This window comes from Mesorhizobium calcicola (assembly GCF_042682105.1).
GTDB lineage: Bacteria > Pseudomonadota > Alphaproteobacteria > Rhizobiales > Rhizobiaceae > Mesorhizobium > Mesorhizobium calcicola.
The window spans coordinates 56,121-113,041 of the sequence record NZ_JBHUGY010000018.1 but is presented as its reverse complement, the minus strand read 5'-3'; the positions used below and the strand labels follow the sequence as shown (position 1 = coordinate 113,041).

At 61.2% G+C, this 56,921-nt stretch carries 53 protein-coding genes and 2 pseudogenes (1 of these 55 only partly in view); 23 read left to right on the top strand and 32 right to left on the bottom strand.

Annotated elements, in window-relative coordinates:
* Positions 1–168 precede the first annotated feature (168 nt).
* A complete protein-coding gene (locus ACFSQT_RS10895; protein ID WP_379018387.1) occupies positions 169–744 on the top strand; it encodes a shikimate kinase in 576 nt (191 codons plus the stop codon).
* Between the two features lie 165 nt (positions 745–909).
* Here the strand turns inward: ACFSQT_RS10895 and ACFSQT_RS10890 are convergent, their stop codons facing one another.
* Together ACFSQT_RS10890 and ACFSQT_RS10885 are read right to left on the bottom strand one after the other, a co-directional pair.
* On the bottom strand, positions 910–1,875 hold the full coding sequence (locus ACFSQT_RS10890) for a DUF5681 domain-containing protein (RefSeq protein ID WP_379018385.1): 966 nt from the start codon (positions 1,873–1,875) through the stop codon (positions 910–912).
* Positions 1,865–3,220, bottom strand: coding sequence for a site-specific DNA-methyltransferase (locus tag ACFSQT_RS10885; protein ID WP_379018383.1), 1,356 nt, complete (start codon positions 3,218–3,220; stop codon positions 1,865–1,867). The genes ACFSQT_RS10890 and ACFSQT_RS10885 overlap by 11 nt, the downstream gene beginning before the upstream one ends.
* A 348-nt stretch (positions 3,221–3,568) precedes the next feature.
* Here ACFSQT_RS10885 and ACFSQT_RS10880 point away from each other — a divergent pair, with 348 nt between their 5' ends.
* Positions 3,569–4,027, top strand: coding sequence for a Ros/MucR family transcriptional regulator (locus ACFSQT_RS10880; protein WP_379018381.1), 459 nt, complete (start codon positions 3,569–3,571; stop codon positions 4,025–4,027).
* 116 nt (positions 4,028–4,143) lie between these two features.
* On the opposite strand, the gene ACFSQT_RS10875 is transcribed toward ACFSQT_RS10880, so the two are convergent.
* Positions 4,144–5,087 (bottom strand): IS630 family transposase gene (locus ACFSQT_RS10875; protein ID WP_379018015.1). Its coding sequence is split into 2 segments (ribosomal slippage): positions 4,144–4,751 and positions 4,751–5,087, totalling 945 coding nucleotides; the frame shifts between segments, so codons are not numbered across the junction.
* 285 nt (positions 5,088–5,372) lie between these two features.
* Positions 5,373–6,323, bottom strand: a complete 951-nt coding sequence (locus tag ACFSQT_RS10870) for an NAD(P)-dependent oxidoreductase (RefSeq protein ID WP_379018379.1) — start codon at positions 6,321–6,323, stop codon at positions 5,373–5,375.
* A gap of 977 nt (positions 6,324–7,300) precedes the next feature.
* On the opposite strand from ACFSQT_RS10870, the gene ACFSQT_RS10865 reads away from it, so the two are divergent.
* Positions 7,301–8,370 (top strand): IS630 family transposase gene (locus ACFSQT_RS10865; RefSeq protein ID WP_095088284.1). Its coding sequence is split into 2 segments (ribosomal slippage): positions 7,301–7,787 and positions 7,787–8,370, totalling 1,071 coding nucleotides; the frame shifts between segments, so codons are not numbered across the junction.
* A 203-nt stretch (positions 8,371–8,573) separates the two neighbouring features.
* On the opposite strand, the gene ACFSQT_RS10860 is transcribed toward ACFSQT_RS10865, so the two are convergent.
* Both ACFSQT_RS10860 and ACFSQT_RS10855 read right to left on the bottom strand, forming a co-directional pair.
* Positions 8,574–8,786, bottom strand: coding sequence for an alkylphosphonate utilization protein (locus ACFSQT_RS10860; protein ID WP_379018377.1), 213 nt, complete (start codon positions 8,784–8,786; stop codon positions 8,574–8,576).
* Positions 8,783–9,040 (bottom strand): hypothetical protein, encoded by a 258-nt coding sequence (locus tag ACFSQT_RS10855; protein WP_379018375.1) that lies wholly within the window; start codon positions 9,038–9,040, stop codon positions 8,783–8,785. Before ACFSQT_RS10855 ends, ACFSQT_RS10860 begins: the two co-directional genes overlap by 4 nt.
* 55 nt (positions 9,041–9,095) lie before the next feature.
* Between ACFSQT_RS10855 and ACFSQT_RS10850 the strand changes: the two genes are divergently transcribed.
* The gene (locus ACFSQT_RS10850; RefSeq protein ID WP_379018373.1) at positions 9,096–9,368 is read left to right on the top strand and encodes a helix-turn-helix domain-containing protein; all 273 of its coding nucleotides are present in this window, start codon (positions 9,096–9,098) and stop codon (positions 9,366–9,368) included.
* A 135-nt stretch (positions 9,369–9,503) separates the two neighbouring features.
* Positions 9,504–10,259: pseudogene (locus tag ACFSQT_RS10845) on the top strand (YoaK family protein); the annotation flags it as partial.
* A 41-nt stretch (positions 10,260–10,300) separates the two neighbouring features.
* Here ACFSQT_RS10845 and ACFSQT_RS10840 read toward each other — a convergent pair.
* A complete protein-coding gene (locus ACFSQT_RS10840) occupies positions 10,301–11,047 on the bottom strand; it encodes a spermidine synthase (protein WP_379018371.1) in 747 nt (248 codons plus the stop codon).
* Positions 11,048–11,247: 200 nt separating this feature from the next.
* Between ACFSQT_RS10840 and ACFSQT_RS10835 the strand changes: the two genes are divergently transcribed.
* From ACFSQT_RS10835 to ACFSQT_RS10805, 7 genes are read left to right on the top strand one after another with little or no spacing between them, the layout of a single operon-like run.
* Positions 11,248–11,562 carry a helix-turn-helix domain-containing protein gene (locus ACFSQT_RS10835; protein ID WP_379018369.1) on the top strand — a complete coding sequence of 105 codons (315 nt, stop codon included), beginning with the start codon at positions 11,248–11,250 and terminating at the stop codon, positions 11,560–11,562.
* Positions 11,559–13,580, top strand: coding sequence for a hydrogenase 4 subunit B (gene hyfB / locus ACFSQT_RS10830; protein ID WP_379018367.1), 2,022 nt, complete (start codon positions 11,559–11,561; stop codon positions 13,578–13,580). The genes ACFSQT_RS10835 and hyfB overlap by 4 nt, the downstream gene beginning before the upstream one ends.
* Entirely contained in the window at positions 13,571–14,527 is a 957-nt protein-coding gene (locus ACFSQT_RS10825) for a respiratory chain complex I subunit 1 family protein (RefSeq protein ID WP_379018365.1), read from the top strand. Before hyfB ends, ACFSQT_RS10825 begins: the two co-directional genes overlap by 10 nt.
* A complete protein-coding gene (locus tag ACFSQT_RS10820; RefSeq protein ID WP_379018363.1) occupies positions 14,527–15,189 on the top strand; it encodes a hydrogenase-4 component E in 663 nt (220 codons plus the stop codon). Before ACFSQT_RS10825 ends, ACFSQT_RS10820 begins: the two co-directional genes overlap by 1 nt.
* Positions 15,186–16,637 carry a hydrogenase 4 subunit F gene (locus tag ACFSQT_RS10815; RefSeq protein WP_379018361.1) on the top strand — a complete coding sequence of 484 codons (1,452 nt, stop codon included), beginning with the start codon at positions 15,186–15,188 and terminating at the stop codon, positions 16,635–16,637. Before ACFSQT_RS10820 ends, ACFSQT_RS10815 begins: the two co-directional genes overlap by 4 nt.
* A 5-nt stretch (positions 16,638–16,642) precedes the next feature.
* The gene (locus tag ACFSQT_RS10810) at positions 16,643–18,169 is read left to right on the top strand and encodes a hydrogenase large subunit (protein ID WP_379018359.1); all 1,527 of its coding nucleotides are present in this window, start codon (positions 16,643–16,645) and stop codon (positions 18,167–18,169) included.
* 11 nt (positions 18,170–18,180) lie between these two features.
* The gene (locus tag ACFSQT_RS10805; protein WP_379018357.1) at positions 18,181–18,720 is read left to right on the top strand and encodes an NADH-quinone oxidoreductase subunit B family protein; all 540 of its coding nucleotides are present in this window, start codon (positions 18,181–18,183) and stop codon (positions 18,718–18,720) included.
* A 363-nt stretch (positions 18,721–19,083) separates the two neighbouring features.
* Here the strand turns inward: ACFSQT_RS10805 and ACFSQT_RS10800 are convergent, their stop codons facing one another.
* Positions 19,084–19,425: a hypothetical protein gene (locus ACFSQT_RS10800; protein ID WP_379018355.1), complete on the bottom strand. Its 342-nt coding sequence runs from the start codon at positions 19,423–19,425 to the stop codon at positions 19,084–19,086.
* A 67-nt stretch (positions 19,426–19,492) separates the two neighbouring features.
* On the opposite strand from ACFSQT_RS10800, the gene ACFSQT_RS10795 reads away from it, so the two are divergent.
* Together ACFSQT_RS10795 and ACFSQT_RS10790 are read left to right on the top strand one after the other, a co-directional pair.
* Entirely contained in the window at positions 19,493–19,750 is a 258-nt protein-coding gene (locus ACFSQT_RS10795; protein WP_379018353.1) for a glycine zipper domain-containing protein, read from the top strand.
* A gap of 130 nt (positions 19,751–19,880) precedes the next feature.
* Positions 19,881–20,276, top strand: a complete 396-nt coding sequence (locus ACFSQT_RS10790) for a cupin domain-containing protein (protein WP_379018351.1) — start codon at positions 19,881–19,883, stop codon at positions 20,274–20,276.
* A gap of 11 nt (positions 20,277–20,287) precedes the next feature.
* Here the strand turns inward: ACFSQT_RS10790 and ACFSQT_RS10785 are convergent, their stop codons facing one another.
* Positions 20,288–21,931, bottom strand: coding sequence for an alpha/beta hydrolase (locus tag ACFSQT_RS10785; RefSeq protein WP_379018349.1), 1,644 nt, complete (start codon positions 21,929–21,931; stop codon positions 20,288–20,290).
* 226 nt (positions 21,932–22,157) lie between these two features.
* Here ACFSQT_RS10785 and ACFSQT_RS10780 point away from each other — a divergent pair, with 226 nt between their 5' ends.
* The 4 genes from ACFSQT_RS10780 (at position 22,158) to ACFSQT_RS10765 (ending at position 25,982) form a co-directional block, all read left to right on the top strand.
* On the top strand, positions 22,158–22,655 hold the full coding sequence (locus ACFSQT_RS10780; protein ID WP_379018347.1) for a DUF1269 domain-containing protein: 498 nt from the start codon (positions 22,158–22,160) through the stop codon (positions 22,653–22,655).
* Between the two features lie 140 nt (positions 22,656–22,795).
* Positions 22,796–23,461, top strand: coding sequence for a Kazal-type serine protease inhibitor domain-containing protein (locus tag ACFSQT_RS10775; RefSeq protein WP_379018345.1), 666 nt, complete (start codon positions 22,796–22,798; stop codon positions 23,459–23,461).
* An 80-nt stretch (positions 23,462–23,541) separates the two neighbouring features.
* A complete protein-coding gene (locus ACFSQT_RS10770) occupies positions 23,542–24,588 on the top strand; it encodes an AI-2E family transporter (RefSeq protein ID WP_379018343.1) in 1,047 nt (348 codons plus the stop codon).
* Between the two features lie 449 nt (positions 24,589–25,037).
* Positions 25,038–25,982 carry a helix-turn-helix domain-containing protein gene (locus ACFSQT_RS10765; RefSeq protein ID WP_379018341.1) on the top strand — a complete coding sequence of 315 codons (945 nt, stop codon included), beginning with the start codon at positions 25,038–25,040 and terminating at the stop codon, positions 25,980–25,982.
* 80 nt (positions 25,983–26,062) lie between these two features.
* Here the strand turns inward: ACFSQT_RS10765 and ACFSQT_RS10760 are convergent, their stop codons facing one another.
* The 9 genes from ACFSQT_RS10760 to ACFSQT_RS10720 form a co-directional block, all read right to left on the bottom strand.
* A complete protein-coding gene (locus tag ACFSQT_RS10760; RefSeq protein WP_379018339.1) occupies positions 26,063–26,311 on the bottom strand; it encodes a TackOD1 domain-containing metal-binding protein in 249 nt (82 codons plus the stop codon).
* A 25-nt stretch (positions 26,312–26,336) separates the two neighbouring features.
* On the bottom strand, positions 26,337–27,389 hold the full coding sequence (locus ACFSQT_RS10755) for an HlyD family secretion protein (protein ID WP_379018337.1): 1,053 nt from the start codon (positions 27,387–27,389) through the stop codon (positions 26,337–26,339).
* A gap of 10 nt (positions 27,390–27,399) precedes the next feature.
* On the bottom strand, positions 27,400–28,665 hold the full coding sequence (locus tag ACFSQT_RS10750; protein WP_379018335.1) for a glycosyltransferase family 2 protein: 1,266 nt from the start codon (positions 28,663–28,665) through the stop codon (positions 27,400–27,402).
* Entirely contained in the window at positions 28,665–29,213 is a 549-nt protein-coding gene (locus tag ACFSQT_RS10745; RefSeq protein ID WP_379018333.1) for an HdeD family acid-resistance protein, read from the bottom strand. The genes ACFSQT_RS10750 and ACFSQT_RS10745 overlap by 1 nt, the downstream gene beginning before the upstream one ends.
* Complete coding sequence (locus ACFSQT_RS10740; protein WP_379018331.1) at positions 29,210–32,377, bottom strand: efflux RND transporter permease subunit; 3,168 nt, start codon at positions 32,375–32,377, stop codon at positions 29,210–29,212. Before ACFSQT_RS10740 ends, ACFSQT_RS10745 begins: the two co-directional genes overlap by 4 nt.
* A complete protein-coding gene (locus tag ACFSQT_RS10735) occupies positions 32,374–33,492 on the bottom strand; it encodes an efflux RND transporter periplasmic adaptor subunit (protein ID WP_379018329.1) in 1,119 nt (372 codons plus the stop codon). The genes ACFSQT_RS10740 and ACFSQT_RS10735 overlap by 4 nt, the downstream gene beginning before the upstream one ends.
* A gap of 80 nt (positions 33,493–33,572) precedes the next feature.
* Positions 33,573–34,145, bottom strand: a complete 573-nt coding sequence (locus ACFSQT_RS10730; protein ID WP_379018327.1) for an HdeD family acid-resistance protein — start codon at positions 34,143–34,145, stop codon at positions 33,573–33,575.
* Positions 34,146–34,201: 56 nt separating this feature from the next.
* Positions 34,202–35,440: an arginine deiminase gene (locus ACFSQT_RS10725; RefSeq protein WP_379018486.1), complete on the bottom strand. Its 1,239-nt coding sequence runs from the start codon at positions 35,438–35,440 to the stop codon at positions 34,202–34,204.
* A 23-nt stretch (positions 35,441–35,463) separates the two neighbouring features.
* A complete protein-coding gene (locus ACFSQT_RS10720) occupies positions 35,464–36,897 on the bottom strand; it encodes a basic amino acid/polyamine antiporter (RefSeq protein WP_379018325.1) in 1,434 nt (477 codons plus the stop codon).
* Between the two features lie 301 nt (positions 36,898–37,198).
* Between ACFSQT_RS10720 and ACFSQT_RS10715 the strand changes: the two genes are divergently transcribed.
* The 3 genes from ACFSQT_RS10715 (at position 37,199) to ACFSQT_RS10705 (ending at position 40,619) form a co-directional block, all read left to right on the top strand.
* The gene (locus ACFSQT_RS10715) at positions 37,199–38,629 is read left to right on the top strand and encodes a basic amino acid/polyamine antiporter (protein WP_379018323.1); all 1,431 of its coding nucleotides are present in this window, start codon (positions 37,199–37,201) and stop codon (positions 38,627–38,629) included.
* Positions 38,630–38,830: 201 nt separating this feature from the next.
* Positions 38,831–39,774, top strand: a protein-coding gene (locus ACFSQT_RS10710) for an IS630 family transposase (RefSeq protein ID WP_379018015.1) whose coding sequence is annotated in 2 segments (ribosomal slippage) — positions 38,831–39,167 and positions 39,167–39,774 — 945 coding nt in all. Because the reading frame shifts where the segments join, the coding sequence is not laid out codon by codon here.
* A 236-nt stretch (positions 39,775–40,010) separates the two neighbouring features.
* Positions 40,011–40,619, top strand: a complete 609-nt coding sequence (locus ACFSQT_RS10705) for a cytochrome b (protein WP_379018321.1) — start codon at positions 40,011–40,013, stop codon at positions 40,617–40,619.
* On the opposite strand, the gene ACFSQT_RS10700 is transcribed toward ACFSQT_RS10705, so the two are convergent.
* The 14 genes and pseudogenes from ACFSQT_RS10700 to ACFSQT_RS10635 all read right to left on the bottom strand — a co-directional run bounded on the left by ACFSQT_RS10700 (position 40,602) and on the right by ACFSQT_RS10635 (position 54,896).
* The gene (locus ACFSQT_RS10700) at positions 40,602–40,961 is read right to left on the bottom strand and encodes a YqaA family protein (protein ID WP_379018319.1); all 360 of its coding nucleotides are present in this window, start codon (positions 40,959–40,961) and stop codon (positions 40,602–40,604) included. The two genes, ACFSQT_RS10705 and ACFSQT_RS10700, sit on opposite strands and share 18 nt — an antisense overlap.
* A gap of 38 nt (positions 40,962–40,999) precedes the next feature.
* The gene (locus ACFSQT_RS10695; RefSeq protein WP_379018317.1) at positions 41,000–42,508 is read right to left on the bottom strand and encodes a multicopper oxidase family protein; all 1,509 of its coding nucleotides are present in this window, start codon (positions 42,506–42,508) and stop codon (positions 41,000–41,002) included.
* A gap of 102 nt (positions 42,509–42,610) precedes the next feature.
* On the bottom strand, positions 42,611–43,504 hold the full coding sequence (locus ACFSQT_RS10690) for a hypothetical protein (RefSeq protein ID WP_379018315.1): 894 nt from the start codon (positions 43,502–43,504) through the stop codon (positions 42,611–42,613).
* 48 nt (positions 43,505–43,552) lie between these two features.
* Complete coding sequence (locus tag ACFSQT_RS10685; protein WP_379018313.1) at positions 43,553–44,812, bottom strand: chitosanase; 1,260 nt, start codon at positions 44,810–44,812, stop codon at positions 43,553–43,555.
* A gap of 23 nt (positions 44,813–44,835) precedes the next feature.
* Positions 44,836–46,110 carry a murein L,D-transpeptidase catalytic domain-containing protein gene (locus ACFSQT_RS10680; protein WP_379018311.1) on the bottom strand — a complete coding sequence of 425 codons (1,275 nt, stop codon included), beginning with the start codon at positions 46,108–46,110 and terminating at the stop codon, positions 44,836–44,838.
* 187 nt (positions 46,111–46,297) lie between these two features.
* Positions 46,298–46,966, bottom strand: coding sequence for an acyl-homoserine-lactone synthase (locus ACFSQT_RS10675; protein WP_379018309.1), 669 nt, complete (start codon positions 46,964–46,966; stop codon positions 46,298–46,300).
* Between the two features lie 4 nt (positions 46,967–46,970).
* Positions 46,971–47,327 (bottom strand): annotated as a pseudogene (locus ACFSQT_RS10670) (autoinducer binding domain-containing protein); the annotation flags it as partial.
* Positions 47,328–47,730: 403 nt separating this feature from the next.
* Entirely contained in the window at positions 47,731–48,084 is a 354-nt protein-coding gene (locus ACFSQT_RS10665; RefSeq protein ID WP_379018305.1) for a cupin domain-containing protein, read from the bottom strand.
* A 136-nt stretch (positions 48,085–48,220) separates the two neighbouring features.
* Positions 48,221–49,114: a sugar phosphate isomerase/epimerase family protein gene (locus ACFSQT_RS10660; protein WP_379018303.1), complete on the bottom strand. Its 894-nt coding sequence runs from the start codon at positions 49,112–49,114 to the stop codon at positions 48,221–48,223.
* Positions 49,115–49,186: 72 nt separating this feature from the next.
* Positions 49,187–50,125 carry an ABC transporter substrate-binding protein gene (locus ACFSQT_RS10655; protein WP_379018301.1) on the bottom strand — a complete coding sequence of 313 codons (939 nt, stop codon included), beginning with the start codon at positions 50,123–50,125 and terminating at the stop codon, positions 49,187–49,189.
* A gap of 79 nt (positions 50,126–50,204) precedes the next feature.
* Positions 50,205–51,203: an ABC transporter permease subunit gene (locus ACFSQT_RS10650; RefSeq protein ID WP_379018299.1), complete on the bottom strand. Its 999-nt coding sequence runs from the start codon at positions 51,201–51,203 to the stop codon at positions 50,205–50,207.
* The gene (locus ACFSQT_RS10645) at positions 51,200–52,744 is read right to left on the bottom strand and encodes a sugar ABC transporter ATP-binding protein (RefSeq protein WP_379018297.1); all 1,545 of its coding nucleotides are present in this window, start codon (positions 52,742–52,744) and stop codon (positions 51,200–51,202) included. Before ACFSQT_RS10645 ends, ACFSQT_RS10650 begins: the two co-directional genes overlap by 4 nt.
* On the bottom strand, positions 52,741–54,120 hold the full coding sequence (locus ACFSQT_RS10640) for an FGGY-family carbohydrate kinase (protein ID WP_379018295.1): 1,380 nt from the start codon (positions 54,118–54,120) through the stop codon (positions 52,741–52,743). Before ACFSQT_RS10640 ends, ACFSQT_RS10645 begins: the two co-directional genes overlap by 4 nt.
* On the bottom strand, positions 54,117–54,896 hold the full coding sequence (locus ACFSQT_RS10635) for a DeoR/GlpR family DNA-binding transcription regulator (RefSeq protein ID WP_379018293.1): 780 nt from the start codon (positions 54,894–54,896) through the stop codon (positions 54,117–54,119). Before ACFSQT_RS10635 ends, ACFSQT_RS10640 begins: the two co-directional genes overlap by 4 nt.
* Before the next feature lie 195 nt (positions 54,897–55,091).
* Between ACFSQT_RS10635 and ACFSQT_RS10630 the strand changes: the two genes are divergently transcribed.
* Together ACFSQT_RS10630 and ACFSQT_RS10625 are read left to right on the top strand one after the other, a co-directional pair.
* Positions 55,092–56,135, top strand: coding sequence for a class II aldolase/adducin family protein (locus ACFSQT_RS10630; RefSeq protein WP_379018291.1), 1,044 nt, complete (start codon positions 55,092–55,094; stop codon positions 56,133–56,135).
* Positions 56,119–56,921, top strand: the 5' portion of a protein-coding gene (locus tag ACFSQT_RS10625) for an FGGY-family carbohydrate kinase (RefSeq protein WP_379018289.1). 487 nt of this gene lie beyond the right edge of the window; 803 of the gene's 1,290 nt are visible here — the first part of the coding sequence; its start codon is at positions 56,119–56,121; its stop codon lies off the right edge, out of view. Before ACFSQT_RS10630 ends, ACFSQT_RS10625 begins: the two co-directional genes overlap by 17 nt.

Genomic DNA, 56,921 nt, shown 5'->3' with positions numbered 1-56,921 from the left:
TGTGAAGACGAAATCGACATCCCTGGCATGGAAAGCACCGTCGCCACCCACGTCGTCGCAAGGCAGCCCCGGTGGCGACGAGGTGTCGACGGTCTGGGCTTGCCAATGCACGCACATGGTGACAATTTCACCGCAACAAGCCGATCATCGGGTGGATGCCGGTTTAGAATGACACGTTTGGTGCTGATAGGGCCGATCTGCTCCGGCAAGTCCACGATTGCGGAGCGCCTCTCCGACCGTTTGTCACTGCCCAACATCCCCCTCGATCTCGTACGTTGGGGATACTATTACCAGATCGGCTATGACCGGCGGGAAGAGAGGCGGCGTGTCAAGGCAATGGGCTGGCGTGCACGTTTCGACTACTGGAAACCGTTCGAGGCGTATGCGGTGGAGCAGGTGCTTCTCGACTATCCGGATACGATCATCGACTTCGGCGCAGGTCACTCAGTCTATGAGGACGACGTGCTTCTGGCGCGCGTCCAGACCGCGGTCAAGCGCGCATCACATGTCGTTTATCTGCTGCCCTCGCCAGATATCGAGCGCTCGCTGGACATCTTATGCGCCAGGGCTGAGGTACCGGAAGACGAAAGGGCGAATTTTGTCGCATTAAACCGGCCGTTCCTGGAGCACCCGTCAAACGCGTCACTGGCGACGGCAACGTTCTACACCGATGGCTACAGTGTCGATGAGACCTGTGAGCAGATTGCCCGCATACTCGACAGCCAAGCGCCGCCGGTGAGTTAATCGCTTGCACCTATCGAACCGGGACATCACAAGCATGGCTCAAGGCCAAGTGCTACGACGTCGGCCATTTCGATATCGTTGGCGTCCAGCGCGAGCGGGCAAGCCAGCAATCGCCCTTATGGCCGATAAGGGATCAAATGTCTCGAAAACGCGCGACGCTAGAGGTCAATGCAGCCCTCGTCGCTCCATGAAATCCAATGCCGCATGGTCGAACTCGCCTCTCGCCATGGCGTCGACGTCGAGATTCCCAGCTTGGACCTCCTGATACATTGCACCGAAATCCTCGAACCATTTTTTTACGACGCGAAGGTCAAGTGACAGGTAGCCGCGCTGTCGAGGGCGTCCGATCTTGCGCCAGGCAGTGAACAAAAGCTTGAGCAACGTTCGCTTTGAAATACCCTCGTATTTGAACTGCCTGTGAATCCACTCGATGTCAGAGAGCCGCAGACGAGGTGGGATGGCCTTCTCCAGAAGCATCGCCATCACCATTGCGGCCCCAGGATCATTGAATTGCCGGCCGTCTGGTCTGTGGGTCGATTTGTGATCAAGCGCATCCTGCATGATGAGCGTTTCCCGCAGTTGCAGTGCCCGCTCCAGTTCCCGTTGCTCATCCTCATCGACTGGCCCCACAAACCTTGGACCTGTGTGGGGGTCAGTGACGATATCATCTGGATGGGGGAGGAAGCTTGGGGCGGGCTCACCTCGCCGCTTCGCATCTTCGAGTTGAGCCGTCTTGGCGGCCTTATACCATTCCCATAGTTCGTTTCGTTGCCGCATTTCCCGCGCGTGGGCTTCGTCGGCCCTTGTGATCAAGTCCGATACCAGCCCCTGCGAGCGGGCATTGCCTTTGATGGCGTCAACGAAAATTTTCTGTGCGACAGCGTCCCTAGCAGACAGCTCAATCGGCTTGCCGCCTTCGATCATTTGGATTTTCTTATTCGCTGCCTTAAGCACCGCACCCAGCATTGGCTGCTCCGCCATCGATAGATCCGGCGCCGCTCTTCGCGGCCGCCCTGCAGGGTTGCCGGAGCGTCCCTTTTCGAAACGTGTTGCCATTGGCGGCTTACCATAACCGGTTCCGAATAAAACCTGGCGCTTGATGTCGTCATTGCCATCGCCCTCAGCCGACATTGGATTGCCTCCGCATCGAGGTTTCCTCATCCCAAGAACCGGAGCGCCCTCGTCGCGATTCCGCCACAGCTTCGAACGGGATACTACCTTCAGCAAGAACGGCCGCTTTCCCGGTGTAGCTCTGCCAGCGTGTTATGATGGTGTCGCAATAGGCCGGATCATATTCGATAAGCCTGGCTTGCCGCCCACAGCTCTCGGCGGCGATAAGCGTACTGCCGGAGCCGCCGAATAGATCGAGCACGATCTCGTTGCGCCGCGAACAGTCCTTGATCGCGTCGGCGACCAACGCGACTGGTTTTACAGTCGGATGCATGGCGAGCTCATCCATGCGGTTGGCGCCGAGGCTGCTGATGCCGGCATAGTCCCAGACGTTGGTCCGATATCGACCCGTCTCGCCAAGGCCAAAACTGTTGGTGTGGGGAGCAGTGCCGATCTTGAAGACGAACACCAGCTCATGCTTCGAGCGATAGAAGCTGCCCATGCCGCCGTTCGACTTATTCCAAACACAGAGGTTCTTGAGTTCGGTGAATGCCGCCTGCCCTGCATCGAGAAGCTCGCGCATATGGCGCCAATCCATGCAGACAAACGCGATCGCGCCATCCTTGGAAACGCGGGAGGCATTGGACAGCGTCACCGTCAGAAACTCGGTGAATTCGGCATTGCTCATCTCGCCAGAAGCGAACGCAAACTCACGATGCCTGACAGAACCAAGGCCGCCGACATTGCCGTCGATGGCAACATTGTATGGTGGGTCGGTGAAGATCAGGTCGGCTGTCTCGCCACTTATTAGGCGAGTGACGTCATCGCTCGATCGGGCATCACCGCACAGCAAGCGATGGCGGCCAAGCAGCCAAAGGTCACCCTGCTTCGAGACCGCCTCGCCTGGAAGTTCGGGAATGAGATCGGCAGCATCATTTGCGTCCGTGGAAGCCGATTTTGCCTGGTCGAGTGTTAGGTCGATTTCCGCCAGCGAGAAGCCGGTCAAAGTCACATCGAAATCAATGTCGATCAGCGCCTGCAACTCAATCGCCAGGATCTCCGTATCCCAGCCTGCGTTCAGCGCAAGCTTGTTATCGGCAAGAATATAGGCGCGACGCTCGTCAGCATTGAGATGCGAAAGCCGCAGCGTTGGTACGGCGACAATTCCAAGCTCCTTGGCGGCCATGACCCGCCCGTGGCCTGCGATGATCTCACCGGCATCGCTCACCAGGACCGGATTGGTGAAGCCGAAGCGCGAGATGCTTTCGGCAATTTGTCGGACCTGCTTTTTGGAATGCGTTCGAGCGTTACCGGCATAGGGCCGAAGGGCCGCAACGGGCTGCATTTCGATCGATGGGGAATTCATCTCTAACTATCCGCTCGGCTGATTACATAGTAGATGCGGAAATGGAGACGAAGGCGGCGGCAAAAATCAAGGCTTACTGATCAAAAACAGAGCCAAATGGATGATTTTTACTGTATTGCCCGTTTAATACCGATTTAAGAACACCTTTCGGCCACATTTAATGAGTGCAATTGTTGCACTCATTTCAAAAATGCGACCCAGGTCGAATCACTCGGCGATCGCCAGGCGCAAATGATTGCTCTTGGGCTCGAGCAATTAGCCGACCAATGATGGTGTTGGTCGTTCTGCCTTGCGACCGCAGTGTTTTTCAGAATAGTAGCGCCGGGGCAAAATTGATGGAGATGAAGTTTGACCGACGAAACCAGCGCAGAGAAAACCGCTCTTCTTGAACTAACCGCGGACATCGTTGCCGCTTACGTTCAAAACAATGCAACCCCAGTGGCGGGACTGCCTGACCTGATCTCCACCGTAAATTTTGCACTTTCCGCGCTGATCACGCCCATTGCCGCACCGGAACCGGTCCAAACACCAGCGGTCAATCCCAAGAAGTCTGTGTTTGCCGACTACATCATCAGCCTTGAAGATGGCCGCAAATACAAGTCGCTGAAGCGTCACTTGGGCGCAACCTACGGTCTCACGCCCGATGCCTATCGGGCAAAATGGGGGCTGGCAAAAGACTACCCCATGGTAGCGCCGAGTTATTCTGCAACGCGATCCGCGATGGCGAAGACCATTGGCCTTGGCCGCAAGGCCGCCGCCGTGCCAGCGAAGCAGGCGCCTGCAAAGCTTAAGGCCAAAGCCAACTAGCGATCTAAGCCCCAGGGATCAGCAGCTACAGCAAGTCGCCCAACCGTGAGGGTGGGCGACGACGCCTCTCGCTGCAGTCTCTGCAATCCGACAATCTCAACTAGAGCACGTCCGGTTTAATCTGGGTCATAACCTGCGGCCTTGAAGTAGTTCTGGCATTCGGCTGGGGTGAAGAGGTCGACGAGCGATCCGACGGCGGTCCACAGGGCTGTGATTGTCCTCTCGGCTTTGGCCCGCATAAGAGCCTTGAGTTTTGAGAAGGCGTTTTCGATCGGATTGAAGTCGGGGCTGTAGGGCGGCAGGAACATGAGCCTCGCGCCGGTCGTCTCGATTGCATCGCGAACGCCGGCGGCCTTGTGGGCGGGAAGGTTGTCCATCACGACGATGTCGCCCTCCGACAGGGTCGGGACCAGCACCTGCTCGACATAGGCCAGGAATACGTTGCCGTTCATGGCGCCGTCATAGACGAACGGGGCGGTCATGCCCGTCAGCCGCAGTGCGCCGGTGAAGGTGGTGGTTTTCCAATGGCCGTGCGGCACGCCCGCCCGGCAACGCTCACCGCATGGCGCACGGCCCCGCAGCCGGGCCATCTTGGTCGATAGTCCAGTTTCATCGATGAACACCAGCTTTGCCGGATCGAGATCGAGTTGGCCGTCGAACCACGCACGACGGCGCTTCAGGATGTCGGGACGATCCTGCTCCAGTGCATGTGCGGACTTTTTTTGAACGTCCAGCCGTGCCGGCCAAGCCAGGCGCTTAAGGCGCTGCGACTGATCCGAGCCGATCGCTCGACCGCCAGCCGCTCTACCATCTCGTTCAGCGTGATGTCCTTGCGCTCATCGATCAACCCCACGATGAAGGCTTTATGCGCATCGAGGCTGGACGCGCGTCGACGGCCTTGCGGCCGCGGCGTCCGCTCGCCGATCTTCGCCCGTGCGATCCACCGGATTGCACTCGATATGCCGACGCCGAACCGCGCCGCCGCCTGCCGGGCAGACATGCCCGCGTCCGAAGCCTTCAAGACCCGCGATCGAAGATCGTCGCTCAGTGCTCTTCCCATCATCCACCTCATCAAAGTGGATGTTGAATCACCCGCGAAGCCCGACGTCACATCACAATCGATTCATTGATCGCGGGACGTGCTCTAAAGCGTATCCGGCAGCCCCAGATTCGCGATGAGGGTCCGAAGCCGCGTTCGGATGCACGAAGACCGTCCGCCGTTCCGATTCGTCGAACAGAAGGCTCAATTGGGAGTCTAGAGATGCATTGGCAGTGACGCAGGCGCTGATGTCCGCGCTTCATGAAGATCGGAACGTGCTAAAGTGGGTAAAGACGCTACTTCGATTCAATAACCCCGTTCTAGGTCGATCCTATTGGACAGAGGCTCTCCTCTTGCGACTTGACCGCAGAGATCGGCGGCCTGGTCGATTCCAGAATCCACCCAGAAGCTCGCGACATGAGGTGTGATGGTCACCTTAGGATGAACCCACAACGGCGATGAAGCCTCCAGCGGTTCACGCTCAAACACGTCAAGACAAGCACCAGAAAGCTGACCTTCGTCGAGAGCGCGGATCAGGTCGGCTTCGTTGACATGCGCGCCCCTGCCGACATTCACAAGGTAGGCACCTCGCTTCATTTTTCCAAAGGCACTGGAGTTCAGTATCCCACGAGTGTCACCAGTCAGGGGAAGTGAACAGATAACGTAGTCCCGACTTGCGAGTGCGTCCGCGAGCTGGGCACGGCCAAAGTAACTATGTATACCAGGAAGCGTCTTTTGATGACGAGACCAGACTGCCGTGTCGTAGCCCAAGTCCGCAAATATCTTGGCGGCCCAACCACCGATCCGGCCCGCACCCAGCACAACAATTCTAGTCTCGGAGATCTTCTGCGGCGCGATCGGATTCCACAACTTGCGGGCTTGCAAGCTCATGTAATCGGCAACATGCCGTTGCTGGCAGAGAACGCGAAGGACGATGTACTGCGCCACTTCCGAAGCCTGCTCACGCGTTGCGAGCCTAATGAGCGGAACACTCTTGGGAAAGCTCTGAAGATCAATCCCCTCGACACCGGCCCCTAAATAGACGACGGCGCTTAGCCCAGTCATGGCGTCAAAAAAGCCAGGACGGGCGCCCTTGTCGATCAGCACAATATCTATGTCACTTTCGTTCCCGGCGTCTGGCCAAAGCCTGAACTCCAGCTGCTGCACACGGGTCTTCAGCTCAGCAGCCCATACTTGTGCATCAATGTAGTCAGGATACTCATTGACCATCAGAACGGTAATGGACTCGCCGAACACTTTGCCCCTCCCAGATTCAGGTAATTAGGCATTCACCGAGATGAAACACCTCGACGCCGTGGTTTAACAGGGCTGACGGGCTCCGGTTTTGCGTCCATGCTTTTGGTCGAACGCTGATAGAAAAGCCCGAAGGCCAGGAGGAAATATCCAACTTGCAAAATAATCAACGTGAGTGCGGTCCAGGCGAGCGCTTTCCAGCCGGACCCCGTTGCTATGTAAGTCCAGATCACCACAACGGTCGACGTGGTGAACATCCCAACCAAGAACCGCAAAAGATGCATCGTGCTCATTACCTGAGGCGGCGTAAGTCATTGCTAATTTAGCAACAGCTTACGTTATAAGTCGAGCTGTTTCTGGAGATGATCCTCGCGGGCTGGAATGAACCCCTGCTTCATAGTCCGACAATCACATCCCAGCTTATCGCACCCCGTTTTCGGGAAAGAGCAAACCGTTCCCGACTTTCTTCACTGCGCAACCGCTCTAGGACATCCGGTTCCCATCAAACGACAGCGCGTTCCCGGACAACGACAATTTGATCCCACCTAATGACAATCGCACACCGGATAGCGACAACGGATTTCCCTGTTAAATCATCGCCGACGGTAGAATTTGCCTGATACCTGGTCGAATTTGCCTGATAGGTAGCGCTGGGAATTTTCCCCTAAATAGCTAAAACCGCACGATAATATCGCTCTTCCATACCTCGCAAATCGAGCGTTTCGCGGGACTTCCCTGTTTTTTGCCTGTTATCAGGGAATATCAAACGGAGACTGGTTCGCCAGTGACTGCTCGGTTCACCAATCTTTTCAAGGGCTTGACGAGGAGCCCGCCGTACTTTTCCAGGATTGGCTGTGCGATATTAGTACGGCGAACTTTGTAGATCCTGTAGCTTATACTAAAGGATCTGACGGCTGACTCTCTTGGGATACCGGAGTGAGCGGAACCGTGATTCCATTGGGGCGAGGAGGATTCGCGCCATGGGATCAGCGATCAAGATGCGGACGGACTATTCGGCAGCCGAGTTGCGGCGGCTGGCCAAGAGTTCGAAGGATAGCAAGCAGAGCCGTCGGCTGCTGTCGTTGGCAGCGGTTCTCGACGGGATGAGCCGTGAGGATGCGGCCCGGGTCGGCGGCATGGACCGGCAGACCCTGCGGGATTGGGTTCACCGTTTCAACGACGCTGGTCCAGACGGCCTCGAGGACGCCTGGAACGGCGGGCCGGAGCCGCGCCTGTCGGTGTCGCAGAAGGCGGAACTGGCACGGATCGTCGAGACCGGGCCGGACCGGGCCGTCGACGGCGTCGTGCGCTGGCGGCGCATTGATCTCCAGAGGCTCATCAAGGAACGCTTCGGCGTCGACTATCACGAGCGCTACGTCGGAACGCTTTTGAAGCAGCTCGGCTTCTCCCATATCAGCGCCCGGCCACTTCATCCGGGCCAGGACGGCGAGATCGTCGAGGCGTATAAAAAAACTTCCCGCGCACGCTGAGCGCCCATCTGGCCGACCTGCCCAAAGGCAAGCCGGTCGAGATCTGGTTCCAGGACGAAGCCCGCATCGGCCAGAAGAATGGCATCGTGCGGCAATGGGCCAGGCGCGGCACGCGGCCCCGTCAGCCGGCCGACCAGCGCTACAAGAGCGCCTATCTGTTCGGCGCCATCTGCCCGGCGCGTGGCATAGCAGCCGGGCTGGCGCTGCCCTTCGCCGACACGGAGGCCATGCAACTTCATCTCGACGAGATCAGCCGCCATGTTGCCAGGCGCGCTCATGCCGTTCTGCTGCTCGACCGCGCCGGCTGGCACACCACCGCCAAACTGAAAGTGCCCAAGAACATCACGCTAATCTTCCTGCCGCCCCGCGCGCCGGAGCTGAACCCCGTCGAGAACGTCTGGCAGTATCTGCGCCAGAACTGGCTCTCAAATCGCGTCTTCGAAGGCTACGACGCCATCATCGACGCCGCGTGCGGGGCCTGGCGCGAGCTCATCGAACGACCAAACACCATCACATCAATCGGAATGCGCGAATGGGCTCACGTCGGTCAATCAAATTGACCGTTGGTATTAGGCGCATCCCGAAAGGTAGAAAACGGACAAGATCCGCTGCGAAGCGGGGGCTACGCACAAATTGGGGGCAGGTCGCGGGTGCTCCTATCACCTTTGCCTCTCTTGGATCCAGCCAGCGCGCAAGCGCGTCGCCGACGGACGCTTCTTCGGGCACCTCGCGCCGGGGTAAAGCCCGATTGGGATGGCTCCCCCTACGCTTTCTTCAAAAACTCCGTCCGCAGAACAAGATTTTTGACCTTTTCCGCCCGACACTCGACCTCATCCTCGTTGGCCGTGAGGTGGATGTTCTTGATCAGCGTTCCGCGCTTCAGGGTGACGGACGTGCCCTTGACTTTGAGATCCTTGATGAGCGTAACGGAATCCCCTTCGCTCAGCGGAGCGCCATTGCTGTCTTTGACCTTCATGATTTTGCTTTCTGTCCTTGTGGGTCGAGCTCGTTGAGAAGATCGACGAGTTCCTCGGCATCCTGCTGGTTCATTCCAATGATGGTTCGGCTGCCCATCTCGGCGGGCCGGCCGGTCCGAGCGTCATTGACGGTCCAGGTGCCGGCCGGCTCCTGAAAGGATTTGTAGCGTTGAGTCATGCGGATACGATAATCGCCGAGGTTATTTGTGCCAAGGAGCCGATCAATATTTTTCGCTTTGTATTGATGTTTCATACGTCAATGATACCATGGTGAATATCATTTCTCATATTCAGACACTGATGCCTTGATGATCACCGCTTCCCAGCTTCGTGCTGCCCGCGCCCTTCTCAACATCGACCAGAAAACCCTGGCGGAAATGGCAGGCATCTCGCTGCCGACGATCCAACGAACGGAATCCAGCCAAGGCAATGTGCGAGGCGTTGTCGATAGCTTGATGAAAGTGATCAACGCGCTGAACCGCGCCGGCGTCGAACTTCTCAGCGAGCATGTGCGTAGCGACGATGGCGGCCGTGGCGTCAGGTTCCGGCATCCGGATACGCTGTTGGGCAGGCCAGACTAGATCATACAAGGCACACCTCCGTGCCACGCATTCACCATCCCCTCGTCTTCCTTGTCTCCAGAAACACCCAATGAGCCTCTCCCGGCGCGTCAGCTTGCGGTCCCGCTTTTCCGCAAGGAAAGGCAAAGTTCGCTCATGATCCTCTATCTACGTCGACTAGCCGGGAAGGAGCGTAGCGACAGGACCGACCGGCACCTCGCTCGTTTCCTGACCTTTGTCGCGGGGGCGGCCAATGCTGGCGGATTTCTGGCCGTCCAACAGTACACGTCGCACATGTCAGGCATCGTTTCGTCGATGGCGGATCACCTGGCACTCGGCAACGTCGAACTGGTGCTTTCCGGATTGGGGGCCTTCCTGTCGTTTGTCGCAGGTGCGGCCTGTTCAGCGATGCTGGTCAATTGGGGACGACGGCAACATCTAGAGAGCGAGTATGCGTTTCCGCTTGTCCTGGAAGCGATCCTGCTGATCTGTTTCGGTCTGCTCGGCAGCCATCTTGCACGTCACGAAGCGCTGTTTGTGCCAATGACGGTGATGCTGCTTTGCTTCATCATGGGCTTGCAGAACGCCATCATCACCAAACTATCGGAAGCCAGAATCCGGACAACGCATATCACCGGCCTGGTGACCGACATGGGCATCGAACTCGGCAAACTGCTCTATTGGAACATGTCACCGAATGACTCGGACGAACTGTTCGTGAAAGCAGACCGGAGGAAGCTGCGACTGCTTGCGTCGCTTGTTGCATTGTTCTTTGTCGGCGGCGTCATCGGCGCCGTCGGTTCCAAGCAGGTCGGCTTTGCGGCGACGTTGTTTCTTGCAGCCATTCTTATGGTGCTGGCCTCCATGCCAGTCCTGGAGGATGTCTCTGTCCGCGTGAGGCGGCTCTGGCGGTAGCCCGACAGGCTTTACGACATGCCAGAGTTCGCCACGCGCTATGCGGCCCGTCGTGGCACATGCCAAGGCCTGAAGGCCAACTGGCCAAGGTCATCCGCGATCTCGTCCGCTGCAACCGACGGCGGGATCAACAATACTGGTTGGACGAGATCCCGCACCTTGCCTGCCATGACGAGCGCGTTGCGATCCGGAGTACCGCGAGTGTCGAGCAGTCTCACATCCTCCCAGACATTGCCAAGTTTTGCAGCGACACGATCCGGCATGATGTCAAGGTCGTGGCGGGCATGAACGTTACCGATCAGAATGCCGCAAGAATTCTTGAGACGTGTCTGCGCCAGACCGAAGAATGTCTCGGCGCACAAGTGATCCGGAATGCGCCGCCCGGAATATGCGTCCAGAACGATAGCGTCGTAGCGATGACGGCCGGCGCGCAAAAAATCCCGTCCATCGGAGACGCAGCAGCGAACCCCACGAGGTAGCCCAAAGTACTCCTGGGCGATCTGGAAAGCCTTTGGGTTGATGTCGACGATCGTAACACGCACGCCAACTCTATCGAGCATCGTGCCCAGGCTGCCGCCACCACAACCGATCATCAAGACATCGGACGCTTGCGCCTGTGCGAGAAGACCAAAGATCGCGTGTATGTAGGGCACCACGCTGACGCCATTCGGGTCGCACTCGCTTTGATAGCAGCCACCCTGGCGATAGATAAACGAACCTGAGACCTTGGTTCGCAGAACCTCGATGTTACCGAAATCGGTATGATATTTCGCAACCCGGATCATGACTTCGTCACCAATGCCTAAGTCCGCCGCTCGGGCGGCTTCACGAACTTCCCTTCTGTCAGGAGCTTACATGGACGCTCCGTCATTGCAGCATGCTGCGCAGATGGGTCACGCATCATTATTTGAATGCTCCACATTTTAATATATGCTGCAAGGCGTAGAGATAATATCTCAAAGCTGATCAAAAAGGGGATGCGACCGTGATAACTGCTCCACAGTTGCGTGCCGCGAGGGCGCTCCTTGGCATCGACCAACGCAGGCTTGCCGAATTGTCAGGGCTTTCCGTGCCGACAATTCAACGTATGGAAGCCAGCGAGTCGATTATCCGGGGTAACGTCGATTCTCTCATGAAGCTGATCGGGGCACTTGACCTCGCCGGCGTCGAATTGATCGCTGAAGGCGCCTCCAGCCAAATCGGCGGGCGCGGCGTGCGGCTGAAAGCGGATTTTGACCCCGCCAAAATTCTAGGCGGGGTCAACGCGGACGCCAAATTCCCCGTGAGGAGTGTGGCGTGATTTCGGGGGCCGCGGTCCTCCTGTGGGGCGTTGCTGCGCTCCTGGGGACTGCGGTGCTTGCGATTGCGGAAAGCCGCAGACCGGGCTCGGGAACGGGCTTGATCTACGGCTTGACGCTCGGCATATCGGCGGCCGTGCTCCTGGTTCTCGCGAGCCGCATCGCCGATGATCCCGTCACCCCGTCGACCGCCGCGTTGCCTCTTGGGCTGCCTTGGATTGGGGCTCATTTCCGCTTGGATGCGCTCTCGACTTTCTTCCTTGTCGTCATCAACTTCGGCGGCGCCATGGCCAGCCTTTACGGTCTCGGCTATGGCCGGCATGAGTCTGCGCCGCACCGGGTGCTGCCGTTCTTCCCTGCTTTCCTCGCCGGAATGAACCTGGTCGTGCTCGCGGACGACGCCTTCACCTTCCTGCTTTCCTGGGAATTCATGTCGCTTGCCTCCTGGGCGCTCGTGATGGCGCACCATCGCGAACAGTACAACGCGCGGGCGGGCTACATCTATCTCGTGATGGCGAGCTTCGGCACGCTGGCGCTGCTGCTTGCGTTCGGTCTGCTGGCTGGCCCGAGCGGAAACTACACGTTCGAAGCGATGCGCGCCGCGTCCTCCACCCCGCTCGTCGCTGCTTTCGTCCTGGCTCTCATGCTGCTGGGCGCCGGCTCCAAGGCTGGCCTCGTACCGCTGCACGTTTGGCTTCCCCTCGCTCACCCAGCCGCGCCAAGCCACGTCTCGGCCCTGATGAGCGGGGTGATGACCAAGGTCGCCATCTATGGCTTCATACGCGTTATTTTCGACCTGCTCGGCGAGCCGGCATGGTGGTCGGGCGTTGCCGTGCTTTTCCTCGGCGGCCTGACGGCGGTTCTCGGCATCCTCTACGCGCTGATGGAAAATGACCTGAAGCGGCTGCTTGCCTACAGCACCATTGAAAACGTCGGCGTCATCTTTGTGAGCCTTGGCCTTGCGCTGGCCTTCAAGGCGAACGCGATGCCATCGGCTGCGGCGCTGGCGCTCACCGCCGCGCTATTCCACGTCCTCAACCATTCCTTTTTCAAGAGCCTGCTGTTTTTCGGCGCCGGCGCCGTGCTGACGGCAACCGGTGAGCGGGATATGGAGAAACTGGGCGGTCTCATCCATCGCATGCCCTTTACAAGTTTTGCCTTTCTTGTCGGCTGCGTCGCGATCTCGGCACTCCCGCCCTTCAACGGGTTCGTCTCCGAATGGCTGGCCTTTCAGGCCATCCTGCAGAGCCCGGATCTGCCGCAATGGGGCTTGAAGGTAATGGTGCCGGCCGTTGGCGGTCTGCTGGCTCTGTCGACGGCACTGGCTGCAGCCTGCTTTGTAAAGGCGTTCGGGATCACATTCCTCGGCCGGCCGCGCTCGGCCGTGGTGGAACTGGCGCACGAGGTCGACCGCTGCTCGCTGACGACAATGTTTATCCTCGCGGCCCTATGTCTGCTTGCCGGCATCGTTCCAGGTCTTGTCATAGACGGCCTATCATCGGTGACACTCCCGCTGATTGGCAGTCGAATGCCTGTGCAGATGGCGCAGCCTTGGCTGTCGATCGTGCCGATTGCAGCGAGCCGCAGTTCCTACAACGGCCTGCTGGTGTTTCTGTTCATCGCCTTTTCCGCATCCGCTGCGGCCTATGCGATCCACCGCTTCGCGTCGCACGCGCTCCGTCGGGGTCCCGCCTGGGGTTGTGGCTTCCCGGATGTAGTCCCAAGCTCGCAGTACACGGCCGTCAGCTTCGCGCAGCCTATACGCCGCGTCTTCGGCACGTTCGTATTCCGTGCAAGGGAAACGGTCGAAATGCCGGCGCCTGGCGAAACCGGCCCGGCTCGTTTGCATGTCGAAATGCATGATGTGATCTGGGAGGCGCTCTATCAGCCTGTCGCCAGGGCCATCGATTTTGCGACCGACCACCTCAATCATCTGCAGTTCCTGACGATCCGGCGCTACCTGACCCTCGTCTTCCTCTTTCTCATTGTCTTGCTGTTGGTCCTCGCACTATGGCCCTGATCATTGAGTTGGCCGTTCAAGGCGCGCAGATGGCGCTGGTGCTTTTGCTGGCGCCACTCCTGACCGGCTTCGTGCGTAAGGTGAAGGCGAGACTGCTACGGCGTCAGGGACCATCCCTGATCCAACCCTACCGCGATCTCCTGCGGCTGATGCGCAAGGAAGTCGTCCTAGCGGACAACGCATCCTGGCTGTTTCGCGTGACACCCTATCTGATCTTTGCCGCTACCTGGGTCGCCGCCGCACTCATCCCGACATTCGCTACCGGCCTCACCTTCAGTTGGACCGCCGATCTGATAGCCATCGTCGCACTGCTTGGAAGCGCTCGGTTCTTCCTGGCGCTGGCAGGCATGGACGTCGGCACGAGCTTTGGCGGCATAGGCGCGAGCCGCGAGGTCATGATCGCTTCCCTGGCCGAGCCTGCCATGCTGCTGATCGTGTTCAGCCTGGCGCTCGTTGCCGGAGCAACGCAGTTGTCCACGGTCGCCGCCTTCATGGGCTCGCCGCAGGTTGGCCTGCGGGTATCGCTCGGGATGTCGCTCATCGCTCTCGTGATGGTGGCGGTCGCCGAAAACGCCCGCATTCCGGTGGACAATCCGTCGACCCATCTGGAACTCACCATGGTTCACGAGGCGATGGTTCTGGAATATTCGGGGCGCCATCTGGCGATGATCGAGTTTGCCGCCTTCCTCAAGCTTCTGCTGTATGTGTCGCTGATCGCTTGCGTCTTTCTCCCCTGGGGGCTGGCCGGTGCCGTAGCAGGACCGAAATCATTTGTTCTGGGTGTCGCGGCCTATCTCGGCAAGCTTGCCGCCTGCGGCATTCTGCTTGCCGTCTTCGAGACCGCCATCGCCAAGATGCGCGTCTTCCGCGTCCCGGATTTCCTCGGAGCAGCGCTGATGCTGGCCCTGCTCGGCACGCTGCTGCTGTTCGTCTCGCGGAGCCTCTGATGAACGGCCTCACCTTCGACATCGCTCATCTGCTCGCCGGCGGCCTGGTGCTGGTCAGTTTCATGATGCTGTACCAGGACCGCCTCTTTGCGCTGATCAACGTTTTTGCACTTCATGCAATCGTGCTTGCCCTTTCTGTAGCCTGGCAGGCCTACATTCAGGACGCGCATCATCTATACGTCACGGCGGCAATCGCCCTCATTTTCAAGGCGATCGTCATTCCCGTCGGACTTCATCGCATCATTCAGCGGCTCGGCATCCATCGCGATATAGAGACAGCCGTTGGGATCGAGCCGACCATGCTTGCGGGAATAGGTCTGGTGGCCCTGTCCATGGTCCTGATGCTGCGGGTCACGCCCGACGCCGACCCTCTCGCCCGCGAGGATCTGGCCTTTGCGCTGTCGATCATACTGCTGGGTCTCCTGGTGATGGTCACCCGCCGAAATGCCGTCAGCCAGGTTGTGGGATTCATGTCGCTCGAGAATGGCCTGGTACTTGCCGCCACGGGGGCCAAGGGCATGCCGCTGGTCGTCGAGATCAGTGTCGCCTTCTCGATCCTGATCGCCTTCATCGTCATCGGGGTCTTCCTGTTCCGCATCCGCGAGAGGTTCGACTCGGTGGATGTCGGCGCACTTGACGACTACAGGGGAGAACACCGTTGACCGCGTTTTCCCTTGATGCGGTGGCCGCCGTCCTGCTGATACCAGTCGTCGCGGCAGCCCTTCTGGCGGTCCTGCCGAACTACAGGGCGACGGCGCACCTGAATGTCGTTGCGAGCTTCCTGACCCTGCTTGCCGCATTGTCGCTTTTCGTCACCGACCGTCCCCAGCCGGGACAGTATCTGCTCGTCGATGATCTCAACATCGTTTTCATCGTGCTCAATACATTCGTCGGCTTCACGACCAGTGTGTTCAGCGCCTCCTACATTGCGCACGAACTGGAGACCGGTCGGCTGACCGCGCCAAACCTTAGATTCTATCACGCGATGTATCAGATCATGATGTTCGGCATGAACCTGGCATTCGTGTCGAACAATATCGGCTTGATGTGGGTGGCGGTGGAACTCGCCACGCTGACCACCGTGCTCATGGTCGGCATCTACCGCACGCACGAAGCGCTGGAGGCGGCCTGGAAGTACTTCATTCTCGGAAGCGTCGGCATTGCGCTAGCGCTCTTCGGCACCATCCTCGTCTACATGGCCGCACAGCCGGTTGTCGGCGAGGGAACGGATGCGATGGTCTGGACCGTGCTTATCGAGCATGCGGCGCGCTTCGACCCGGCGCTGCTAAACGTCGCCTTCATTTTCCTGCTGCTCGGCTACGGGACGAAGGTTGGCCTTGCCCCGCTGCATGCCTGGCTACCCGATGCCCACGCGGAAGGCCCGACGCCTATTTCCGCGGTGCTGTCGGGCTTGCTGCTCAACGTCGCGCTCTATGCCGTGCTGCGCTTCAAGCTGCTGCTCGCCGCAAGCCCGGATGCGATTGCGCCTGGGCCATTGATGATCGCGATGGGGCTGACGTCGCTTGTTTTCGCGGCCTTCATGCTCTACCGCCGCCGCGACATCAAACGTCTGTTCGCGTACTCCTCTATCGAGCACATGGGCATCATCGTGTTCGCTTTCGGCATGGGTGGCCCGCTCGCCAACTTTGCCGGGCTGCTGCACATGGTGATGCATAGCCTGACAAAGTCGGCGATCTTTTTCACCGTTGGACATATTACCCAGGTCAAGGGAACACAAAACATAGCCGAAATCCGGGGGCTGACGGAGACGCATCCGGCGCTTGGCTGGGCGCTGGTCATCGGCGTCGTTGCTATCGCCGGCCTCCCTCCGCTCGGCATCTTCATGAGCGAATTCCTGGTTGTGAGTTCGACATTCGCAAGACACCCCCTTTTGGCAATCCCGTTGGTCTTCGGGATCCTTCTGGCTTTCGGCGCCCTGCTGCTTCGGTTGACCGGCGTTGCTTTCGGCGAACCGTGCGGCAGCACGGCGCCCGCCGAAGCGTCCTATGTTCCAATGTATTCCCACCTGGCACTGGTGTGTGCCGCCGGCATCTATCTGCCACCGCCACTGGTCACATGGTTTCAGCATGTCGCAAGTATCCTGGGGTGAAGCGGATGAAGAAAGGAAGCACTCCCCCACTGGTCGACCTCATCCTTGCTGGTAAACGTGTCGAACATCATTTTCCTTGGTCGCGCGCCGTGGTGGTTCCGAAAATCTGGAACCTTGCGGTCGAGCAACTCGCCGAGGGCCGCTTGAGCCTGCTCGGTCTTTGGGGGGAACCGGAGACCGTCCACATGGCGCTTCTCGATGCCGCTCGCGACATTGGTGTCATCAGCCTGAAAAGCCCCGGCGGCCGCTACCCATCGGTCGGCCAACGGCATCCGCCCGCTTTGCGGCTCGAGCGCGCCGCCGCGGACCTGTTCGGGTTGCTGCCGCAAGGGCTTCCCGATACCCGTGGCTGGCTTGATCATGGCCATTGGGGGGTCAGTCATCCCTTAGCGACACGGCCACAGCCTCCGGCCGCGGCGTCTTCCTACCGCTTCCTTGCCGCGGAAGGCGACAGCCTCCACCAGATTCCGGTCGGGCCCGTGCATGCCGGCATCATCGAGCCTGGGCATTTTCGTTTCACCGCCAGCGGCGAAACGGTGGTGCGGCTGGAAGAGCGTCTCGGCTATGTTCACAAGGGCATAGAAGGTTTGATGGCGGGTTCGCCCATCGATCGCGCCGCCGCACTGGCCGGCAGGACCTCTGGCGACAGCACTGTGGCCTATTCGCTTGCCTTTGCGCGCGCGGTCGAAGCAGCGCTCGGTGTCGAGATCCCGGCGCGTGCCCTCTGGCTGCGGGCGCTGATGGCCGAGTTGGAACGTGTTGCCAATCATCTCGGCGATATCGGCGCCATCTGCAACGACGCCGCCTTCGCAATCATGCATGCCCATTGCGGCGTGCTGCGCGAACGCGTTTTGCGCGCCAGCGAAGCCGCCTTCGGCCATCGCCTGATGCGCGATTGCATCGTGCCTGGAGGGATGGTCAGCGACCTGCGCGAAGAGGGAGAGCGCGCGGTTCGGTCGGTGATCGCCGAGATCAGGCAGCGCTTCCCTCGCCTGGTCGAGCTTTACGACAACACAGCGTCGCTTCAGGACCGGACCGTCGCTACGGGCCAGCTCAAAGCGGACCTCGCCCGGCAATATGCCGCCGGCGGCTATGTAGGTCGGGCTTCCGGCCGGGATTTCGATGCGCGGCGCAATCCAGGCTACGCTCCCTATGACGAACTCACCTTCGACGTACCTCTCCTTCAGGAGGGTGACGTGAACGCCCGCCTCTGGATACGCATCCACGAGGTCGAGCAGAGCTTGTCGCTAGTCGAACAGATTCTGGATCGACTGCCGGAAGGGCCGTTCCATGGTCATGTTTCACACGCGGACGGACCGCGTGAAGGCATGGCGCTGGTCGAGGGTTTTCGCGGCGATATATTGGTCTGGCTGCGCATTGGCGAGGGCGGCCTGATCGAGCGCTGCCACCTGCGTGACCCCTCATGGTTTCAGTGGCCGCTTCTCGAAGCGGCGATTGAGGGAAATATCGTCGCCGACTTCCCGCTTTGCAACAAATCGTTCAACTGCTCCTACTCCGGCCACGATCTCTAAGGCATTCTGTCATGCGCAAGCACCTCTTCGAAGGCCTGACACGGACCCCTCTTACCGAGCCTCCGCCCGAGGCGAGCCAGACGGCGATCGGCGAACTCGCCCGCGCGCTGGACGGCGCTGCCCGCAAGCGGCTGGGCCGTAGCCTGTCGATCCGGGCGGTCGACGCCGGTTCCTGCAATGGTTGCGAACTCGAAATGCACGCGCTGAACAATGCCTTCTACGACGTCGAACGCTTCGGAATCCGGTTCGTCGCGTCGCCGCGCCATGCCGATATGCTGCTTGTCACCGGGCCGGTCACCAAAAACATGCGCGAGGCATTGAAGCGGACTTATGAGGCGACTCCCAACCCCAAATGGGTGGTCGCGCTTGGCGACTGCGGCAGGGACGGTGGCTGTTTCGCCGGCAGCTACGCAGTCGTGGGCGGCGTGTCGGAGGTGCTGCCTGTCGATCTGCACATTCCAGGCTGCCCGCCATCGCCAATCGAAATTCTAAAGGGATTGCTGGCATTGCTCGAGAGGGTGAACGCAAAGACCGGTGCCCCCCAAAATTGATATCGACACTTCGCTCTTCTGGTCGGCTGGTCGCCGCTCACTGGTTGTTTGGCCGAGTTCTGCCCTTGGAGCGTCGCCGAAGGGCAGTGAGCTGTTGTCGCCCTACAAAGAGACGTAGAGCCCAACCACGGGATTCTCAGCTAATTTCTTCGCGCGCCCGTTCGGATAAGGTTGCAACAACTCGACCATCGTCTTCATCATGACTGCGAAAATCCTGGTGGAGATCAGAAAATATGGCGGCGCGGCCTCAACACGTCGCTCGACGCTCCGACGAGCGCCCTGCGTGATGACTTCAGTGGAGCGTCCGCTGGAACCGGCATTGTGGAGGTCTATGGTGGTGGAGCTCTCTAAATTCCTGGACGTTTAGCCATGCCGGCCGTCGCAAGCATGGTCATAGAGTTTGTCTGCGGCGCCGCGAGCGGAATTACGCTCGGCCGCTGGGTGCCAAGTTTCAGCCTTGGCAGGACAGCCGACGGCATAATCGGCGGCATCGGCGGTCTGCTTTTCGTATGGCCCTCCGCCCGGATTGCGGGTGTTGGGCCTCTCATCGGCCACCACGCCGATGGCCTGACGCCGACTATGGTGATCGGAGCCGGAATAGCAGGGCTGCTCGGAGGTCTTGTCCTGATCGTGCTGGCCGGTTTCGTCGGTGCACTCATAAGAGGCTGACAGCTGCGAATGAAGAAGAAGATGGCCCTGACGCACTACGCTTTCCGCCCCATCCGGGTGCGCCACCGCTGAAGATTGCCCAGGTAGCTACGAGGAGACCACTATGAGGAAATTGGCTCTTGCGCTTGCAGTCGCGTCAGCTTTGGCAGGCTGCACCAACGCGGAAAAAGGCGCTGTGATCGGAGGGGTTGGCGGCGCCGCGCTCGGAACGGCAGCTGGCGGTAACGACGTGCGAAATGCGGTCGTTGGCGGTGCAATCGGGGCCGTCGCGGGTACCTTGATCGGAGCAGCGGCCGACCGTCGCGGATATTGTCGATATCGGGATCGGCACGGGCGAATCTTCGAGGCGCGATGCAGGTGATTGCTCGCCCCCGCCGTAACACTCGCAGGGCGCGAAACGACCCATGACCCGTTGGGCCTGCCGGGGATCCCTCGGATCGAACCTGGTCGGAGACTGGCGGTCGGCCAACGACGCGTGAAAAGAGATCAGCATGAAGGGTTTTGTGAGCGACATCGAGGAACTGACCGAAGGAAACGACGACTTCCGGCGCGTGCTCTATACGACAGGAAGGATGCAGCTCGTACTGATGGCGCTCCAGCCTGGGGAGGAGATCGGAGCGGAAGTTCATCAGGACCGTGATCAGTTCTTCCGGGTGGAAAAGGGCACAGGAAAGATATGGATCGACGGTGTTGCCTCCGACATAAAGTCCGATATGGCCATGATTGTCCCCGCAGGTGCGCGGCACAACGTGAAGAACACAGGCAATAAGCCGTTGAAACTCTACACGCTCTACGCTCCACCTGAACATATGGATGGAACGGTGCACGCCACCAAGGCGGATGCCGAAGCGTCCAAAGAACATTTCGACGGCAAGACGACCGAGTAGCGTGGCTCGTGTCAGGGCAAATGGCCGAGATGTGATTTCAATTCCGCTATCTGCCGCGAGGACCATCCCTGAACATTCGTCACCTCGATCCAGGCATCTATGTAGTGGGCGGGCGCATAGACATGTCCGTGCCCGATCGGCGCAGTCGTTGCCATGGCCATGTCGAGCGTGAGTTGCAGGAGAGTAACCACTGGGTACCACCGCAGGTCAGGCGAGACGTCCGGACCGCGCGGGGACTTCATCCAATCCGGCTCACGGTAGAGATCGCGATAGTCGAAGAATGTCACCGGATCGCTTGCATATTGGAGATAGACGATTCGCATCGGCCCCCAGACAGAGCCCGGAGCCGCTGCCTCGCCCTCCTGATTCATGAACCGAATTATCGATCCGTCACGAAAACGGGGAAGCCAGGCAGGCGACCCCGGACTACGGTCCCTGGTAAACGAACGCCAAAGGCCGCTCTGGTAGGGCGGTCCGCTCCACAGCGCGCCCTGGAACGGATCTCCGACCACGTCGAACAGGTCGGTTGATCGTTCGGAGTTCATCGCGCCCAGACTGAGGCCATGCAGATAGAGCCGCGGGCGGTAATTCTTGGGCAGCCTGATCCAATAGTCGTAGACATCCCGGAAGAGGGCCCGCGCAGTATCGGCTCCGTAGTCGGGCTCCACAAGCAGCGACAGCCAGCTGGCAAGGTAGGAGTATTGCACGGCGACGCTCGCGACATCGCCGTTCTGAAGATATTCCAGACTGTCCATCGCCGCCGGATCGATCCATCCGCTTCCGGTGGGCGTCACGACGACCAGCACCGAACGCTGGAAGCCGCCGACCCGTATCAGCTCATTCAGCGCGAGCCGCGCTCTTTTTTCGGGGCTATCGGCGGATCGCAGCCCGACATAGACGCGGATCGGCTGCAGCGCCTCCTTGTTGGTGAAAGCGTGTATTTCCTCGCCCGTCGGCCCTTCGGCAACGAACTCGCGCCCTGCCCTTCCCAACTCGTTCCAATCGAGCAATGAGGCGCTGCTGCCGGTCTTGTCGGGGTCGGTTGGCCGTGCAGTCTCCGGTTCGATCAGCGCGTCGTATTGCCTGTAGAACGAATCCGCGAAGTGAAGCGCGACACGAAACAGCACGCCACTGGTGATCGACCAGAAAAGCGCAACCGAGACGATCACGCCGACGATGTTCGAGACCCTCCTCGGCGCAAAGCGGCTAACTCTGGTCGACACGAACCGGATCGTCAGCTGGAAGAGCCGTGCCAGGGCGATGACGAGAGCGAAGGTCGCCAGTGCGAGCAGACCGACCTTGAGCGGATGCGCGCTTTCAACAAGGTCGAGGCCCATCAGCTTCCGGATCGAGTTCTGCCATTGCGCCGCCCACCAGAGGAAGATGCAAGCGACGAGCAAACATCCGACGGCGGCGACCAGTTTTGCGGCGCGCAGGCCTCGCGGCGCTGGCAACTCCAGGTAGACACAAAGCCACCGGCCGAACACGCCGATGCCATAGCCTGCCGCCAGGGCGAATCCCGAAAGCACACCTTGGGTCAGAACGGTCCGCGGAAGCAGCGTCGGGGTGAGCGAGGCGGCAAAGAACAGCGTTCCGAGAAGAAGGCCGCCTGCCGAGAGCGAATGCCACAGCCCGATCAGCCAATGCCGCTTCATGCAGACCTCCGGATTACGGCTGCGTACCGTTGAGATGAAGTAATTGCCTGCGGTGATCCGGCGCAAGTCGAAGCTGTTGTGTCGTCCTGGGCTGCAATCAAATAGGGACGGACGGCAAAGGTGTGGGATTCCCGGCTAATTTCTTCGCTGCGGTAGAGACCTAAAATGACATCCCGCAAGCTTGTGGGCTCATCTCGATCCCATCGAATTTCGCAGTGGAGGCCCCATGTCCGACCTGGTCGTCATAGTCTACCCCACCGAAGCCAAGGCTGAAGAGGTGCGCCAGCGCCTGTTTGCATTGCAGAAGGAATACCTCATCAACATCAGTGATGCCGTGATTGCGACCAAGACTGAAGCCGGCAACGTGAAGCTCAACCAGATCATGAACACGACCGTCGCTGGTGCTGTGTCAGGTAGCTTCTGGGGTTTGCTCATCGGTGTCATTTTCCTCAATCCCGTTATCGGTGTGGCGATTGGCGCCGCTTCCGGCGCGCTTGGCGGCGCACTGACCGACGTCGGAATAAACGATGCTTTCATGAAAGATCTGTCGGCCACCTTGCAGCCGGGAAATGCTGCATTGTTCGTGCTCATTCACGGAATGACCGCCGATAAGGTGCTGGGCGCAATCAAGGGATTTGGTGGCGTCGTACTCAAGACATCGCTGGACGAGACGAAGGAGCAGATCCTGCGTGAGGCGCTTAGTCAGGCGTCCGAAGCCGCATAATCAGAAGGTTCAACGCCGCTCAGGAATCGCGTGAGCCGATCGCCTAGCAACGTGGACACAACGATGGGCGCATTCGAGACTGCTGTCGTACTCGCTATAGAGGTCATCTGTGGTGCAGCGGCCGGCCTCGCTCTGGGGCGATGGACGGATCTTGGTCTGGGCGCAAAGGCCGATGCCTTGACGGGCGCGATCGGCGGACTCGCTCTGACCTGGCTGGCCGGACAGCTACCAGGCGTCGCTCGTATTGTCGGAAAGGTCGAAAGCGCAGTGGACGCCACGGCCCAAGGCGTTGGCGTCCTTACCCCGGCAATCCTTGTCGGGGTTGGCATTGCGGGATTGTTAGGCGGCCTCGTCCTTACCGCGTGCATTGCCTTTGCCGTAGGCGGAGTGAGGCGCCGAGGGCGATCCGAAGGAGACGTGAGATGACCCAGGTACAATGCCTGTTTGCCCGCCCGAGCACGTGGTTGCTGGTCGCTGCATTGTTGTCGGCGTGCACTGTCGCCGTCGATCATCCTCGTCCTGTTCCCCCGCGACCCCAGGCCTGCACCTTCCAGCATGCACCCGTTTGCGGCCGACGCGGCGAAAGGCTGCAGACATTTGGCAACGCGTGCATGGCTCGCGCCCAAGGATTCCGGGTGGTGAGCAATGGCCAGTGTCGCATATCGCGGCCGACCCCGCCGATAGCCTGTACTCGAGAGTTTGCTCCGGTTTGTGCGAGCAGGGGTGGGCGCCTGCGCACCTTCTCCAACGCTTGCCTGGCCCGTGCGGATGGTTTTCGGCCAGTCCATGCCGGCCGCTGCCGTTGAGGCTTCCGGCAGGAATTTGAGCTTGGCTTCTTTCTCGGCCGTGAACGCTTCCGTTCCGGAGATTGCGACCGTTGTGCTCGATGGACGACAAGGCAGAAGTGACGGAAACGAGTGGTCGCGGGGTGATTCACCCTGTTGCAACCGGCATTCTCATCCTCGCCGTTCTGTATTTCGCCAAATCAATCTTTATGCCGGTTGCATTCTCATTGTTCGTTCTCGCGCTGGTCTTGCCCGTTCAAATGGCTTTGCAAAGGCGGATTGCGAAGCTGGCTGCGATGCTGATCACACTGTTGCTCACGTTTGCCGTGATCGTAACCGTTGGATCCGCCATCGTCTGGGGACTCGGCGAACTGTCGCAATGGCTGTTCTATAATACCGGCCGGCTTCAGGCGATATACACGCACTGGGCGGTCTGGCTGGAGAGCCATGGCATCGCAATCGTTGGTCCGCTTGAAGAGCATTTCAATCTGATCTGGCTGATCAGCTTGACACAGGGCCTTATCAAACGGCTGAACAGCATGGCCGGCTTTGCCATATTGACCTTCATCTTTGTGATGCTTGGCCTGCTCGAAGCCGACGATTTCCAGCGTCGCCTTCGCCTCGGTTCGGCTCAACCTCAAGGCGAGATGCTCTTGCATATCGGCCGCGAAATTGGCGCCAAGGTCCGCCGTTTCATGGTGGTGCGCAGCATCGCATGCGTGCTGACGGGCTTGGTCGTGTGGGGGTTTGCCCTGGCTGCCGGGCTCGAACTCGCAAGCGCTTGGGCGGCGATCGCTTTTGCGCTGAACTATATTCCGTTCGTCGGACCGCTGGTGGCTACGATCTTTCCGACCTTGTTCGCCGTCGCGCAGTCCGGGTCGTGGCAGCTGGCCCTGATTGTGTTCCTTGGCCTGAATGCCATTCAGTTCGTTATCGGCAGTTATCTGGAGCCATTCCTGACCGGCGCATCGCTGGCGATCTCGCCTTTTGCCGTGATGTTTGCCATCTTCTTCTGGAGCTTTATGTGGGGAGTGCCCGGGGCGTTCATCGGTGTGCCGATCCTGATTGTTGTGGCCACATGGTACGCGCACGAGCCGTCGACACGCTGGATCGCAACGTTGCTGTCCGGGAGGACTCCACCGCCCTGATGTCGATCAGCTCTATTAACTAAACCCGTCCAAAGGGAGGAGGGGTGCTTTGGCAATTCAACTTGAATTGCCAGACAATTCAGGGTAGATAAATGCGCAAGCGGGGAGATGTTCTTTGGTAGAAAGATATCTCCGATGGGTTATCTTGCGTCTTTGGCGCGCACAGGCCGCGCAGTACAGTATATAGATTATGCTCCGCTAATGCATCGGAGCTTTCCCACCCTATGCCTATTATGTGTGCCGTCGAGGGTTCCGTCGTGACTTTACACGCGGCGAGATCGGCTCCGGCAGTGTTGGACGAGCCTGCGGACCCAGGAACGTTAGCTCGTGTCACGGACAAGCCTCCACCGGTTGTCCCGGAACAGATTCCAGTTCCCCGCTTCGAATTCTCGACCCGCGAGTTGTCTCCGAAGGATCAGTTTGCGGGATGGCGTCAGAGCTTCGCGACCATGCTCGACTTTATCGAGCCGAGCGATACCGCGGCGGGTTTCGCCGGCACGCAGGTTGTCTGGGACCTGGGCGATCTTGCCCTGGCCCAGGTCAGCACCAATGGTTTGAGTTTTACCAGCCTGGCGGGCCACATTCGCCGAGATCCCATTGATCATTGGTTGGTGACCCTTATCCGGGACGGCAGATCGCAGACGATCACTCCATCCAGGTCTTTTGACGGGGAGGCCGGATCGGTGCAGGTGCATTCGCTTGGCCGGGTCTTCGAGGGAAGCGTTACAGACAGCGAGATGCTGTTGCTCTTCGTACCCCGCGACTTCTGCCGCGACATGGGGTGGCGTCTCGACATGGCCGAGTTCTCCGTGCTTGGTGGAGGCATGGGGACGCTGCTTGCCGACTATCTGGCCAGTCTCGCCCAGAGGCTTCCTACGATGAATGTTGGCGATCTTCCTGGCTTGCTCAGTGCGACCAGAGCGATGCTACACGGTTGCATCGCACCATGCCCTGACCATCTCGCCGAAGCCCATGATCCGATTTCCGTCACCTTGCTCGAGCGCGCTCGTCGATTCGTGCAACTTCATCTGTTCGAACCCGACCTCGGCACCGAGCGTCTGACACGCGAACTCGGGATATCGCGCTCACGTCTCTATCGACTTTTCGAAGCTTCAGGAGGGATCGTGCACTACATCCAGCATCGGCGCCTCCTGGCGGCCCATGCAGCGCTCGCTGATCCGAATGACCGCCGTCGAATTCTCGACATTGCCGACGAACACGGCTTCTGTGATGGCGCAGAGTTCAGCCGCGCTTTCAGGCGCGCGTTCGGGTACTGCCCAACCGAAGTGAGAGCTGGTGTCAAAAACGGACCATCGAAGTGGCAGGCCGACGAGTTGCAGAACGTCGCTCCCAGCCAGCGGTTGGGCCAGTTGCTCAACAGACTGCAGGCATGATCACAGGCCAATCAAGGACGCGATCGACATTTGGCGCGCGGCGGTAAGGTTCGACAGTGCGGGCCTGTCCGGATTTGGCCTTACGCAGCTGGCGGCGAAACCATCATTTCCGCGTGGCAATTGGCGCAGCGCGCGCTAGTCCCGACAATCTCCGCGTCGCTCACGCGCAGCTCCCTGCGGCATTTCGGGCAAGTGAGGCCTGCCGGCGTCTCCGCAAAATCAAACTGCGGGCCGACATAAGCGCAGAGCATGTGATGAATGACCGAGGAAAATACCAGGCGAGCAGCCCCGCATACTGGGCAAAACGACTGATCCGCCTCGATCTGCATTTGAGTTGCGCCCCCGACGAGACAATTAGCGAAGCCCAAGAAAATCAACCAGCGCGGCGGCCGCGCGGGCGGCTACACTTGTATAGTACATGTGGATGTCGACGGTGGCGTTTAAGGCGGGCGCCACCGCGTCCTGATTGAATCGAACGCGTGCGATCTGCGCCGACTGACCAGCGGGCCGCCCAACAGTCTGCTCCGCGCCGAGCACGTCAGAGACCGGCAAAATTTCGGCGATCGCGCCCAAGATTCGCCTGTTGCCGAACAGCACGAAGACTTCATCCCCCACCTTCGGATCGACCAAGCGATGGTTCGGAACGTACCAGTCGACGTAGATGTCCGTCGTATCATAAATTTCGGCAATGGCAGTGCCCGCCACCAGCGACTGCCCGATGCGCGCGAAGCGCCGCGACACGACGCCGGCGATCGGCGCGACAACCCGGCCATCGGCGAACTCACGCTCGGCCTGGTCGAGGTGCTGCTGCAGCCGCTGACGGAATGCGCTCAAGGATTCGATCTGGACGGAAGCCTCCGCGGCTTCCGCCTCCTGCGAAGCGACGGCTTTGAGCGCCTGCGCGCGAGCGTTGAGGACCTCCATCTGGTAGGAGAGGCTCGCGCTTGCGGAAGGGGCAGCTTCGAGGCGTTTCACCGCCTCCTCGGTGAGTCGCAGGTAGGAGCGCACCGCCTCAAGAGAGTCCCGCGCGACACGCGCCCTAATCCGCAACTCGGCCTCGCGGCCCGCAAGGTCGGCCAGCGCGCGCATGTAGGTCGCGACGATCTCGTCCTGCTGCGGCGAGCGAACTTGCGCAATCTCGTCGCCTGCGCTGATCTTGTCGCCGGGTGCCACATGAGTGTCGATGACCTGCACAACATAGGGCAGCGACACCAGCTGTCGGGGCGCCGATACGATGCCGGGTCCGCCGAGAAAGACGAGTGGCGCGCCGAAATAAATGATGACGACGGCGAGCAGTCCAAAGACACTCGTGCCGTAGACGATGCGGACGAACCGTCCGGCCGTGCGCCGGCGACTCTCGATCGGATCGGGAATATTGGGATCAAGGCGGTTGAGCTCGATGTTCATCTGTTTCGTCTCAGTTACGGTCGCTCAAGAGCGCGCGACGAACGCGCAGCGGCACGTAGTCGTCATGCCGCGAACTAGCGAACAGGATTTCGGCTGAGTAGGTCACGAACCGCGCGCACTTCATGACGATACCCTGGTAGAGCGGGAAGATCAGCGACACCGAAAAGCCAAAGAAGCCGGCGGAATTGTTAAACAAAGCGAATGCAAGCGCAACGTTGAACAACGATATGACAAGCATCAGTATATATACGGCCCCAAGAAAAATAATCGCACTCTCTCCAAGCACAGAAACAATGTAGATCAAATAAAATGGGAAAATGAGCGTAGGAATCAAGTCGAGAACGATGAAGTCCAGTCTTTGAAGCGTGTCCGGCAGCCGCTCGTGTGGGTGGAGCAGACTGAATTCGCCATACATCAGGAAGCGGACTCGCAAGGCGTCCCGGTCCCAGCGCGCCCGTTGCCGCAACAGACTGACGGGGTTGTCCGGAACGGCTGTGGTTGCCCAGGCATCCGGTACAAAGCGGACAGCATGGCCCAAGCGGCGCAGGCGCAGAGTGAATTCCAGATCCTCGCCGGGACCGACATCGAGCCCGCCCTGCTGCATGAATACCTCGCGCCGGTACATAGAGCAGGCGCCGGAACAGCACGCGATGGCCTCGATCATGTCGAGGAAAGAACGTCCCGCTGACAGCGACATCAGATACTCGACGCTCTGAAGCCCGGTCGTCAGCGTTTCTCGCTCGTTGGCGACGTCGATGTTGCAACTCGCAGCCGCCACGTGCGGGTCGCGGAAAACAGCTGCCATCCGCGACAGCGTCGTCGGATCGAAGGTCGTATCCGAATCCGCGGTCAGCAGCAGATCGCCACGGGCGAATCGCGCCGCCGCGTTCACTGCTGCGCTGCGGCCGCAGCGCGTGCCGTGGCAGATGATCATATCCACCTCGCCGCGCGCGCGAGCGCGCTCACCGATTGCCCGGGTCGCATCGGTGGATCCGTCATCGACGACGATGATCTCAAGCGGCGGCAAGGTCTGCCGGCGCAGTGAAGCGATCGAACTGTCGAGCCCGGCGGCGCCGTTGAAGGCCGGCAGGATGACGCTGATTGAAGCGTCGCCGGGCGGCGCGTGGCCATGCCCGGGCCTCGTCAGAATGAGGAGCAGAGCAAGCGAGATCAAGGACAATGTGTAGCGGGGAATGTCGAAGATCAGCGCCGCGAACATCAGCGAGAACAAATTCGTTCCGGCCAGATGTTGCGCCAACTCGAACACGCGGGCCACTACGCTGTCTTGGCCGCTGGTACCCAGCCGTTTGTCAGCCAGGCAATGCCATGCGAAATGAGGTCGATACCCAGCAAAAATCCAAGCACCCAAAGGCCGGTCGTGGGCCATCCAGTCAGGATAACAAGTCCGGCCAGAAATCCGAATGCTCCGGACAGAACCATCGCCCAGCCGACGTCGCTCCAGTGCCTGACGCCGACAAAAAGGCGCACGATGCCCGAGGCCACAAGCAGCAGTCCGAGGACGTAGGTCAGGACAAGGGCGCCTGACACAGGCTGCCTCACCACCATGGCACCAAAAACAATATACAGGATGCCGAGGAGGAATTGCCATATGAAGCCGCCCCATCCCTTCATCCAGAAGGCGTGCATCATCTCGAACGCACCCACCACGATGGCCGTAACACCAATGACAATGGCGCTGATCACGGTAGCCAGCGCGACGTCGCCCAAGACGAATATGCCCCCGACAATGAGAACGAGGCCAAGGAGAAGACGAACCGATGTGGGTGGCAAAGTCGATGCGGTTCCATTCTCATAGGCAGTCATGGCTTCCTCCTCGATTGCTGGACTCCCTCATTGGTGTCGATCCCTGCCTTCGTCCGGACAGTGGCCCATTCCGCAATATGCTGGATCGCCGCGAATAAGGCCGGGATGATGAAAAGGCCGATCGTCGTTGCGGCCAGCATGCCGCCAAAGATTGTGACGCCCACCGCCTGGCGCGCGCCGGCTCCGGCGCCGGTGGACACCGCCAGTGGAACAATGCCCAGAATGAAAGAGAGAGCCGTCATCATCACGGCACGGAAGCGCTGCTCGGCGCCAAGTCTTGCCGCTTCGGCGATCGGTTGCCCTTCCTCGCGGCGTTCCTTGGCGAATTCGACGATCAGGATGGCGTTCTTCGACGCCAGCCCGATGAGCAGCACGATGGCGATCTGCACATAAAGACTGTTTTGCAGTCCGAAAAGCATGAGCGCCCCTGTAGCGCCGAACAAGGCGGCTCCAAGGGACAGAATTACGGCGATTGGAAGCATCCAGCTTTCATACTGCGCTACCAGGAACAGATAGGCGAACAGGAAGGCCAGTCCGAAGATCATGGTCTCCTGTCCGGCGCTGCGCCGTTCCTGGAACGACAGGCCGGACCACTCGTAGCCATAGCCGACCGGCAGCGCCTGGGCCGCGACGCGTTCGATGGCATCCATCGCCGCTCCGGAACTGCCGCCTGGCGCGACTTGGCCGTTGATCTGTGCCGCTACCGAGAGGTTGTAGCGGGAGATGACGAAGGGCGCGAGCACCGTGCTGGTCGATACGACCGCCCTGAGCGGCACCATCGCACCCATCCGGCTGCGAACATGGAGATTGAGGATATCCTCGGCGTCCCCGCGATGCTCGGCGTCAGCCTGCAGGTTGACCTGGAAGACTCGCCCCTGCAGCGTGAAATCGTTCACGTAACGCGACCCGAAGCTGGCACCGATCGTCGAATAGATGTCGGACACGCTCAATCCAAGCGCTTCGGCGCGGGTCCTGTCGACATCGACGTAAATCTGCGGCACGTCGGCGCTGAAGGTTGTCGCCACGCCGCCGATTTCCGGCGCCTGGTTGATCGCCGTAACGAATGCTCGCACCACCGCCGCGATCTCTTCCGGCGGCTGCCCCTGCAAAGCCTGGAGGCGCAGATCGAGGCCACCGACCGCGCCGATGCCGGAAATGGCCGGCGGCGAAAAGACGGCAACATTGGCGCCTGGAATGGTCGAGAATTGCGCGCGCAATCTTGCGAGGATGGCGTCCAGCCGCAGATCTGGCGTGTTGCGCTGATCCCAGGGATCCAGCGCCGCGACCACCATCGCTCCGTTGGGAGATTGCGTCCCCTGCACGATGCTGAAGCCGGCGACCGAAATAACGTTTTCGACGCCTTTCGTTGCCGACAGAGTCCTTTGAACCTCACCGACAATCGCCCTCGTGCGGTCGAGCGAGGCGGCATTCGGAAGCTGGATATCGACAAACAGGGCGCCCTGGTCCTCGTCCGGGAGGAAGGTGGCGGGGAGACCGCTGAACAGCAGGTAGGCGCCCAGGAAGCAGGCGGCAAGCGCGGCGAGAGGTATGATCCACAGGCGCACCAGGAAACCGACCAGCCGACCATAGCTGACACGCGTCGCGTTCATGAAGCGCGCGAACCAGCCAAGTGGACCGCGCCGGTATCCGCTCTGTCCGCGCCTCAGCAAGATCGCGCTGAGCGCCGGGCTGAGCGTGAGGCCGACAACGGACGAGATAACCAGCGCCGCCGACAAGGTGACCGCGAACTGGCGGTAGAGCTGCCCGCTTATGCCGGACAGGAAAGCTGTCGGGATCACCACGGCGAGGAGCACGAGCGTGGTGGAAATGATCGGACCCGTGATCTGCCCCATCGCCTTGCGGGCGGCCGCCACCGTTTCGACCGTGGGTTCGTCCTCCATGACATGCTTGACGTTCTCGACGACAAGAATGGCGTCGTCGGCGACCAGTCCAATCGCCAGCACCAGGGCCAGCAGCGAGATCGAGTTTATCGAATATCCGAACGCCAGCAGGACGGCGATGGCACCCAGCATTGCGACGGGCATGGCCAGCGCCGAGACCAGGGTGGCACGCCAGTCCTGCAGGAACAGGTAGGTGACGACGAGCACGATGAGGAAAGCCTCGCCGAGGATCCGCACGATGAGCGAGAGGCTCGTCCGGACGAACCGTGTCGCGTCGTAGACGACCTGGTATTGGAGGCCGGGCGGAAACCTGGGTGAAAGGCGCTGTAGCTCGGCGAGCACGGCGTTGGCGGTCTGGATCGCGTTGGCTCCCGGCGCCTGGTTTATCTGAAGCATCGCCGTGTCATGCCCGGCGAAGCTCGCGCTCGATGAATAATTACGAGCGCCGAGTTCTATACGCGCGATATCGTGCAACCGCACGATCGCCCCGGCCCCGCCGGTGCGTATGACGATGTCGCCGAATTCATCCGTGCTCATGAGGCGGCCGCGGGCCACGAGCGTATATTGCAGCTCGGTGCCTTCCCGCGCCGGTGGGGCGCCGGCCTGGCCAAGCGAGGCCTGGATGTTCTGCCGCTGAATGGCGGTGGCCACGTCATCGGCCGTTATGCCGAGAGCATCCATGCGTGCCGGATCCAGCCATATGCGCATTGAGTATTCGGACGCGCCAACGACGGAAGCCTCACCGACACCGCTGACACGCGAGAGCGCGTCGGCGATCGTCGTCGAGGTGAAATTGGTGATCTGCAGCACGTCGAGCTTGCTGTCCGGAGAATAGAAGGCGATGCCGAGCACGAAATCGGGCGATCTCGACCGCACGGACACGCCTTGCTGGGTGACCGCGGCCGGCAATTGGGAAATCGCTAGTTGCGCCCTGTTTTGCACATTGACCTGCGCAATGTCTGGATTTGTGCCGACTTCGAACGTCACGGACAGCGAATATTGCCCGGCATTCGAACTCGTCGACGACATGTACATCATGTTGGGGACGCCATTGATGGCCGTCTCCAGGGGCCCGCCGACGACATCGGCAATCACTTCCGCGCTCGCGCCGGGATAGACGGCAGAGACGCTGACGGTGGGCGGCGTGATCTCTGGATATTGCTGCACCGGCAGCGAAAAGATGGCGATCGCGCCCGCAATCGAAATGACGATCGACAAGACGATCGCCAGCCGGGTGCGGGTGATGAAGAGATCGGAAATCATGAGCCGCCGCCGACCGGCTGGCCTTGGCTCGGCTGAACCGTCATGCCTTGGGCGAGACGTTGGATTCCCTCGACGACGACCTGCTCGCCGCCGTCGAGGCCCTTGGTGACTGCCCACCCATTGCCGACGCGTGCGCCCGTGTCGATGCGCTGTTGCGAGACGATATTGTCCTTGCCTAGCAGATAGACGAAGCGCCCCTCGCGATCCTGCAGCACCGCAGTCTGGGGCACCACCGGCAAGCTGGGGGCGTCTTTCTCCTTCACATAAAGAGTGACGAACTGCCCCGGCAGGAGGATGTGACGAGGATTGGGGAAAACCGCACGGGCCGCGACTGTCCCGGTCTGCGGGTCGATCTGGTTCTCGATAAATTCGATTCGGCCGGGCGTGCCGTAGTCCGTCCCGTTGGCAAGACGCAACGAAAGCTTCAGCGTATTCGGATCGAGGTTGCTGCCGCTCGCCTCCTGCTGGCGGATCGTCACAAGCAACCCCTCGGTCACTGCGAAGGCGACGCGGACCGTATCCAGGCTGACTATCCGTGCCAGCGAGCCGGAATCCGGCCCGACCAGATTGCCCGTCGTGAACGTCGCACGGCCGATGTTGCCGGAGATCGGCGCCATGATGCGCGCATAGGCCAGGTTGAGTTCGGCGGTGCGCAGGGCCGCCTCTGCAACCTGCACATCGGCGGCAGCGACATCGAATGCCGCCTGGACCTCGTCCAGGGTGGCCTGCGAGACCGTTCTTCGAGCGAATAGGTCCCGGTTGCGCGCCAGGCTCCGCTCGGCCGATATTCGTGTTGCCTCGGCACGCGCCACCTGCGCCCGCGCCGAAGCGACCAGCGCATTAAGCTGATCCGGCTCGATTTCAAACAGCGTGTCCCCAGCTTTCACGGTCTGCCCATCCTTGAAATCGACGGAGTGCAGAAAGCCGGTGACGCGGGCCCGGATGTCCACTGCTTCGATCGCCTCCACACGACCCGTAAACTGGACGGGGCTGCTGACCCGCTGAATCTGGATCTCCTCGACGACGACGGCAGGCGGCGGCCTTGCGCCAGGCTGCTGGGCAAAGGAAATCGAGCTGATGAAAGGAGGCGCGGCGCCCGCCAGGGAAGCAGCCATCAAGCAAGCCCAGGAGACGCGAGTGATCCATCGCCGCCTGTCAACCGAACGATATCGCTCGGATGTTTCGCGCGGCCTCTTCATGACCGGGCCTTGCGCATCGTCAGGGCAATGGCGATGTAGGCGCCGCCGGCGACCAGGAGAGAAATGCCGGCAACCGTGCCCGGTGTGTAAATGCTGGTATAGGGCAACTTCAATGCGAGCGTCGCACTGGCGGCCAGCGCGACCAGGCCCGATATCGCGAACCACTGCCAACCATCTTGATCGCGCACCCGGAACGCCAGCGCGACTTGTAAAATGCCCTGGACCAGAAACACCAAGGCGATCAGAAGCGTGATCGCGAGAGCGCCCTTGAAGGGGTTGAAATATATCAGGATACCGCCGACCAGCTCGACCGCGCCCGTCAGCTCTTGCCAGATGAACCCGCTCCATTCCTTGACTCGCAGGGATTGAACCATCTTCACAATGCCCGCGAGCGAAAGGACGATTCCAAGGACAACACTCGCCGCGAATGTGGAAACTGCCGGCAGCGCTACGGCCAGGACTCCAGCCAATGCCAGGGTGATGCCCAAGGCCAAGAACCATCCCCATTTGGAATGCAGGGACGCTGCTCGACGCTGGTGATCGGTTCCGCTCATGGAAGCGCCGCTCATTGTCGATTGCCTAACCAGAGAGACACTCATCTCCGATCCTCGGAAATGCTCTGCCGTCAGTAGTCCACCGGATCACGGATTATCGGACAGGTCATGCAATGGCCGCCACCACGACCGCGGCCCAGTTCCGCGCCGATGATGGTGATGACCTCGATGCCCTCCTTTCGCAGCAGCGTGTTTGTATAGGTGTTGCGGTCATAGGCGTACACGACGCCGGGTGAGGCGCAGACGAGGTTGGCGCCGCTATCCCATTGTGTGCGCTCGCGCATATAGGCGTTGCCGCCGGTCTCCACGACGCGCATCTTCTTGAGGCCGAGCGATTGGCTCACCGTCTCTACGAAGGTGCCCTTGTCCTTGTGCAGCTCAACGCCGCCCTTGCCGTCCGGCCGGTAGGAGAACGCCTCGATGCCATTGACGATATCGGGGTAGAGCAGCACGCAGTCGCGGTCGGCGAAGGTGAACACCGTGTCGAGATGCATCGCCGCGCGCAGCTTCGGCATCGCCGCGACGATGACGCGCTCGGCCGCGCCCTTCTCGAACAGCGCCGCCGCGAGCTGGCTGATGGCCTGGCGCGAGGTGCGCTCGCTCATGCCGATCAGCACATTGCCCTTGCCGATCGGCATGACGTCGCCGCCTTCGAGCGTGGCAAGCCCCCAATCCTTGGTCGGGTCGCCCCACCACACATTCACCTTGCCGGCGAAGTCGGGGTGGAACTTGTAGATCGAGGTGGTGAGGATGGTCTCCTCATGCCGCGCCGGCCAGTAGAGCGGGTTCTGCGTGACGCCGCCATAGATCCAGCAGGTGGTGTCGCGGGTGTAGAGCGTGTTCGGCAGCGGCGGCAGTAGATACTCGTTCACCCCGGCCGCGTCACGGATCAGCTCGAGCTGTTCGCCGCCGATGGATTCGGGGAATTCGTGCGTCGAGAGGCCACCGATCAGCGTCTCCGCCAGATCGCGGTTGGAGAGCCCCTCCAGATAGGAGCGCACCTCGTCGACGAGGCCGAGGCCGACCTGGTTCGGCACCACCTGATTGTCGAGGATCCATTTCTTCGCCTCGGGGACGGCGACGGTCTCGGCGAGGAGGTTATGCATCTCCACCACCTCGACACCACGGTCGCGCATCTTGGTCATGAAATCGAAATGATCGCGTCTTGCGTTGTCGACCCAGAGCACATCATCGAACAAAAGCGCGTCGCAGTTGCTGGGCGTCAGGCGCTGATGGGCGCGGCCTGGCGCGCAGACCATGACCTTGCGAAGCTGGCCGACTTCGGAATGCACGCCGAATTTCGTTTCCATCGCCATGGCTTGTGCCTTTCTCGTCAAGGTGTAATGGCGCCGGTCAGCAGGCCGACGAAACCGGCGAGGCCAGCGACCAAGGTGACGGCGAAGATGATAAGTTCGACCGATGTGAAGAACCGCGCGTTCTGTTCGCGCCGCGCCCAGAGGTAGAGGATTGTTCCCGGCACCAAGAGCACCGCCACCAGCAGCACGTATTTCAGGCCGGCGGCCACAAACATGATGAGCGTGTAGACGACGGCGATCCAGGCAAACAACTGGTCGCGCCCGCGTTCGCCGGGCGTGGTCTGGTATCCCTCGCCGCGGCGGGCGATCAGCACGCCATAGCCCGCGACCAGCAGGTAGGGCAGCAGCGCCGTCACGCTTGTCATGTCGAGCATGAAGTTGAACGCGTCACGCGACCAGTAGGTTGAGATGACGAATAGCGAGACGACGATATTGGTCAGCCAAAGCGCGTTGGCGGGAACCCGGTTGCCGTTCTGCGCCGCGAAAAGCTTCGGCATGTCCTGCGACTTCGCCGCCGCGAACAGCACCTCGGCGCAGATCAGCGACCAGGCGAGATAGGCGCCGAGCACTGACACCAGCACGCCGATGGAAATGAACACCGCGCCCCAATGTCCCACAACCAGTTCGAGCGCGCCTGCAAGCGAGGGCTGCACGACCCCGGCGATGGCCGCACGAGGAGCCGTGGCGTAGGGCAGAAGGGTGACGGCCACCATCAGGCCGGTGACGCCGACAAAACCCAGAATGGTGGCGGTGCCGACATCCGAACGCTTCTGGGCGAAGCGCGAGTACACGCTCGCCCCCTCGATACCGAGGAAGACGAAAACGGTGATCAGCATGGTGTCGCGCACCTGCGCCACCAGGGTCTTTTCCGGCATGCCCACGCCGCCGAGGAAGTTCTCGGAGAATTGCGTGTAGTTGAACGCGACCGCCGTGACTATAATCGCCACGATGATCGGTACGATCTTGGCGACCGTCACGACGCTGTTGATGAAGGTGGCCTGTTCGACGCCACGCAGGATCATGAAATGGAAGGCCCAGATGCCGACCAGCGAGACGATGATCGCGATCGCGGTGCTGCCATCCCCGAAAACCCCCGGGAAGAAGCGCCCGAGCGTCGATCCGATCAGCACCCAGTAGAAGACGTTTCCGAGGCAGCTCCCGAGCCAATAGCCGAACGCCGAGAGGAAGCCCATATAGTCGCCGAATCCCGCCTTGGCATAGGCGAAGACGCCGGAATCGATATCAGGTCTCTTCTCGGCCAGTGCCTGGAATACTCGGGCCAGCATGTACATGCCGGTTCCGGCTATCGCCCAGGCGATGATGGCGCCGAACGGGCCTGTCGCGGTGGCGAACCTGCCGGGCAGATTGAAGATGCCGGCCCCGATCATCGATCCAACGACCATCCCGGTCAGCGCGAAGAGCGAAAGCTTCTGCTCGGACTTACTTGTCACGTGTCTCTCCAGAGCGATTTGAGATCATCAGTCCGTGAGCCAACAAGTGGGCCGCAACCTCTGCGCGGCTAAATCCTATGCTTTCGTTTTGGACGTGAGATTAGCTGAGAATCTCATGGCTATGCACCACGTCTCTATTTCGGAGCTTCGACGCAATACACCGCGCGGCGGAGTTACATCTGCTGGACTTGTGACTTTCTCCGATGCAGCATCGGAGTGGTCGACCAGTGCAGCGACCTGCCGGATCGGCTCCACGGACGGATTTCGCTTGTGCAGTTGACGACCGACTCGAGACGCGGCCATGGCATCCCAGACCTCGCAGAAGCTTTCTCTCGCCGCGCTGACGGCGATGGTTGTCGGATCGATGATCGGCGCCGGCATATTTGCGCTGCCGCGCACCTTTGGCGCCGCCACCGGACCGATCGGCGCCATCATCGCCTGGTGTATCGCCGGGACCGGGATGTATACATTGGCCCTGGTCTTTCAGGCGCTTGCGGAGCGCAAGCCCGAACTCGATGCCGGCATCTTTTCCTACGCAAAAGCCGGCTTCGGAGACTACGCCGGTTTTCTCTCCGCGTTTGGCTATTGGCTGGTTGCCTGCATTGCCGACGTCTCATACTGGGTTCTGATCAAGTCGACGCTCGGCGCGTTCTTCCCGGTTTTCGGCAACGGCGACACGGTCCCGGCAGTGGTGGTCTCGTCGATCGCGCTCTGGCTGTTCCACTTCACGATCCTGCGCGGGATCAGGGAAGCTGCCTTCATCAACACCGTTGTCACGGTCGCAAAAGTTATTCCCATTCTTGTCTTCATTTTGATTCTAGCCGGAACGTCCAACGCGAACATCTTCGTCACCAACCTATGGGGCGGAGAGCTGGCATCGCGAAGCGGTCTCTTCGAGCAGATTCGAGCGACGATGCTGGTCACAATCTTTGTGTTCATCGGGATTGAGGGAGCAAGCGTCTATTCTCGCTATGCGAAGGACCGCGCCGACGTCGGACGAGCGACGATCTTTGGCTTCATCAGCGTGCTGTTCCTACTGGTCCTGGTGACGCTCCTGCCTTATGCCGTACTTCCGCAGGCGGAAATCGCCGGATTGCGGCAACCCTCAATGGCGGCGGTGCTGGAGGCCGTCGTTGGTCATTGGGGCGCCGTTTTCGTCAGCGTGGGACTGATCGTATCGTTGCTCGGCGCTTATCTCGCCTGGTCGTTGATCTGCGTCGAGGTGCTGTTCGCGGCCGCAAAGAGCGGCGACATGCCAAGGATTTTTGCGCGTGAAAATCGCAACAACGTCCCGGCCGCCGCGCTGTGGCTGACCAATATGATCATTCAAGCTTTCCTTATAAGCACGCTTTTCTCGCAAGATGCGTTCGCGCTCATGGTGAAGCTCAGCAGTGCCATGGTATTGATACCTTACCTGCTCGTGGCCGGGTACGGCTTCCTTCTCGCCTGGCGCCGAGAGACCTATGGCACCGAAGCGGCACAGCGATCCCGCGACCTGATCGTGGCCGGTATTGCCACATTGTATGTTGCGTTCATGATCTACGCAGGCGGCCTGAAATTTCTATTGCTGTCATCCATTCTCTACGCACCCGGTACGCTGCTCTATGTCCAGGTCAGACGGGAGCAGAAAATGCCAGTGTTGGTCGGAGTGGAATGGATAGTGTTGGCGGCTGCAGCAATTGGTTGCCTCGTTGGCATTTACGGAATTGCCAGCGGCGACATCATTCTCTAACCGAGCGAGCGGGGTATTCCACTCGAATGCGGTAGCCACCACCCGCATACGCCCCGGACCCACCTCGGCGAAAGATGCCTTTCTGTTCAGCCAGGATCGAACTGACCAACGTTCTAGAGCACGTCCCGCGATCAATGAATCGATTGTGATGTGACGTCGGGCTTCGCGGGTGATTCAACATCCACTTTGATGAGGTGGATGATGGGAAGAGCACTGAGCGACGATCTTCGATCGCGGGTCTTGAAGGCTTCGGACGCGGGCATGTCTGCCCGGCAGGCGGCGGCGCGGTTCGGCGTCGGCATATCGAGTGCAATCCGGTGGATCGCACGGGCGAAGATCGGCGAGCGGACGCCGCGGCCGCAAGGCCGTCGACGCGCGTCCAGCCTCGATGCGCATAAAGCCTTCATCGTGGGGTTGATCGATGAGCGCAAGGACATCACGCTGAACGAGATGGTAGAGCGGCTGGCGGTCGAGCGATCGGCTCGGATCAGTCGCAGCGCCTTAAGCGCCTGGCTTGGCCGGCACGGCTGGACGTTCAAAAAAAGTCCGCACATGCACTGGAGCAGGATCGTCCCGACATCCTGAAGCGCCGTCGTGCGTGGTTCGACGGCCAACTCGACCTCGATCCGGCAAAGCTGGTGTTCATCGATGAAACTGGACTATCGACCAAGATGGCCCGGCTGCGGGGCCGTGCGCCATGCGGTGAGCGTTGCCGGGCGGGCGTGCCGCACGGCCATTGGAAAACCACCACCTTCACCGGCGCACTGCGGCTGACGGGCATGACCGCCCCGTTCGTCTATGACGGCGCCATGAACGGCAACGTATTCCTGGCCTATGTCGAGCAGGTGCTGGTCCCGACCCTGTCGGAGGGCGACATCGTCGTGATGGACAACCTTCCCGCCCACAAGGCCGCCGGCGTTCGCGATGCAATCGAGACGACCGGCGCGAGGCTCATGTTCCTGCCGCCCTACAGCCCCGACTTCAATCCGATCGAAAACGCCTTCTCAAAACTCAAGGCTCTTATGCGGGCCAAAGCCGAGAGGACAATCACAGCCCTGTGGACCGCCGTCGGATCGCTCGTCGACCTCTTCACCCCAGCCGAATGCCAGAACTACTTCAAGGCCGCAGGTTATGACCCAGATTAAACCGGACGTGCTCTAGCTAAAGTGGGGCACCCGCTCGGCGGCGTGATTTTGGATGGTGTTAGCAATCTCCTGCCACGATGCATGAGCGATATCGATCGCACGGGACTCCGCTCGGTTCACCATTCTTTTCAAGCACCAGCGAAGAACCGCCATATTTTCTTGCGAGGTTTTGTCCGCTGGAGAGGACGAAAAACATCACGGCTTCGCATGCGTTCGATGACTGCCGGGCCTGAGAGGTGAGAGAGAATCCTCGCTCGCGCTGGCATTTCGGCATTCGCCTGCTGCATTGGTTGACCGTGCTCGCGCTCGCGGCGCAAATAGCCGTTGCCTTCGGACCGATGAACGGGCCGGGGATGGCGGCGATGAACTGGCTTCCGCTCCACATGTCGATCGGGGTGACGATCCTTGCCATCATTGTCCTCAGGCTTTGCTGGCGCAACTTCACCCAGGCCCCTGCCAGGCACACCTCACGGCTCTTGCGGTTTGCGACTTCGTTCTTCCATGTGTTTCTCTACGTCATGATCCTTGCCGTCCTGACAACCGGATGGCTGGGCTACCGGCCAATGCCTTTCATGCCTCCCGCACGGCTTTTCGGAAACTTGCCTGTCCCGCTGGCGCCATCCGTCGGCGCGCTGCCGGCAAGGGCTTTCGCGTTCGTCCATGCAAAGCTGGTCTGGATCATGCTCGGATTTGTCGGCGCTCACATCCTGGCTGCATTTGTGCATTTCATACTGCTTCGCGATGGTGTCATGCGCACCATGTTCTTTGGACGGCCGCACATCGCGTCGCGGGAAGCGCAGCTTGCGGTCGACGACGAGGCCGGCAGCTCACGCAATCGCCCATAATCCTCCCGCGACGATCACCGCATAGCGCGCGGCCTTGCCTATGGCGACAAGAGCAAGGAAGACCGCGAGGTGCACACGTGCCGCGCCCGCGGCAAGGGTAAAAGCATCTCCGATAACCGGCAGCCAGGCAAAGAGCAGCGTCCACTCGCCAAACCGTCGGAACGTCCGGCTTGCCTGCTCATAGCGCTCTGGACTTACAGGAAACCAGCGCCTGGTCCGGAGCGTATCGATGCTACGTCCCAGACTCCAGTTCACCACGGAGCCGAGCGTGTTGCCGATCGTGGCGACCGCAAGGAGCAGTGCCGGATCACCGCGACCCGATACGATCAGGCCGGCGAGCACCACCTCCGATGAGACCGGCAGAGCGCCGCCACCTCGGCCTATGCCCGCACGTCGACCATGCCCATCATGCCGAGTTGCTCATGCTCGAGGATGTGGCAGTGGTACATGCGCGGCCCCGGCCGGTCCTGGCGCAGCAAGAGCCGCACCGTCTCGCCGCGCGCGACGTTGACGGTGTCCTTCCAGGCCAGATACGCCGGCTTCGAGGCCCTGCCGTCGCGTTCGTGCTCGACCACCTGGAACTGCGTCCCATGCACATGGAATGGATGGTCCATGTCGGCCTTGTTGACGATCTCCCAAAGCTCGACCTCGCCTGCCTTGGCGACGATGTCGACGCGGTTCATATCAAAGGCGGCGCCGTTGATGAGGAACCCCATCTCCATGCCGCTGGCGTTCATGGCCATGGTTTCGGTGAACACGAAGCGCCGGCTGACGGCAGGAGCGCCGAGGAGCGCGATTGGCCGCAGCCTGTCGGGCAGTGGCGGGACCGGCTCGGCCGGCGTCTCCGAAACATTGACCGTGAAGAGCGTCAGGCCGGCATCGGCAGGACGTCCAGCACCCATCCAGCCGCGATCGTAGTCGAGCGTGTTTAATGTCGCGCGGCCGGGCTTCTCGAAGGAGACAATCAGTTCAAGCCGTTCCGCCGGGCTAAGCAGGATGTCGTCGGCTGCGACTGGCGCCTCCAGCAGACCGCCGTCCGTTCCGATGATCGTCATGGCCGCGCCATCGAAGGCGAGCCGCAAAAAGCGCGCGTTGGTCGCATTGTAGAAGCGGAAGCGCCGCTTCGTGCCGAAGGGGACCGTCAGTGCGGGATTCTTCTGTCCGTTGACCAGCACATGGTCACCGACGCGCCCGTTCATCAGGTCCGTCATCGTGTTGTCCGGCAAGGTGCCATCGGTCGCAAGCCGCAGATCGGTGAACACCAGCACGGTGTCGCCATAGGAGGTCGGGATCGGATCGACCTTCGGTTTGACGACGAACGCGCCGGCAAGGCCGCGATAGACCTGCTCGGCTGTCTTGCCGTGCGCATGTGGGTGATACCAGTAGGAGCCGGCACTGCCTTCCGGCAGGTCGAAGCTGTAGGTGCGATCGGTGCCCGTCGCGACGGGGTCCATCGGATTGCCGTCCTGGTCGGCGGGCACCGGCATGCCATGCCAGTGGATGGTGCTTGCCTCGTTCGCAATCCGGTTGGCGAAGGTGATCTCGACCCGGTCGCCCTCGACCGCCTCGATCAGCGGCCCGGGGCTGGTGCCGTTGTAGCCGAGGATCGGTGTTTCCAGCCCTTCGGCAAAACGCACGGTGGCGGACTGGGCCGTCAGCTTCGCCTTGAACAGGCCAGGCGTGCTGGCTTCGTTCGCCAGCAGGGGCAATTCGCGAAGTGCTTCTCCTTCTGGCAGGACAGCCGCGCCTTGCGGCGCGGAGCCCATGTCGTGGCCTGCGTGGCCGCCCATATCCATGCCGGGCATGTCGTCCATCTTCATCTGGGCGATGGCACGCTCACTCACAAGAATCGTTGCAAGACCCGCCGCCAGAAAACCGCGTCGATGCATCTGTTGTCTCCTCGATCAATCATTTCACGCTGCGATCGATCTTAAAGAGACCGCCGATGCCCGGCCGGGTCAATGCGACGTTTGGGCCGGCTGATCGGCCAATCAGGCGAGCTTGTCGTCTGGCACCCAGCCGGTCACCGGCTCGTCGGCGGCACCGTGGTCGGTGATGAAGATGTCTAGGGTCTTGTAGAGCTCGAGGGTGCGGACGCCGTCGGCCACGGTTGCAGACAACGGCAGGATCCGGAAGTTCTTGGCGTCGGCTGTGTTTTGTTTGATGGCCATGTAGTCGGCCACGGTCTTCGCACTCGTGTCGTCCAGTTTCTTGCGCAGCACGTAGATAGCGCGCCGCTTGGCATCGAAGACGATAATCCGGGAAATAGTGTCGCCGAAGAGCGCTCGTACCTTGTCCATGCCGAGTGCGTTGGCATCGGCGATGGCACTTTTGTCCAATGTCGATGGAAGCTCAATCTTCGTGATCTTCTCATAAGGGATCATTCGCGCAGGCCCGGTCAGAGCACCGTTGTCGGCGGTCATCCCTGGGGCGCCGGCGGCCTGCGCCGCGATTCGGAAGCTCTCATTGCTGAAATAGAACGCAATGACAGCACCGACCCAGGTCGCGAATACCGGCAAGACGGACGAGAACACGCCGATCACATACTTACCGTCGGTGTCCTTTGTGTTGACGGCGACGATTGCCGCAAGCGCGATCGCGGCAATCCCGCTTGTCCCGATGCCAATGACCAATGGCGCGATCCTCTGGCGCGTCACCACGTCATCGGCCACCGGGGCCGCCACATCCGTCGAACCGAGCGAGCCGAGGCCAAACCGCAAGATTGCAACCACTGCGAATGTCACCGCACAGATACCCGCTGCCGCCCAGGCCACATTGGTGTCCAGGCTCTGTACGCTGCGGAGGTAGAAAACGAGCAGCCCAATCGCAAGCGCGGCCCCAACGACGACCGGCAGTAGCCGGAAGAGCTTGTAAATATTGTCCATTGCGTCCTTCTTGGCGTTTGGGCCCTTGGGCGAGGCGTTGCGATCAGGTCACGGTCTCGGCCAGCCCGCATGCACGTGCGTTGCGTGGCCCGGTTTGCCCGGTCCCAACACTTCCGTTGCGCCCAGGTCCCGGCAGCGCTGCTGGAACGCGACGACATCCGGATGGACGGCACTTATGTGCTGGCCGTTGATGGTATTGATATCGGCTGTACAACCCGCATAGTGCCGTGAGTTGGTATTGTGGCTGCCGCCACAGAGCTCGGACACCGAAAAGGTGTAGTCTTCGGCGAGCGTCAGGAGGCCCCTCAACATGGCCGGGTCGAGGTTCACCGTGCCACCGGGTGCCGTCCCATAGGAACTACGGCTCGCTGCCCGACCCGCGGCCGTATCGACGATGTTCAAGTACGCCGTGGCATGATCATTTACGCCCGAAGCGTGGGCTCGGGCGAATTCGACCCGGTCGGAGTCGAGAATGCGCTGGGCGAGCGTAGCCGCAGTATCTGAAGACACTGCTGCCGCGGAAGCGATCGCGAGTCCGCCGAGCGGTTCGAGCTCACTCCACACCTCTTCATCACCCGCTGGCGTCCCCAAAAAGGGCACGACATCGACGGTGCCTACCGGCGGATGTGATGCATCGACTGGCGTACCGTTTGCAATATACGGCAGCATGGCGAGGTCCCAATTGCCCTTTGCCACCTCGCGCTGAAAATCCTTCGTCCGGTAGGCGCTGGGACGAACGTCCGGGTTCTGGTTGTTGGCCAGCCAGTCGTTGCGCACATCGACATACTGCTTGATCCAGGTTTTCTCATCACCGCCGGCGGCAGGGGGCTTCTCGGGAAAACGCGCGCGCAGCAGTTTCAGGATGCCGCCGCTATGGATGAAGGAGTCGTAGATCACCAGGGTCGAAAGGGCCAAAGTGAAGCCGTGCGAGCCTGCCCAGTCAAGTGCTGGTTGGAAGTAGCGACGATCGAAGAACGCGTCCTGCGCCTGCCGCATTGCCGGATCCTCGTTGCCGGCGCGCCGGAGCAGATCCTTAAAACTGGCGTCGTCAACCAACGCCACAATGCCAATGCGATCGACATAAGAAGCGAGGGCCGCGGAAAACGTGCCGCCCTCTTCCACGTACATCTGAACCAGTTCCTTGAGATTGCCGTACTCGGTCGTCTGCGAGCGGCCAAATGTGATCTGTCGGATGCCGTGAGGGCCATCGTGATAGATGCTGATGGCGCCGTACCTTCCTTCCACCGTGCCAGTCTCATAGACGTTGATCACACGCTCGCAGATGAGCTTCTGGGTAGCGGTCAACATTGGGTAGCCTCCCTCGTCTCGGCTCAGCCGCCGGTGTGCCAGGCAATCACCAGCGAACCGCCGGTGAGCGCGCTCACCACTTCGGTGACGTAGCGGTTCTCAACCACAAGGCATCCGTCACTGCGGCCGATGCGACCAGTTTGCTGGATGAACTGCGGGGAAACGTAGTCGGCGCCATGCACCACCACAGCTCGTGCCCGGGCGTGTGAGTTGGTGGGTTCAAGCCCGTCGAGCCGCATCGAGTAACCATGCTTGCCTTCGTACGTTTCGGCGCAGCTATAGACCCCGAGCGACGTGCAGTTCGATCCGACAACATTCGAGAAGACGTTGGCGTAGCCGTCGTCCGTCGGCCCCTCCGAGCCTTTGCCGTGGGCGCAGAGATAGGCCTGTACCGTCTCGTTCCTCACGTCGAAGACGAAGAGCCGCGGTTCGCTGGATCTGAGGTTGAAATTGGCAATCGCCCAGTAGCGGGCGGAGTTGGGGGCGCCCCGCTTATTGCGGAATTTGATGAGTGCATCCATCGGCTCGGCGAGGAAGTTCCCTGCTGCCAGCGAACGCAATACGGCCTCTTCTTCCTCCCGGTCGATGAGCCCGGCCGCAGCAGCAGGCGCCGCCATCGCCACCATCGCAAGGTCAGCCGCACCGCGCACAGCCATCATTGGCGCGTTGCCGAACGCATCAACCGAAGTCACGTCGCGGCAGATCGATACGCCTCCGACAGCGTCGTTCTTGATGATGTGCTGCACCATACAATAACCACGCTGCGGGATGTCCGGCACATTGCTGCCAGACTTCCAGTAACGCTTGGTCTTGAGCTGCCAATAAAGCTGGTCGCCGGTTAGATTGCAGTTGCTGCCCACATAGACGCCGCTGGTGTAGCCTGCGGCTTCCACTTCCTTGAACCAAGCATTGCAGTACGCGATGACGTCGTCCGCCGCTGCCTTGTTGTCGACTTCCTCGAGATCCACCCACACACTCGATCCGACCGGCAGGCCGACGGATTGCGCATGTGCTGCAGCGTTTCGCCCATAGGCGATCCCGAGTTCCTCTGAGGGGTCCCAGCCGGACTTTGCGACGTGCTGCACCGCCATCAACCCGAGGTCGGCATCGAGGATCACGTCGAGCTCGTCGGCCGTCAGGTCGGTGTCCGGCGGCGTTGATTTTCGCGAAAGATAACGGATGGCAAAGCGAAACCCCGCTTGGCGCAGTGCCTTTGCTGTTCCAGCTGTCAGTTTTTCAGAAGCATCAAACCCATGCGTTCCGGAAGTGGCCGGATCAATACTTGTTGCCCCACTCATGGCTCTTTCTTTCAGCGACTGACAAAGAACCATTGTTATTCAGGTAATTCGTGCCCTGATCGGGCTGCCTTGCCACCTACACTCGGTACTCATGTCATTGGCTGGCACTGCGTTCGAGCGATCGACGCCATATGGGATGGCAAGATCTCGGCGCGACCCCTCGGGAATCTTGGCGATCGAAATGCGGCTATGGGCCGAGCTCGATCAATCTCTCCTGCCTTTTGCTGCTTTCCATGAAGGGAATTTGCTTCCCGTGGCGAACGAGCAGGGTGTGATCGATTCCAAGGATCTTTCGGACGCTGGCAAGCGCGGCCTCATTCACCTCGATGTATGCGACGATGTACCATTCGCCGTTTTCCTCCCGAGCCATGCCCAGCGGTTCGGCCCGCCACTTCAGAGCTCCATGGTGCGGCATGAAGTACGTTTCCTGGACGCCGCCGACCGCGCTGAGGCCCTCGTCGAGCGCGTATTCCATGACCGCGCAGCACAGCTGTGTGAGTGTGCCTCTCAACCCAGTCGAGCGTTTCTCAGGAATGACGAAGGTGCGTGTCCATTCGGCCCAATCGGGGCGTCTCGGGACGCCCGATTTTTCGCACAGATGAGAAAAGACCTCCGAAACCATGTGCGGCTCGCTCGTTGGGATTAGTCGAGCCGAGGTCACTACACGACCGTCTTCGATACCTAACAGGTAGGTAGCCGCGTCCGTATCGAATTGATCTAGCTCGCGCCCATCCGGGCTCGAAGGGCGCCAACGTTTTTGATGCACGAAAAAGTCATGCCGTCGGCGCAAAAATTCGTCGAATTCGTTTTCGTAAAGATGCTTGTTGTGCGCATTGACGACATGAGCTGCTATCATCGCACCCACTTGAGATGCCAAACTCCGTCGCTTCCCCGGCCACCCGTAGAGACCCTTCGGTATCAGACCATTTGGCAGGGACGTCAGCCCAAAGAAACGGCTTCAGGGTCTTTGCAGAATAGATGCAGACCCCGTCGACGGCAGCGTGCTCGGCTTCGACATAACGTTCAAACCAGCCCGCGGGCCAGCCATTCGGTTCAACCATCGGCGCCAACTTCTGCCCACCGAGGGGAACACCACTCAGGATGAGATGTTCGAAGCCAAGGTTTTTGACCGTATCAAGGAGGTCGTCAAGCAGCGGCGCGGTACCCGTGTGCTTTCTGCAGCGTTCGACAAAGTCAAACACGTCTGAATCGATCATACCAGAGACCCCCGTCCCTATGTCACCCACAAGTATAAGCCAATTCAGAGGCTTCGAGTATCCCGCACGTAGAATTATTCCTCTCTGGCAAGAAAATTCCTGCAGTCTTCACTCTTCAGAATTGTGTTCGGGAGCTCAGTCGCAAGGATCCGACATTTTTCCTTTAGGCGTTGTGTCGTTGCGAGCATCATGATCGCCTCAAATTGGCGTACACAAAGTTCTTGCGCGGAATTCGCTGTTTTCTGCTTGCTACGAGAAAATATCAGACGGAGACAGTTTCACCACAACTGATCAGATCAACAAGAAAAATCAAAGACTTGAGGCGTACCCGCCGGCAATGAAAAACCCACCACGGCGAGCCATGGCAGGCTTTTCCATGATGCGTATCCGATCCGTGTACGCCTCAGCCGACCCGCACGACAAAATGCTTCGTCACCGGCTCGATGATCTTCCAGGTTCCCTTGAAATCGGCTTCCACCACGAAGGCATCGCCGGGGCCGACTTCGACCGGTGCGCCGCCGTCGGGGGTGATGATGATGCGGCCGGCGATCATGTGCACGAACTCGTAGTCGGTATAGGTCGCATGGTAGGTGCCGGGCGTCGCCCGCCATGTCCCCGACATCACCTTGCCATCCTCGGTCGTGTGCTGAACCGCGGTTTGCATGGTCGGCTTGCCCTCGACCACGACCCAGCCAGCGAGATCGCCGGCGTCCGCGTTTTCGACGGCGCCGAATTTGAGGATCGTCTTGCATGTCATGGCTCGGGCTCCGTTTGATGGGTCGTCGTTCAGGCGTCAGGTGCCTGGACGGTCAGATAGCCGATGCCCCAGCCGCGGGCAATGCCGCCGCCACCACGCGTGGCATGCCCGCGCATTCCGGTTCGACGGGCGAGCGCTAAGGTTTGTGCCGTGCCGAGACAAGCTCGGCCTTGCGCCGCGCCGTCTCCAGCCCGAGGCCGATGAAAGCCCGCGCGTGCCGGGCGAGCGCCATGTTGTCAGTCCAGAGATTGCGCCAGATGGCGGTTTTCTTCGACAGGTTCTCGTCGACGATTTCCGACGAGAAGGATTCGAAGCTGATGTCGTCGGCATAGCCGACGGCCGCCAGCGCGTCGAAGATCGCGGCGAAGTCGATATTGCCGGTGCCGAGGAAACCGCGATGGCTTTCGCCGATATGGACGTAGCCGATCTTGTCAGCCGCGTGGCGGATGGCCAGCCCGACATCGGCCTCCTCGACGTTCATGTGGAAGGTGTCGAGATGCAGGAAGATGTTGTCCGAGCCGGTGTCCTCGATGAAGGCCAATCCTTGCGCGGCGGTGTTGAGCAGATTGCTTTCGAAGCGGTTGACGATCTCGAGGTTGAGCGTGACACCGGCCGCCTTGGCCGTCTCTGCGATCTTGGCAAGGGTGCCTGCGCTGCGGTTCCATTGATCGCGCGTCGGCGCCTGTGTCTGCAAGCCGTGAGCCGTGCTGAGGATGCCGCCAACCTTCTGGCCGCCAAGATCGCGCGTCAGCGCGATGGTGTCGTTGAGGATGTCCACCCCGCGCGCGGCAATCGCCTTGTCGGCGCTCGATATGTCGCCTTCGGCCGGCAGTCCGATGCTGATGGCCACGCCGAGCTTGAGATCGGCGATACGCCTGGCGAGCCCGCTTATGTCGACATCGGCAGGATCGAGATAGGAGAATTCGATCAGGTCGAAACCGGCCTCTTTGGTGTTGGCCAGCGTCCGTTCGAGGTCGCCCTGTGCCGAGCTCGCCGACCAGACGAAAGAATGGATTCCGATGCGCGACATGGATCGTCTCCGGTTTGCGGCAATGAGGATGGGCGCGGCCGGGTCAACCCGGCCGCGCCCATGTCGAAGCGATCAGCGGGCTGCGGTCCAGCCCTTGTAGTCCTTCAGGTTCTCGGCCGTGATCAGCTTGGGGTCGAGCAGCACGGTCGGCTCCGCCGGCTTCTTGCCGGCAAGCAATTCAGCCGCCATCGTCAGCGATTGGCCAGCCATCACGTAAGGGTCTTGCGAGGCCGAAGCCTTGATCATCGAAGTCCCGGAAGCAAATTCCTTCTCGATATCGGGTGCGCCATCGACGGCGGTGAAGATGAACTCCGAGCGGTTGAGCTGCTTGGCCGCAAGCTGGGCGCCGATCGCCGTCGGATCGTTGATGGCAAACACCGCGTCGATCTTGTCGAAGCGGGTGAGCAGCGACTGGAACACTTTCAGGCCGCCGTCGCGCGAGCCTTCGGCGTTCTGGTCGTCGGAAAGGATCTTGATGTCGGGGTGCTGGGCCAGCACGTTCTTGCAGCCCTTCACCCGCTCCAGGATCGACGAGGACGCCGGACCGTTGAGGATGACGTAGTCGCCCTTGCCGCTGGTGTGGTCGACGAGATACTGGCAGGCCTCTTCGCCCGCCTTGACGTTATTGGTCATGACCGTGACATCGGCGCCCGGCGCCGAGACGTCGAAGGCGGCAACGACGACACCCGCCGCTTGCGCCTTCTTCACCGCCGGCGCGATGGCCTTGGCATCGACCGCATTGAGCATGATCACGTCGACGCCGGCGGCGATGAACGAATCGACCTGCGAGACCTGCTTGTTGAGGTCGTAGTCGGCCGACACCGACGTCACCTCGACCTTCGGATTGATCTTCTTGGCCGCGTCCTCGATGCCCTTGATGGTGGCGACGAAGAAGGGATTGCCGAGCAGGCCGACCGAGATGCCGACCTTGTTCAGGTCCTTGGCCGATGCCGGCGCGATGGCGAGCGACGCGAGTGCGGCGCCGCAGAGCAGTTTGGCGATGATCTTCATTAGCTTGCTTCCTCCAATTGCCCCGCGCCTCTCACGGTGCGTTACACAAGCCGGACGTTGATGCCGGCGACCAGGTCACTCACGTTCTTACTCCGGCTTGGAGCCGGTAGCGGTCGAGGGCGACCGCCACGATGATGACCAATCCCTTGATGATGTACTGCCAGATGTCCGAAACGCCGGCCAAGATGAGCCCGTTGGACAGAACCGCGATGATCAGACCGCCGATCAGCGTGCCCCAGATCGAGCCGACACCGCCGACAAAGCTGGTGCCGCCGAGGATGACCGCGGCAATGGCATCGAGTTCATAGGACTGCCCGAGCTGCAGCCCGTTGGCGGCGTAGAGCCGGGCTGCCGACATGGCGCCGCCGAGGCCGGCCAACATACCGGAAACGCCATAGACGAAGAGCAGCACCAGCGGCACCTTGATGCCGGTCAGCCGCGCGGCTTCGGCATTGCCGCCGACGGCGTAGATCCAGGTGCCGAGCACGCTGCGCTTGAGCACCAGCCACGACAGCACCACAACCGACAGCGCGATGATGACCAGCCAGGGTATGCCGAACAGCGACCCGTTGCCGATGAAGTCGAACGGCAGGTCCGAGTTGAACACTGTCGTGTCTTGGCCGAGCAGGCGGGCGATGCCGCGCACGGCCGTCAGCGAACCCAGCGTCACGATGAAGGGCGGCAGCCTGATGTAGGCGATGAGCAGCCCATTGATGAGGCCGAAACCGAGGCCGACCAGAATGGCCGCCGGCACGCCGAGCAATCCCCAGTCCGGCACCAGCGACACCATCACCGCCACCATGGCCGAAGCGGCGAGGATGGCGCCGACGGACAGGTCGATGCCGCCGGTCAGGATGACGAAGGTCATGCCGGCCGCCAGCACGATGTTGATCGACGACTGCTGGGTGACGATCAACAGGTTGGTCTCGGTCATGAAGCGCGGATTCATGAACTGGAAGCCGGCGGCAAGCAGGATCAGCACCGGCAGCATGCCAAGGGCGGCAAAGGCGCCGCGCAACCGCCGGCTCGTGCCGGTGGCCTGGTCGCCTGCGCTGATCCCGATCGACTTGTCGGTCATTGCTGGGCCGCTCCCGTGGCAAGTTCCATGATTTTCTCCTGGCTGAGCGGCTGGCCTTCGGATGCCGTCACCTCGCCGGCAATGGTGCCGTCGCGCATCACCAGCACGCGGTCGGCAACGCCGATCACCTCCGGCAGTTCGCTGGAGATCATCAGGATGGCGATGCCCTTGTTGGCCAGATTGTCGATCAGCCGGTAGATTTCCGACTTCGCCCCGACATCGACACCACGGGTCGGCTCGTCGAGGATGACGACCTTCGGCTCGGTTTCCAGAAGGCGGGCGAGCAGCACCTTCTGCTGGTTGCCGCCCGACAGCGAACCGGCATTGGCCTGCGCCGATCTGGTGCGGATCGAGAGATCGGCAATGGCTTTTGCCGCGCGCTTTTCGGCAGCGGAAAAATCGCGCAAGCCGCCTGTCCGCGCGTCCCTCGCCAGCACGCCCATGCTGATGTTGTCGGAAATCGACATGTCGAGGAACAGGCCGAGCTCCTTGCGGTCCTCGGTGAGGTAGGCGATGCCGGCATCCAGCGCCTGCCGCGGCGAGGCGATGGCTATCGGCTTGCCGTCGAATTCCAGCGTGCCCGATATGCGTCTGTCGGCACCGAAGATCAGCCGCGCAAGCTCGGTGCGGCCAGAGCCGACCAAGCCCGCCAGCGCCAGAACCTCGCCCTTGTGCAGGTCGAAAGAACAGTTCTTCAGCAGGCGACCGTCGGACATGCCGCGCACCGACAGTGCCACCGCGCGCTTCTGATCCGGCGGCCGGTGATCCTTCTTGTAGAAGGCGGATAGGTCACGGCCGACCATCATCGACATGAGACGCGAGGCGTTGAGCTCAGCGCGCTCGAGGGTGCCGACATAGCCGCTGTCGCGCAGCACGCTGACGCGGTCGGCAAGCTGGTAGATCTCTTCCATGCGGTGGCTGATGTAGATGATGGCGATGCCCTGCGACTTCAGTGTCGCGATGACCTCGAACAGCCGGTCGGTCTCGCGCGAGGTCAGCGATGTGGTCGGCTCGTCCATGACAATGATGCGGGCGCTGGTCGACAGCGCGCGGGCGATCTCGACCAACTGGCGTTCGCCGAGCGACAGGCTGGAGACCGCGGCGCGAGCCGGGAAGGAGACGCCGAGCCGCTTGATGATCTCGTTGGCGCGCCGGGTGCACTGGGCGCGGTCGACGATGCCGAACCGTCGCGGCTCGTTGCCAAGGAAGATGTTCTGCGCCACCGTCAAATTGGGCGCAAGCGACAGCTCCTGATAGATGACGGCAATGCCGCTGGCGCGCGCCTTGATCGGATCACCGGTCACGGCGGGCACACCATCGATCAGGATCTCGCCACCCGGATCAGGCCGATAGGCGCCAGACAGCACCTTCATCAGCGTCGATTTGCCGGCGCCGTTTTCGCCCATCAGTGCGTGCAACTCGCCAGCATGGACGCTGAGCGAGACATCCTGCAAGGCTCGGATCGCGCCGAACGTCTTGGAGATGTGCCGCATTTCCAGCACCGGTCGGCGCGCCACCTCCGTCCTGGCCGTTGCGGTCATCGTGCGCCACCCGCTGCCGCGCCGGTGATGGCAGGACCGGCGACGAGATCGCGCCAGCCGTCGCGATAGCCGGCTAACCCGGTCAGACGCGAAGCGCGCACCGGCTCCGGCGCCTCGGCGGCAAATTCGCGCCCAACGCTCTCGAAGGCGAGCGCCGCGGCACCTGTGGCGCTGCCCTCCTGCGTGGCGCCCTGCAGGAAGGCCTGGCCGGGACGCAGCTGCGCCAGCAGCCCGGCCAGCAGGCCGCCGCTGTTCAGCCCGCCATCGACGATCACGGTGTTGTTCGAATGGATGAGGTCGAGCGATAGATCGACCATCACGGCGACATAGAGCAGCGCCACGGCCGCCCGTTCCTCGGCATCGGGCGTGCGCCCGGTCAGCCGGCCGGAATGACCTGAAATCGGCCCGCCAGGTGCGAAACTGGGCAGCGCCATGATGCCCGCATTGATCACCCGCTGTATCGAAGACAGGCCGATCGCGCCTTGCCAGCCGGCGCTGATGACAGCGAATTCGCGCCCGCCCATGAAGCGGATGGTGGGTACAGGGCCGCCGTCGACATCGACATTGACCAGCATATCGCGATCCCGGTCGAGCGCGTCGAGCGGGCAGTCGGGATTGAGCACAATGACCCAGGTGCCGGTCGAAACGACGGTGAGCGGGCCGAGCCCTTGCCGGCGATAGGCATACAGCGCCGCATTCGAGTCATGGACGCCGTTGTGGATGGCGATCGGCCCCACCGCACCGCCGAGGCGCCGCTCGCCGATCACAGTGCCGGCGCGCTCCAAGGCGGGCATCCGACCGCGCCACCCCTGCGCATCGACTAACGAGGAGAAATCCTGGCTGCGTGGCGCCCACAGATGCGAGTGGCAGCCGAGATAGGACACCTCCGACACCGCCCGGCCACCAAAACGCCAGCTCCAGTATTGCGGATAGCCGAGGATCGATATCGACGCTGCGAACGCCCCAGGATCGACCTCCTGCAGCCACATCATGTGGCGGCCGTAGTTGAAGCCGAGCGGCAGGCGCGGCGAGAAGGTCTCGGCAAAATCCGGAATGCGGCGATCGATTTGGGCGGCAATCTCGGCCGGCGGCTCTTGCTCGTAGTCGAGGATCGGGTGCGTCAGGGCGGCGTCGTCGATCAAGGCGAAGGTGCAGCCGTGGCCGGACACCATCAGCCCCTCGACGTCATGGCTGTCGACCGCATCGGCAACGGCACTGAGCGCCCAATCGTGGAGCGCTGCCTCGTCGAGCACGCTGAAGCCGCTTTGGCGCACCCATTTCGGTTGCGTACGGCGCTCGTCGAGAACGCGCCCGTCATGGCCGATGACGAACAGCTTCGAATTGGTCTTGCCGAAATCGAGGACGGCGATCTTCACGGGATGGCTCCCGAGGAAGGCGCGATGCGCACCATGACGCCGGCGTCCTCCAGCATGCGCGCGTCGGTGTCCGAGAGGCCATCATCGGTAACCAGCGTACCGATGCGGGAAAGCGGCAGCGCGACGTTGCGCGCGTGGATCGACAGTTTGCGGCTGTCGGCCAGCACCACGATCTGGTCGGCGCACAGGCTGAGGTCGGCTATCGAGCGCACCAGCAGCGGATGCGATTCCAGCACGCCTTCCTGGCCGAGGCCTTGCGCGCCGACAAAGAATTTCGAGGCATAGAAGGGTATGGGCTGCGTGAACGAATGGATGATGCCGGGCTCGCGATGCAGGTCGCCGCCGGCAACCGTCAGGCTGCAATGGCCATGATCGCTCAGATAGGCCACCAGCGGCATCGAGTTGGTGTAGAGGCGGATGTTGCGCTCGGCGAGCCTGACGCCAAGATGGAAGCAGGTCGAACCGCCATGGACGATAACCGCATCGCCGTCGCGCACCATGGTCGCCGCGACATTGGCGATCTGCCGCTTGGCCTCGACCGCGAGGTCGCGGTTCTCGTCATAGGGCCGGGCATAGGCAATGCCCTGCAGAGCCCCATCGAGCGCCGAAATGCCGCCATAAACCTTCCGCGCTTCGCCGGCTTCATCGATCCTGTCGATGTCGCGCCTGACCGTTGCCGCCGAAACGCCGAGCCGCTCCTGCAGCTCGCGCACCGAGGCGAAGGGCCGATCCCGCAAGAGGTCGACGATCTGACGCTGGCGGCCGGAGTCGCTCAACTGTTTCCTCCCGAATGCCATTTTTCCATGGCAGTTGGCGCAACTTACTCAACATCAGTCAGATTGCAAAGCATGTTTTGATGATAGTAGATCACAGTTGACGTAGATCACTCGTATCTGCGATATCAGCGCCAACATCGATCACGGCGACCGGATTTCGTGCGAGAAACGGCCGGGCCGTTGGAGGAATGCACCATGGCGACCCAAGCTGATGCACAGGAGCTGGCTGCCCTGCGGGCGCTTTCGGCCAGCATCGGGCAGAACCCGCATCTGACCCAGGCGGCGGGCGGCAACACCTCGCTGAAAGCCGGCGACACGCTATGGATCAAGGCCTCCGGCACCTGGCTGAAGGATGCGCTCTCCGATGACATCATGGTGCCGGTGGCGATGGCGCCGCTGCTCACGGCCGTCGAACAGCGCGACCGCGCCGCCGACCAGCCGCAGGGTTTCACCATTGCGGCAATCAACCCACGCGGCTTGCGCCCATCGATCGAGACCACGGTGCACGCCTTGATGCCGCAGCGCGTGGTTGTGCATGTCCACTGCGTCGACACCATCTCGCTTGCCGTGCAGGCCGATGGCGAGGCGGAGGTCGCCACGCGGCTCGAAGGGATCGAATGGGCCTATGTGCCCTATTTCAGGCCGGGCCTGCCACTCGCGCGCGGCATTGCCGAGAAACTTCGGCCTGGTGTCGACGTGCTGGTCCTTGGCAATCACGGGCTGGTCATCGCCGCCGAAACCGTTGCGGAGGCGGAGCTTCTGCTGCGCCGCGTCAGATCGCTGCTGGCCCGGCCGGCGCGCGCGGCTGCCGCGCCCGACATTGCAGCCTTGACCGTGCTTGCCGGCGACAGCTTCTACCGACTGCCGGCGGATGCCGAGGCGCATGCGGTTGCGCTCGATCCGCAAAGCCGTCGCATGGCGGAGGCCGGCAGCCTCTATCCGGACCACGTCATCTTCCTCGGCCAGGGCTCCGCCGTGGCGAGGCCAGGCGAGGACGCAACTGATATCATTGCGCGGCTGGGCGCGGCGCCGGCGGCGATCTTGTTTCCCGGGCTTGGCGTGCTGATGCGCGGCGACGCCAGCGCAGGCGCCGACGCCATGCAACGCTGCCTCGCCGACGTGACGGCGCGGATCGACACGGCGGCGCGGCTGCACTATCTCACCGCCGCGGAGAATGATGAACTGGTCAACTGGGACGCCGAGCAGTATCGCCAGAAGCTCAATGCAGCCAGCCGCTGACAAGCCACTTGCCATAGGCATCGACATCGGCACGTCCGGTGCGCGCGCCGTCGCCATGCGCCCGGATTTCTCCATGGCCGCGCATTCTGCCGTCCCAATCGACAGGTTTGGACAGAACGCCCGTGATCCAGCAGGGTGGTGGTCGGCGGTCGGCGCGGCGCTGACGGAACTGCTTTCGCGCATCGAACGCGCAACGGTCCGGTCGATCGCCGTTGACGGCACTTCGGGCACAATGCTGCCGGTCGACGGCGCTGGCCGGCCGCTGGCCGAGCCGCTGATGTACAACGACACGGTCGCCGACGACACCATTCTGGCCGCGATCGCTCACAGGGCGCCGGCGACGAGCGCGGCACTTGGGGTGACGTCCGGCCTCGCCAAGGCGCTGCGGTTCCAACACCTGCCCGGCGTTGCCAGGCTGCTGCATCAGGCCGATTGGATTTCGGCAAAATTCTCCGGCCGCTTCGACCTCAGCGACGAGAACAATGCCCTGAAGACAGGCTACGACATCGAGGCCCGCCGCTGGCCGGACTGGATCGCGGCGACCGGACTGCGCATGGAATTGCTGCCGCGCGTCGTCGAACCAGGCGATGTCACCGGCACGCTCACCGCGGCCGCCGCGGACCTGTTCGGCCTGCCGCGCGATGTGATCGTGGTCGCCGGCACAACGGACGGCTGCGCCTCGTTTCTGGCGACCGGCGCTGAGGCCATCGGCGACGGCGTCACCGCGCTGGGGTCGTCGCTGACCGTCAAGATCTTGTCCGACCGGCCGATCTCGGAGCCACGTTT

Bases quoted from the DNA above. Each gene is read 5' to 3' on its own strand.
- ACFSQT_RS10690 (WP_379018315.1), bottom strand. From the start codon at position 43,504: ATGGACAATATTTACAAGCTCTTCCGGCTACTGCCGGTCGTCGTTGGG.
- ACFSQT_RS10855 (WP_379018375.1), bottom strand. From the start codon at position 9,040: ATGAAACATCAATACAAAGCGAAAAATATTGATCGGCTCCTTGGCACA.
- ACFSQT_RS10725 (WP_379018486.1), bottom strand. From the start codon at position 35,440: ATGGAAACGAAATTCGGCGTGCATTCCGAAGTCGGCCAGCTTCGCAAG.
- ACFSQT_RS10895 (WP_379018387.1), top strand. From the start codon at position 169: ATGACACGTTTGGTGCTGATAGGGCCGATCTGCTCCGGCAAGTCCACG.
- ACFSQT_RS10860 (WP_379018377.1), bottom strand. From the start codon at position 8,786: ATGAAGGTCAAAGACAGCAATGGCGCTCCGCTGAGCGAAGGGGATTCC.
- ACFSQT_RS10715 (WP_379018323.1), top strand. From the start codon at position 37,199: ATGGCATCCCAGACCTCGCAGAAGCTTTCTCTCGCCGCGCTGACGGCG.
- ACFSQT_RS10680 (WP_379018311.1), bottom strand. From the start codon at position 46,110: ATGAGTGGGGCAACAAGTATTGATCCGGCCACTTCCGGAACGCATGGG.
- ACFSQT_RS10665 (WP_379018305.1), bottom strand. From the start codon at position 48,084: ATGACATGCAAGACGATCCTCAAATTCGGCGCCGTCGAAAACGCGGAC.
- ACFSQT_RS10785 (WP_379018349.1), bottom strand. From the start codon at position 21,931: ATGAAGCGGCATTGGCTGATCGGGCTGTGGCATTCGCTCTCGGCAGGC.
- ACFSQT_RS10775 (WP_379018345.1), top strand. From the start codon at position 22,796: ATGGACGGATCTTGGTCTGGGCGCAAAGGCCGATGCCTTGACGGGCGC.
- ACFSQT_RS10675 (WP_379018309.1), bottom strand. From the start codon at position 46,966: ATGATAGCAGCTCATGTCGTCAATGCGCACAACAAGCATCTTTACGAA.
- ACFSQT_RS10765 (WP_379018341.1), top strand. From the start codon at position 25,038: ATGCTCGACTTTATCGAGCCGAGCGATACCGCGGCGGGTTTCGCCGGC.
- ACFSQT_RS10760 (WP_379018339.1), bottom strand. From the start codon at position 26,311: ATGCAGATCGAGGCGGATCAGTCGTTTTGCCCAGTATGCGGGGCTGCT.
- ACFSQT_RS10770 (WP_379018343.1), top strand. From the start codon at position 23,542: ATGGACGACAAGGCAGAAGTGACGGAAACGAGTGGTCGCGGGGTGATT.
- ACFSQT_RS10685 (WP_379018313.1), bottom strand. From the start codon at position 44,812: ATGTTGACCGCTACCCAGAAGCTCATCTGCGAGCGTGTGATCAACGTC.
- ACFSQT_RS10820 (WP_379018363.1), top strand. From the start codon at position 14,527: ATGAACGGCCTCACCTTCGACATCGCTCATCTGCTCGCCGGCGGCCTG.
- ACFSQT_RS10805 (WP_379018357.1), top strand. From the start codon at position 18,181: ATGCGCAAGCACCTCTTCGAAGGCCTGACACGGACCCCTCTTACCGAG.
- ACFSQT_RS10735 (WP_379018329.1), bottom strand. From the start codon at position 33,492: ATGGCTGCTTCCCTGGCGGGCGCCGCGCCTCCTTTCATCAGCTCGATT.
- ACFSQT_RS10890 (WP_379018385.1), bottom strand. From the start codon at position 1,875: ATGTCGGCTGAGGGCGATGGCAATGACGACATCAAGCGCCAGGTTTTA.
- ACFSQT_RS10810 (WP_379018359.1), top strand. From the start codon at position 16,643: ATGAAGAAAGGAAGCACTCCCCCACTGGTCGACCTCATCCTTGCTGGT.
- ACFSQT_RS10755 (WP_379018337.1), bottom strand. From the start codon at position 27,389: ATGAACATCGAGCTCAACCGCCTTGATCCCAATATTCCCGATCCGATC.
- ACFSQT_RS10885 (WP_379018383.1), bottom strand. From the start codon at position 3,220: ATGAATTCCCCATCGATCGAAATGCAGCCCGTTGCGGCCCTTCGGCCC.
- ACFSQT_RS10795 (WP_379018353.1), top strand. From the start codon at position 19,493: ATGAGGAAATTGGCTCTTGCGCTTGCAGTCGCGTCAGCTTTGGCAGGC.
- ACFSQT_RS10695 (WP_379018317.1), bottom strand. From the start codon at position 42,508: ATGCATCGACGCGGTTTTCTGGCGGCGGGTCTTGCAACGATTCTTGTG.
- ACFSQT_RS10780 (WP_379018347.1), top strand. From the start codon at position 22,158: ATGTCCGACCTGGTCGTCATAGTCTACCCCACCGAAGCCAAGGCTGAA.
- ACFSQT_RS10840 (WP_379018371.1), bottom strand. From the start codon at position 11,047: ATGATCCGGGTTGCGAAATATCATACCGATTTCGGTAACATCGAGGTT.
- ACFSQT_RS10790 (WP_379018351.1), top strand. From the start codon at position 19,881: ATGAAGGGTTTTGTGAGCGACATCGAGGAACTGACCGAAGGAAACGAC.
- ACFSQT_RS10745 (WP_379018333.1), bottom strand. From the start codon at position 29,213: ATGACTGCCTATGAGAATGGAACCGCATCGACTTTGCCACCCACATCG.
- ACFSQT_RS10730 (WP_379018327.1), bottom strand. From the start codon at position 34,145: ATGAGCGGCGCTTCCATGAGCGGAACCGATCACCAGCGTCGAGCAGCG.
- ACFSQT_RS10660 (WP_379018303.1), bottom strand. From the start codon at position 49,114: ATGTCGCGCATCGGAATCCATTCTTTCGTCTGGTCGGCGAGCTCGGCA.
- ACFSQT_RS10740 (WP_379018331.1), bottom strand. From the start codon at position 32,377: ATGATTTCCGATCTCTTCATCACCCGCACCCGGCTGGCGATCGTCTTG.
- ACFSQT_RS10645 (WP_379018297.1), bottom strand. From the start codon at position 52,744: ATGACCGCAACGGCCAGGACGGAGGTGGCGCGCCGACCGGTGCTGGAA.
- ACFSQT_RS10825 (WP_379018365.1), top strand. From the start codon at position 13,571: ATGGCCCTGATCATTGAGTTGGCCGTTCAAGGCGCGCAGATGGCGCTG.
- ACFSQT_RS10655 (WP_379018301.1), bottom strand. From the start codon at position 50,125: ATGAAGATCATCGCCAAACTGCTCTGCGGCGCCGCACTCGCGTCGCTC.
- ACFSQT_RS10630 (WP_379018291.1), top strand. From the start codon at position 55,092: ATGGCGACCCAAGCTGATGCACAGGAGCTGGCTGCCCTGCGGGCGCTT.
- ACFSQT_RS10850 (WP_379018373.1), top strand. From the start codon at position 9,096: ATGATCACCGCTTCCCAGCTTCGTGCTGCCCGCGCCCTTCTCAACATC.
- ACFSQT_RS10650 (WP_379018299.1), bottom strand. From the start codon at position 51,203: ATGACCGACAAGTCGATCGGGATCAGCGCAGGCGACCAGGCCACCGGC.